This is a genomic window from Pseudomonas graminis (genome assembly GCF_900111735.1).
Lineage (GTDB): Bacteria > Pseudomonadota > Gammaproteobacteria > Pseudomonadales > Pseudomonadaceae > Aquipseudomonas > Aquipseudomonas graminis.
The window spans coordinates 1-57,119 of record NZ_FOHW01000013.1; the positions used below are offsets into that span (position 1 = coordinate 1).

The window sequence follows — 57,119 nt, forward strand, 5'->3', positions numbered from 1 at the left end:
GGAGTGGGCCGAGCGGCATGGATGCCGCGAGAGCCGCCCCCCGCCATGGATGGCGGATGGCGGCGGGCCCACGGAGCGAGACCGGAGTGAAGGAACCCTGAGGAACGAAGGGCCCAACCAGGAGCAGGCACTTTTGCTTACTTTTGGTGCTTTTCAAAAGTAAGTCGCCGAAGGCGAAACAGTCTGCCGTTAGGCAGACCGCCGTAGATCTTGATCTTGATGTGGCTCTAAGGACGAATGCACTCTCACGGCATCCCCAACCAGTTCGGCAGCGCCAGGGAAATGAAGGGCACATAGGTCACCAGCAGCAGAAACACCAGCAGGATCGACAGCCATGGCAACGCCGCACGGATGGTCTCGCCCAACGTCAGGCCCGTCACCGCAGACGTCACAAACAGATTCAGCCCCACCGGAGGGTGAACCAGTCCGATCTCCATATTGACCACCATGACGATGCCCAAGTGAATCGGGTCGATGCCGAGTTTCATAGCGATCGGGAAAAAGATCGGCGCCAGGATCAGGATGATTGCCGACGGCTCCATGAAACTGCCGGCGACCAGCAGCACAATGTTCACCATGATCAGGAAGCCGATCGGAGTCAGCCCTTCGGAGATGACCCAGGCGGTGATCTGCTGCGGAATCTGCTCCGTCGTCAGGACGTGAGCGAACAGCATGGCGTTGGCGATGATGAACATCAGCATGATCGACAGCCGGCCGGATTCCAGCAGCACTTTCGGGCAATCCTTGAAACTCATGTCCTTATAGACGAACAGCGCGATGAACGCCGAATACACCGCCGCGACCGCCGCCGCTTCGGTCGGGGTGAACATGCCGCTGTAGATCCCGCCGAGGATAATCACCAGCAGCATCAAGCCCCAGAACGCCCGTTGCGCGGTGTGCAGCCACTGGCGGAAGGTCACCCGTGGCTGGGCTGGAAGTTTCTTGACCCGCGCGACGATGTAGATCACCACCATCAGCGCCAGACCCAGCAGGATGCCGGGAATCACACCCGCGATGAACAGCTTGCCGACAGACGTTTCCGTCGCGGCGGCGTACACCACCATCACAATGGAAGGCGGTATCAGAATCCCCAGCGTACCGGCGTTGCAGATGATCCCGGCACCGAATTCTTTCGGATAACCCGAGCGAACCATGCCGGCGACGGCGATGGAACCCACGGCTGCAACGGTGGCGGGCGATGAACCGGATAGCGCCGCGAACAGCATGCACGCCAGCACCGCCGCAATCGCCAGGCCGCCGCGAATGTGGCCGACGCAGGCGTTGGCGAAGTCGATCAGCCGCTGCGCCACCCCGCCGGTGGTCATGAAGGCGCCGGACAACAGGAAAAACGGAATCGCAAGAAAGGTGTAACTGTCGGAGGTTTCGAACAGTTTGATCGCCAGCGAACTCAACGAGTCCGGGCTGAACAGCAGAATCGAAACGGCGCCGGACAAGCCCAGGGAAATGGCGATGGGCACGCCCAGGAACATGAAAACGAATAACAGCAGGAACAGGCAGATAACGGTCATCAGTGCTGCTCCTCGGCAGGATTGGCCAGCTTGCTCGCTTCAGCCGCTTCGTCGGCCAGACCCAACCCGGTCTGCCGGTGCGTCCAGATGCGGTAGAAGATTTCCAGGTAGCGAGCGATCACCAGGCCAAAGCCGATCGGTACGATGACCGTGATGTACGCGACCTTGATGCCGAACCGATCGAGGTCCTCCGCACCGATGCCGGCCACGAACAGCGCCGACACCCACTTGTAGCTGGCGACGAGGAACAATCCGGCATACGCCAGGCAGCAGGCGCACGCCAGCAGGGCGAGCACCCGCTGGACCGGCTTGCTGGTCTTCTTGACCAGCGCGTCCACGCCCAAGTGGCCGGCGGTACGAACGCCGTAGGAAATGCCGAAGAAGATCAGCCAGCCAAACAGGGCTTTGGTCAGCGACACGCTCCAGGTCATGCTTTGGGCGTAACCCATCAGGTGGTCGCCGATGCCTGCGAAGAAGTCGCTGCTGACGGCCCATTGATCGCTGAGGGAATAAAACACGGTGTAGATGTTGTTCAACGCCACGTAGACGAAAGTCACGAGGGTCATGGCAGCCAACAGGAAAGCGATGATGCCCTCCTCCAGATGCTCCCAGAGTCGCGTCAGCGGGTGCATAAGCATTCTCCGAACGAAGCCGAACCTAGCCGGGTGTAGAGACGGCCGTGAAGGCGGCCACCCACGAAACGGGTGGCCGCCGGGCCGTCACGGTCTGTAACGAGAAAGGACTGAAGGGCTCAAGGCGCCTTGTTCGAATCGTCGGCGGCCTTGATCAGGTCGGCACCGATTTCCTCGGAGAACTTGTCCCAGACCGGCTTCATGGCTTCACGCCATTTGGCACGCTGCTCGGGGGTGAGCGTCACGATTTCGCTGGTCTTGGCGTCGATGATTTTCTGCTTGGCCGTCTGGTTCAGCGCTTCGGCCTGCTTGTTCACCTCGACCGAGACCTGATCCAGGATCTTTTGCAGTTCGTCACGCACGTCCGCCGGCAGGCCGTTCCAGAACTTGGAGTTGGTGATCACCATGTAGTCGATCAGGCCGTGGTTGGACTCGGTGAAGAACGGCTGGACCTCGTTGACCTTCTGGCTTTCATAGTTCGACCAGGTGTTTTCGGTGCCGTTGACGGTGCCGGTCTGCAGGCCCTGATAGACCTCGGCGAAGCTCATTTTGCGCGGGTTGGCGTGCAGGGCGACGAATTGGGCTTCGAGCACGCTGGAGGCTTGAACGCGGAATTTCAGGCCACGGGCATCTTTGGGTTCAACCAGTTTTTTGTTCGCGGACAGTTGCTTGAGGCCATTGTGCCAATACGCCAGACCGTGAATGCCTTTGTCGTCCATCGAGGTGAGCAACGCCTTGCCCTGGGGACCCTGCTGAAAGCGGTCGACGGCAGCGAGGTCGTTGAACAGGAACGGCAGGTCAAAAATCTGCACTTTCTTGGTGTACTGCTCGAATTTGGCCAAAGAAGGCGCCAGCATCTGCACGTCGCCGAGCAACAGGGCTTCCATTTCCTTGCCGTCGCCGAACAGTGAGGAGTTCGGGTAGACCTCGACTTTGACTTTGTCTTTCAAGGCCGGGTCGGCGGCGACCATCTTCTGGAAGAGCAACGCGCCCTGCCCTTTCGGCGTGTTTTCCGCCACCACATGGGCGAACTTGATCGTGATCGGGTCAGCGGCCTGTGCAAGGCTGGCCACAGACACTGCGGCCGCGCAGAAAAGCGCTTTGGTCAGCTTCAACATCGATATCACCTTCTTATTTTTGTATGAACTTATGTTGGCAGGAGCGGGTTGAGCCCATCAGCATAGTGCAACGCCACCATGACGAAGCCCCGGTGTTTAGAGAATCTGCTTTTGTGAAAGCCGGCGTTCATCAGAGACGAACGCGATCTAAGCCGCTGACGGGTGCGACGAAGGCCGACTCATCCCGCCGCCAACGCCAGCAAACGCTGGGCCCGCTGCAAGACCGGCGCGTCGACCATCTGCCCGTCTAGCTGAAACGCTCCCGCCCCTTTGGCCGCTGCGCTGGCATTGATCACCTTTTGCGCCCAGTTCAAGTCATCGGCGCTGGGGGCCAAAGCGGCGTGGATCACCGGCACTTGCGCCGGATGGATGCACAACGCGCCCCCATATCCCATGTCGTAGGCGTGGCGAATGGCACGGTGCAAACCCTTTGGATCGCCGATGGCCGGGTGAACACCGTCCAGCGGTGGCAGCAGATCGGCGCCCCGTGAATGCAGTTGCACCGCCATACGCGCCTGATCGAGAAACATCTGCGCGGCGTGGGTGCCGCTGTTGAGGTTCAGATCCAGCGCCAGGTCGAGCCCGCCAAATGACAAACGCTCGACACCCTCGGCATGGGCGATCTGCTCAAGGGCCAGCAAGCCCTTGGCGCTTTCGATGATCGGCAGAACCGGTTTGCCGGTCTGCCACACCGCCGCGACGTGAGCAGCAGTCTCGACTTTCGGCAGCAGCACTCCGGCCACGCCCGCATGTTGCCGACAAAAGGTCAGGTCATCGGCATGTTCGGCATGGGTCGGCGCATTGACCCGCACCCAGACGCAAGCCTGGGGGTTGTCGTTCAGGAAGGCCGCAAGATTGTCCCGCGCCTGGCGCTTGAGGGGTTCCTCGACGGCGTCTTCGAAATCGACGATCACTGCGTCAGCGCCGGCCGCCAGCGCCTTGGCAAACCGCTCGGGGCGACTGCCGGGCACGAACAGTGCGGAGCGGATGATGGGTTGTGGCATGGTTGAAGCTCCTGAAAAAGGGTGTCATCCCGACGCTGTGGGCGCTTGCTCGCAATGACTGCATTCCAGCCGATAAAAATGGGCCGGATGTTCCAGCCTCTTTGCGGGCAAGCGCGCTCTTACAGTTACAAGCCGTGACGGTAGGCCCGCGCGGCAACGGAGAGGTTCAGACCACCCCGCCTGCGGCCATCCGCGCCTGATCTTCAGCCGAAAACCCGAGCTCGCCGAGGATGCTGCCGGTGTGCTGGCCCAGGTCCGGCACGCCGTCCATGCGCGGCGTGAACGCGGTGTTGTGGCCCGGCGGCAGCAGCGACGGCAGCGGGCCGGACGGGCTGTCCACTTCGCGCCATCGATCACGGGCCTTGAGCTGCGGATGGTCCCAGACGCCCTGCATGTTGTTGACCCGGGCGTTGGCGATCTGCGCGTCTTCCAGGCGGGCAACCACGTCATCGACGCTCAAGGCGGCGAAGCCGTCAACGATGATCTGCCGCAGCTCCTCGCGGTTTTCCGAGCGCTTGAAGTTCGCCGAAAAGCGCTCGTCGGTGGCCAGCGACGGGTCGAACAGGACCTTCTCGCAGAACAGCGCCCATTCGCGCTCGTTCTGCAGGCCCAGCATGATCGTGCCGCCCCCGCCGGTGGGAAACGGCCCGTAAGGATAGATCGTCGAGTGGGACGCGCCGGCCCGTGGCGGTGGCGGCGCGCCGTCGTAGGCGTAATACATCGGGTAGCCCATCCACTCCACCAGGCTTTCGAGCATGCTGACGTCGATTCGGCTGCCCTGCCCGGTTTTGTCCCGCAGCATCAGCGCCGACAGAATCCCGGTGTAGGCGTACATGCCGGCGGCGATGTCGGCGATGGAGCAACCAGCCTTGGCCATCTCGTTTTCGCCCGGGCCACCGGTGACCGACAGAAAGCCGCCTTCGCTCTGGATCAGCAGGTCGTAGGCTTTCTTTTTCTCGTAGGGCCCGCCTTCGCCGTAGCCGGAAATATCGCAGACGATCAGGCGCGGAAAGCGCTCATGCAACGCTTCGAATGACAGCCCCATGCGAGCAGCGGCGCCGGGCGCCAGGTTCTGTACCAGCACGTCGGCCTTGGCGAGCAGTGACTCAAGAATGTCGCCGGCCTCGTCCTGCTTGAGGTCCAGGGTCAGGCTTTCCTTGGAGCGGTTGGTCCAGACGAAATGCGAGGCCAGGCCGTCGACGCGCTGGTCGTAGCCACGGGCGAAATCGCCGACGCCGGGGCGCTCGATCTTGATCACGCGGGCGCCCAGATCCGCCAGTTGCCGGGTGCAGAACGGCGCGGCGATGGCGTGCTCGAGGCTGACAACGGTGATGCCGTCCAGAGGACGCAGGGGTTGTTGAGTCATGTTTGTAAACCTCTTCACAGTCCCTGTAGGAGCGTGGCTTGTCCCGCGATCTGCTGTGAAGCAGCAGCAAATCAGGAAATCCGGGTATGCCTGACACCACTCGGTGTCTGGTTTGGCTGCCGTGACCGGCAGATCGCGGGACAAGCCACGCTCCTACAAGGGGGATGCGTGTGCTGTTAGATCAGGTCAGTCAGATCCTGCGCATCGCGCAGCTGCCAGACCCGCTGAATCAACGCCGTGCCCTGCTCCACCGTGCGGGCGCCGGAGAACGCCAGCAGTCGCTGCACCTTGTCCTCCAGCTCAGGCCGCGACAGGGTATTGCCCGGATCGCCTTTTGGCTCATCGATGCCAGCGCTCAACACCCGGCCATCGGTGGTGGTCACGATCACCCGACCCAGCCAGCGCGCCGGATAAGCACCATCCACTTCCGGGTCCAGCTCCATGGTGACCTTTTCGCGGAAGGCGGCGACGTCGGCATCGGTCAGGGCCAGGTCGCGGAACTCGATCAGCTGCGCGCTCCCATGGACCGCGATCAATCCGAGCACTGCGCCCATGGAAAACTTCGCCTGATGCACGGTCTGTGGCACATCGACCCGACCGAGCACATCAATGGCGCCCTGATGAACACGGGTGACCACCTTGGCGATCTGCTCATGGCGCAGGCCTTCGCGCTGCATCAGGTGCAGCAAGGCATCGGCCGCCGGATGGGTGTGGCGGCACGAGGCGTGAAACTTGAATGAGGTCTCCACCAGCGCCCAGCGGCTGCCGAGGCGGTCGGACAGCTTGGCGGGATCGCTGTCGCTGGACATCCCCGCCGCCATGCCCTGATCGCCTTCAAGAATATTCCGTGCGCCGGTCAGGCCGTCTTCGGTGAGGTAGGCCGCCAGCAGGCCATCGGCCGCCGCCTTGGCGGTGTGCAGCTGTTTGGAATCGGCTGCGTCACGGAGAAATTCCCACAGCCCGGCGGCCTGGGTGCCCGCCGTGCCCAGCAGGTTGATGAACTGCTCTTTGTCGAAATTCAGCAGCTTGCCGACGCCCACCGCAGCCGCGAGGGTGCCGACCGTCGCGGTGGTGTGGAAAATCCGGTAGTGGGAGCGGCCCATGAATTCGCCGATGCGGATGCCGGCTTCGTAACCGGCGACCGACGCCAGCAATAAATCCTGCCCGGTCTTGCCGAGGTCCTGGGCCGCTGCGAGCACGGCCGAGAACACCACCGTCGCCGGGTGCAGCACTGAGCTGTTGTGCAGATCGTCCTGCTCGACCAGGTGCGAAGACGCGCCGTTGACCAGCGCGGCGAAGTACGCCGAGGTGCCGCGACCGCTGACCAGAATTTTCGCCTTGCCCTGCTGCGGGCCCATGCGTTCGGCGTAGCGCTCGAACAACGGAATCGGCCGCGCGCCCTGGCTGGCCAGCGCCGAGCCGATCCAGTCGAGGAACAGGTCTTCGGTACGGTCCAGCACAGCGCCGGGAATTTGCTCGTAGGTCAGCTCGGCGAGGAAACCCGCCAATGCCTGGGTGTGGCTCATTTCGGCGTCCTCAGAAGCTGCGTGGCAGGTCGAGCAGGTGCTCGGCAACGTAGGAAAGAATCAGGTTGGTGGAGATCGGCGCCACCTGATACAGACGGGTTTCGCGGAATTTGCGCTCCACGTCGTATTCGCAGGCGAACCCGAATCCGCCATGGGTTTGCAGGCAGGCATTGGCCGCTTCCCATGACGCTTTTGCCGCGAGGTATTTGGCCATGTTGGCGCTGGCACCGGCGTTCTTGCCGCTGTCGTACTCCTCGCAGGCACGCCAGCGCATCAGGTCCGCCGCTTCGATTTCGATATGCGCTTCCGCGATGGGGAACTGCACGCCCTGGTTCTGCCCGATCGGGCGACCAAACACCACGCGGTCACGGGCGTAGGCTGCGGATTTCTCGATGAACCAGCGGCCATCGCCGATGCACTCGGCCGCGATCAGGGCACGCTCGGCGTTGAGGCCGTCGAGGATGTAGCGGAAGCCCTTGCCTTCTTCACCGATGAGGCTTTCAGCGGGCAGTTCGAGGTTGTCGAAGAACAGCTCGTTGGTTTCGTGGTTGACCATGTTGGCGATGGGCTGAACGGTCAGGCCGTTGCCGATGGCATCGCGCAGGTCGACGATGAAGATCGACATACCTTCGGACTTCTTCGTCACCTCGGCCAGGGGTGTGGTGCGCGCCAGCAGGATCATCAGGTCGGAATGCTGCACTCGGGAGATCCAGACCTTCTGGCCGTTGATCACGTACTTGTCGCCCTGTTTCACCGCCGTGGTCTTGATCTTTGTGGTGTCGGTGCCGGTGCTCGGTTCGGTCACGCCCATGGATTGCAGGCGCAGTTCGCCGCTGGCGAGCTTGGGCAGGTAATAGCTTTTCTGCGCGTCGCTGCCGTGACGCAACAGGGTGAACATGTTGTACATCTGGCCGTGCACGGTGCCGGAATTACCGCCGCAGGCGTTCACTTCTTCGAGGATCACCGACGCTTCCGCCAGGCCCAGCCCGGACCCGCCGTACTCTTCGGGAATCATCGCCGACAGCCAGCCTTCATCGGTCAGCGCCTTGACGAAGGTTTCCGGGAAGCCTTTCTGTTCATCGATCTTGCGCCAGTATTCGGCCGGAAACTGCGCACACAGCGCGCGCACGCCGTCACGGATGGCATTGAGGTCTTCGTTTTCGTAAGGGTTCATGGTGTCCACTCGCATCGGCCGGCGCCCATAGGGTCGGCGCGCCTGGCTGTATAAAAGAAGGGTTCAGTCAAAAACGACTTCGGCGCTCTGGGCGACGCCGGCGTCATTGCCGGCCCACATCTGCGCCTTGCCTGGCTCGACGATTCGCCCGCCAACGCGAAACGCCGCAGGCACGTTGAGGGGGCGCACGCCGCGATAGGCGAAATGCCGCACGCGCTTGTCGGGGTTGGCGCGAATGAACGCGCGCAGGTTGAAGGTGGCGATCATCGGGCCATGCACGACCAGGCCGGAATAGCCTTCGGTGTCGGTGACGTAGGGGTAGTCGTAGTGAATGCGGTGGCCGTTGAAGGTTACGGCCGAATAGCGGAACAGCAGGGTCGGCGTCGGCTCGATGACCTCGCTCCACTCGCCCTGCTCTGGCGCGTCACCGCTAGTGAGCTTCGGCGGATTGGGCTCGCGGTAGACGATGTCCTGCTCTTCCCGCACGCACAGCTCGCCGTGTTGCGAGTAGTCATGGCGCACGGTCACGAACAGCAGCGAGCCGGTGCGGCCGTGCTTTTCTTCGATGTGCAGGATGGTCGACAGGCGATGGGCGTCAGCGCCGACATTCAGCGGCTGGATGAAGTCGACACGTCCGCCGGCCCACATGCGATTGCGATTGTCCGCCGGGGGCAGAAATCCGCCACGGGCGGGATGGCCGTCACCGCCGAGGTGCGCTTCGAACACCGGTTCCTGGAAAAAACACCATTGCCACAGCGGCGGCAGTGGATCGCCCACGGCGGGCGTGGGCTCGCCAAAGGTGGCCGCGATGCGCTTGATCAGGTTGACGCTCAGATGATCCTGGGCTTCTTCGGTGCGGCCAATCCAGGCCGTGAAATCCACGGGTGACGCTGCAGCGCTCATGGGCGGGAACCCTCTGGGTTTGTTGTTATGGCCCGATCATGGAAGTGCGCCGGCATTCTGAGAATCCGCATTTGCGTATAGCGGCGTTCGGGTATGCTGAACGCCTTCTGCGACGTCCGGGCCCCCTCCATGCATTTCGATCTGGCTGACTTACGCCTCTTCATTCACATCGGCGAATCACCGAGCCTGACCCAGGGCGCGCGCCGGGCGTTTCTTTCCCCTGCCGCCGCCAGCGCGCGGATCAAGGCGCTGGAAGGCCAACTCGGCACACGCCTGTTGTACCGCGACAGCCGTGGCGTCGAACTGACCCCCGCCGGTCAGCGCCTGCTCAAACACGCGCGGCTGATCATGAGCCAGGTGGATTACCTGAAGAGTGAGTTCACCAGCTACGGCACCGATTCGGCCGGGCACATTCGCATCTTCGCCAATACCACTGCCGTCACCGAGTTTTTGCCCGAAGTGCTGGCGGGCTTTCTGGCGAAACGGCCCGGCGTCACCGTGGACCTGCAAGAGCGCCTGTCCCGGGACATCGTGCGCGGCGTGCTCGACGGCAGCACCGACATGGGCATCATCGCCGGGCCGGTGGAGGCGGCGGGTTTGCAGGTCATCCACTTCAGCACCGACCGCCTGGTGCTGACCGTGCCGGTGGGGCATGAGCTGGCGGCCGAGAAAAAGATCACCTTCAAGCAGACCCTGGCGTTTCAGCACATCGGTCTGCACGAAGGCAGCACGCTGCTGAGCTTTCTGCGCGATCACGTCGAGCGGCTGGGGCAGAACCTGTCGTTGCGGATTCAGGTGTCGAGCTTCGAGGCCATTTGCCGGATGGTCGAAGCCGGGGTGGGCATCGGGGTGATCCCGGAGTCGGCGGCGTCACGGCACAGCCGGACGATGAAGCTGGTGACCATCGAACTGGACGAGCCTTGGGCAGTGCGCGAACGGAGCATCCTGGTCCGCGAGCTGGACGCCCTGCCGGGGGTGGTCAGGGCGTTGATTGCGGTGTTGTTGCCGAAGGATGATGCAGCACAGCCAGAGGCGTGATCAGATCCAGACGTCGTTCTGCGCGGTGCGCTCGTTGGTGTCGCTGCCGGTGTTGATGACGCCGCTGGGCTCGATCAGCATCAGCTTCACTTCCTTCTCGGCGCAGGGTTTGTGCTCGATGCCCTTGGGCACGACATACAGTTCGCCCGCGTTGAGTTCGACGAAACCGTCGCGAAAATCGATGCGCAAACAGCCTTCGATCACGATGAAGGTTTCGTCGGTGTCGGCGTGGCTGTGCCAGAGAAACTCCCCTTCCAGCCGCGCCAGCTTGAACTGGTAGTCGTTCATCTGCGCGATGACCTTTGGCTGCCACTGTTCGGTGAACAGGGTGTATTTCTGGGCGAAATTGATGGGGGTGTGTTGAGTGGTGGACGTGGACACGATGGCGGCTCCGACAGGGTTTGATGTAGAGCCAATCTAGAGCGCGGGGGTGGGTGGGGTCTTGTACGTTATTGCACGGTGCATCCAGTTTGCGGTGTTGCAACTGACGCTTTCCCGGCTAAAGCCGGTCCCACTGAAACACCGCGAACTGATAGTGGGACCGGCTTCAGCCGGGAAGAGACCAGTGCCTACGCCATCCATTTTTCGGTGTGGCAACTGACGCATTCCCGGCTAAAGCCGGTCCCACTGAAACACCGCGAACTAATAGTGGGACCGGCTTCAGCCGGGAAGAGGCCAGTGCCTACGCCATCCATTTTTCGGTGTGGCAACTGACGCATTCCCGGCTAAAGCCGGTTCCACTGAAACACCGCGAACTAATAGTGGGACCAGCTTCAGCCGGGAAGAGGCCGGTTTGTACGCCATCCATTTTGCGGGGTGACGCCTGACGCATTCCCGGCTGAAGCCGGTCCCACAAGGTGTGCTTGATCCCCTTATGCGCGCGCCGCCAACATCTTCAACCACCGCCCTGGCGGGTAGCCGAAGGTCTTCACGAAATGCCGTGTCATGTGGCTCTGGTCGGAGAACCCCGCCATCACCGACGCGTCACTCAGGGACACACCCAACGCTATCGAGTGCCGGACGAGGTCCAGCCGGCGCAGGGTCAGGTAACGGTAAGGCGTGGTGCCGAACAGCACGCGAAAATCCCGCGACAGGCGCCAGCGGTCGGTGTCGCTGGCCTGTTCCAGATCGGTCAGGCTGACGCCCTGTTCCAGACTGGCCATGAGCATTTCCCGCGCACGTTGGGCGCCGGCGTAGTTGACGGTCTGGCGGCCCTTGCGCACACCGGCGGCCGTTTGCAGGGCGATGGCGAGGTCGTAGAGCGCGTCGTCCAGTTCGAGAGGATCCAGGGCGTTATTCAGGTCGGACAGCAGCGCCTGCGTTGCCCTGAACAGGCGCCTATCATTCGACGCCCCGCCCTTGATAAACGGCAGCGGCTTGCCACCAAGGACCTGCTGAATCATCGCCGGCTCCAGGTAGAACATCCGGTAGCGAAAGCCGTCTGCGGTCCCGGCATGGCCATCATGGGCTTCGTCTGGATGCAGCACCATCGTCTGCCCCGGCAGGTTGTTGACCACTTCTTTGCCGTACTGAAAGCTCTGCACCCCCGACATTGTGTGGCCGATGGCGTAGGTGTCGTGGCGGTGCATCTCGAAACCGTGCCCGTGAAAGTACGCCTCGATCCGCTCGATCTGCGGCAGAGGCGCGGCACGCAGCACCCAGTCCCGCGCGGAATGGGTCAGGTGGGCGTCTTCGTCTGCATGTGAGTCCATCGGCAGCACTCGCGGCAGGTGGCGGCAGGTGCTTTGAGAGGACACCGGCCGCGTTCATGAAAAAGGCTAACCGGGCTGTTTGAGCAACGCCGCCGATGCGTTGGACGCATGCACCGCCGGTGGCTTCTCGCTGAGCAAATTCTGAATCGCCTGGCTGTACGCCTGGCGCCCCAGGTTCATGCTGTTGTTGTGGTTGCCCCCCGGCACCATCAGCAAACTCTTCGGCTCCTGCGCGGCGTCGAACAGGGCTTCACTGAAACGCGGCGCGACGAACTGATCCGCCGTGCCATGCACGATCAGCACCGGCATGTGCACGTCGGCGATCTTGTCGATGGAGTCGAATTTCTGCGAGATCAGCCAGCGCACCGGCAGCGAGGTCCGTTTGCTGGCAACCGAGGACGCGACATCGGCGAGGTTGGTGAAGGTCGATTCGATGATCAGGCCCCGCGCCTGAATCGGCCCGTCGCCTTTCTGCGCATCCCGGCCCAGTTCGGCGGCGAGGTCGACAGCCACGGCGCCACCCAGGGAATGCCCATAGATCAGACGCTTTTGCGGGTTGGGTTGAATCTGTTTCAGGCGCTCCCAGGCAATGCGCGCGTCTTCATAAACCGACGCTTCCGACGGCAACTGGCCTTTGCTCTGACCGAAGCCGCGGTAATCGATGGCGAGGATGGAGAAGCCCAGGGCGCGCAGTTGTTCGATGCGGAACAGCTGGCCGGTGAGGTTCCAGCGCGAGCCATGCAGGTAAAGGATGGCCGGTGCGTCCTTCGTCTCCGAAGGCCACCACCAGGCATGGATGTTCTGCCCGAGGCCGAACGATGGTCCCTTGAGCTCAAGCTCTTGCACATCGGACGGCAGGCCGCGGTACCAGCTCGCCGTACCGGGCTCGATCATGAAGACCAGTTCACGTTCCTTGTGCTGCAACGCCGCGCAACCGACCGGGAGACCGACGACGATCAGCAGCATGCACAGCCAGAAGAACCAGCGGGCCTTGAGCCGCGCCAGGGAGAATGTTCGCATTGAGAAAGGTGCCCGGTGCAGAGGTGAGTGCACCGGCAGTTTGCCACTCATTGGCGGGGCGGGTCCTGCTCTTTTCGGCGAAAGGCCTTCTGTCGCGAGCCTCTGCCGAGAGGCCCCGACCAACCGGGAACGGTGCCACGCCGTTGGCGGCACCGAACCGCGGCAGAATCAGTAACCCGAGCCCGACGCCGCCGCGCCACTGACGATCGCGATCCCCGAACTGGTGCCCAGCCGCGTCGCGCCCGCTTCGATCATTGCCACCGCCGTTGCGTAATCACGCACGCCGCCGGAGGCTTTCACGCCAACACCCTCGCCCACAACCTTGCGCATCAGGGCGACGTCTTCCAGGGTCGCGCCGCTGCGGCTGAAGCCGGTGGAGGTCTTGACGAAGGCGACGTTGAGGTCACGGCAGATCTCGGCGGCGCGGGTTTTCTGGGCGTCATCCAGCAAGCAGGTTTCGAAGATCACCTTCAGCGGCACCGCACCACAGGCGTCTCTGACGGCCGCGATATCGTCGCTCACTTCGTCGAACAGGCCATCCTTCAGCCAGCCGATGTTCAGGACCATGTCGATCTCGCCCGCGCCGGCCGCGATGGCCTGCTTGGCCTCGAAAGCCTTGGTGTCGCTCAGCCCGGCGCCCAGTGGGAAGCCGACCACGGCGCAGACTTTGACGGCCTGACCTTCCAGCAACGAGGCGGCGTAAGGCACCTGGCCAGAGTTCACGCACACCGAATAAAATCCGTGTTCCTGCGCTTCGCGGCACAGGGTTGCGATCTGCGCGCGGCTGGCGTCGGCGGCCAGCAAGGTGTGGTCGATGTACTGGGCGAGTGCTGCGGGTTCGATCTTCATGGCCAATCGTTTCCTGATAGTGAGGCGGTAAACAGCGACACGCTTTAAGCTTCATGCATGAGCGCATCATTTTATGTTGTAAATATAACAATGAATGTTATTTTTTTACCATATCCATTCGACAATCGGAATGCCCGTGGACAGTAAAAAATCCGACCGGATCAAATTGATCCAGCAAGCCCTGCAAGATCAAAAGGCGATTCACCTGAAGGAAATGGCCGCCCTGCTGGACGTTTCGGAGATGACCTTGCGCCGGGACCTGACCCGCCACCCCGACAAATTTCATCTGTTGGGCGGGCACATCACTCTGGCGTTCGATCCGTCGGAGGCGAGTGATTACAAGGTCACCGAGCAGGACACCCGTCACGTTGAGGAAAAGCGCCGCGTCGGCAAGCTGGCCGCCGCGTTCATCCAGCCCGGAGACACGGTGTTTTTCGACTGTGGCACAACGATCCCTTTCGTCATCGACTTCATCCCGGACGAGCTGGAATTCACTGCCGTGTGCAATTCCCTCAACGTCCTGCTCAAACTGCAGCAGAAACCCAACTGTTCCATCGTGCTCTGCGGCGGCACCTTCCATCGCAAGAATCAGGTGTTCGAACACCACAGCGAAGCGAGCATTCTGGATGGCATCCGCCTGACCTGGGCGTTCGTTTCGGCGGCCGGAGTCAGCGACGAGCTGGGCGTGACCTGCTTCAACTTCAATGAAGTGGAGGTCAAGCAAAAGGTCCTGCGCCAGGCCCGGCACTGCATGTTGCTGGCCGATCATTCCAAATTCGATGCCGTACGAACGGCGCATTTCGCGACGTTGCAGGACTTTCATGTGGTGGTCAGCGACAAGAAGCTGCCGAAGGCTTATCGGGATTTGATTGAGGGGTATGGGGCGCGTTGGGTGGTTTGAGCAACACGCCACCTTGTTTTGGCGAGCGTCGAATCTGTAGGAGCCACCGGTTTGGCGCTCCACTTTGCTGGCGAAGGCGACCTGCCTGTCAGCGGATGCGCAACTGACCCACCGCGTTCGCTACTGTCGTAACCTCCAGCAGCGCCTACAGGGCCCACGCACCCGCTCGACATTTGGGCGACAAAAAGGCCGTCAGCGTTTCAAATCCGCTTCCAGCTTCTGCACTTCTTCAGCCCCCAGATACCCCGTCGTCACGCTGAATGACGCGCTCTCCCCTGCGCCCAACAAACGCACATTGCCTTTGGCCTGTTCTGCCAGATAACCCTCGGGCTCACAGGTGGCCGGCAACACAAATGCGGCCACTTGCTGATCAGCATTGTGCAGAATCCACCGTGCCGCATGATCGAACTGCGCCGGCTGGTAACGCGTGTAAAACGCCGGACCTTCAGGGTGCTTGAGCAGGAAATGCGCGTTGCCCTGTGCATCCGCCTGCACGCCGTCGAAGAAGCAGACGATCTCCGGGTCGTACAGCTCAGGCGTGCTCAGGCTTTCCAGCCGTGACGGGTCTTCCGTCAGTTCGGCCATGTACGCCGACCACGCCGGCGTCGGCTTGACGTGGGCAGGTACGCTGCTGCGAACCCGCGCACGCGCCATGCCCAATGGCTCGATGAAACGTCCGCCGTCGACGTAGGCGTAGTTCATGTGCGCCATGTACATCAGCTCCATCGGCTTGCCGGCCAGGTTGCGCACGTCCATGCCGATGTCGAACAGCGCCGAACCCGGACGCAAGGTCACGCTGGGCCTGGCGCGGTAGTGGTCGCCAAAGCCCATCACGTATTCATACTCGCCGCCGATGCGCAGAAACGCGCCGCCAGCGTCCTCGCCGATTTCCAGCCAGGCGCTGTCCATCGGCGCGCAGGGCATTTCGCCGTGCAACGGATGATCGTCTTCCGGCGTCGGGCAGCCGTTGCGCAGCAGGCCGCTGTGGAACATGAAGCAGCCGTAGGTGCTGATCACCGTTGAGCTCGGGCGTGGTTGTTCGAACATGTTGCGCATGGTCAGGTCGCAGCCATCGAACACCGCTGACCAGACCATCTGCCCCTGATAAGGCAGCACCACGACCCGGCCGCGATCGTTCTCCAGCGCCAGGGCTTTCACACCGCTGGGATAGGTCCAGGCCAGCACCCTGAAGTCCGAGGACGACAGCAACGTCTTTTCATCGCCGCTGAACAGCTCCGGGTACAGCGCAATCGTGGTGCGCTTTTCGGACGCTCTCATGATGCCGTCACCGCGCCCACCGGTGCCTGGGCGGGCAGCGGATCACGCATGCATTTAATGGCATAAGCGACGATCGCCACGAAGCACAACAGCGGAACGGTGTAGGCAATCTGCATGTTGCCGCCGGTGGCGTCGGAGAGCAGGCCCTGGAAGATCGGCATCACGCCGCCGCCGACAATACTCATCACCAGCAGCGAACCGCCGACGCCGGTGTCCTCACCCAGACCGTCGATGGTCAGGCCATAAATGGTCGGCCAGCACGGACCCAGGAAAATGCTCACGCCCACCGCCGCATACACCGCGCTGATGTTCGGCACCAGAATCGTGTAGGCCAGCAGTACGATGGCCAGCACGCCGTAGATTGCCAGCACCTTGGCCGGAGACATTTTGCGCATCAACAGGTTGGCGACCATCTTGCCGACGAAGTAAGCGGCGAAGGTGGTCAGCAGGAACCACGAAGCGCTGCGCTCGTTCATCCCGCCCATCTGCATGGCCAGGCGAATGGTGAAACTCCACACGCCCACTTGCGCGCCCACGTACAGAAACTGCGCCAGCACGCCGAAGGTAAAGCGCGGGTTGCGCCACAGACGCGACAGGCTCTGGCCGATGCTGCTGGATTTGACGTTGGCCGTGACCTTGCCCTTGCACGCCGGAAACTTGGTGAACGCGATCAGCACGAACATCAGCACCAGCACCGCGATCATCCATTTGTACGGCAGCAGCGTGGACTGAATCATCTGCAATTGCTGGACGGCTGCTTCCGAGGCGCTCATCTGCGTCAACTGCTCGCGGGTGGCGTCGGTGTCCTTGAACATCACGAAGCTGCCCACGTACACGCCGGTCATTGCGCCGAACGGGTGGAAGGTCTGGGAAATGTTCAGGCGACGGGTCCCGGTTTCACGCGGGCCCATCAGCGTCGAGTAGGTATTGCAGGCGGTTTCGAGGAAGGCCAGGCCGGCCGCGATGACGAACAGCGCCATCAGGAACATGCCGTATTTGGCCATCGAAGCTGCCGGGAAGAACAGCGAGCAGCCCGCCATGTACAGCACCAGGCCGATGAGGATGGTGGTCTTGTAGCTGAAACGTCTGACGACCATCGCCGCCGGAATCGCCACGAAGAAGTAGCCGAGGTAGAACGCCGACTGCACAAAGGAGGTCTGCACATCACTGAGCAGGAAGGCTTTCTTGAAGTGCGCGATGAGCACGTCGTTCATGCTCGCTGCCGCCGCCCACAGCGCGAAGCAGCAGCACAGCAGCAGGAAAGCGAACCATGGCGTACGGTTCAGGTAGAACCCGTCCGTCGATTGTTGGAGCGCGGGCTTTGTCATTGTTGTTCTCCGGGAAGTACAGGAAATACCCCGCCCCGTCGATCAGCCGATCGGCAGGGCGCGGCGGCTCAAAGGGTGTCGAGAAAGTGGCTGAACGCGGCAGCGTCCGGGTAGGAACTCTGGGTGCCAAAACCGGTGACCGAGCAGGCGGAATAGGCCACGGCACGGGTCATGGCGTTGCGCATGTCGCCGTCTTCGCTCCAATGGCGGGCAAAGCAACCGATGAACGCGTCGCCTGCGCCGGTGGTGTCGCGGGCGTCGACCTTGATGCCTTCGACGCGGAATTCGCCTTCTTCGCCGACGTACAGCGCGCCCTTCTCACCGAGGGTGACGATGACGTGACGAATGCCGTCCTGCACCAGTTGCCGGGCGGCCGCGCGGGCCGATTCCACCGAGTCGATAACACGCCCGGTGACCAGCGCCAGCTCGGTTTCGTTGGGAATGAAGAAGTCCAGCTGCGACAGGTGCTCGCGGCTCAAGCCCTTCACGGCAGGCGCCGGATTGAGCAGCACCGGAATGCCGTTGGCCTTGGCGAATTCGATGGCGTAGTAGACGGTTTCAAGGTCGATTTCCAGTTGCAGCACGATGAGCGTGCAGTCGCGCAACGCGGCCTGGGCAGCGTCGATGTCCGCCGGTTTCAGGTGCGCATTGGCGCCTTTGACGATGAGGATGCTGTTGTGGGAATCGCTCTGCACGAAGATGGGCGCGACGCCGCTGGACACGCCGGGGACGCGCTGGACGAACTGGGTATCAATGCCGTAGCGCTTGAAATTGGCCAGCGTGTTGTCGGCGAACATGTCGTCGCCGACTTTGCTCAGCATCAACACGTCAGCGCCCAGCTTGGCCGCTGCGACGGCCTGATTGGCACCCTTGCCGCCGCAGCCCATGGCGAAATTCGGTGCTTCGAGGGTCTCGCCCTGCGCCGGCATCCGGTCGATGTAGGTGATCAAATCCACCATGTTGCTGCCGATGACCGCGATCTTGTTCATGTGTGTGAGTACCTTGTTCACGCGCTGGGCTCGAAGAATGAGCCACCGTCGCGGTTTTATTTTTGTTATTTAAATAACATTTTGTGTGACTATTCAACCTATTTCTTCGGAGCAAGACACGCGGCTTGTTGTCTTGGTCAGAAAGCACTACCGGAAAGCCTGTGGTAAGCATTGAGGCAGAGGGATCGCAGCCACTTGTCGTACAGACCATGGAATCGCGCAAACGTTTGCGATGAGGGTATTTATTGCGTGGCGAAGGGAGTGGGTGAAGAGGAGGCGGCCAGGAATGCCTTGTAAACGGGCAGGCATTTTGCTGCCGCTGCGCGCCAGATCGCGGGCAAGCGCGCTCCTACAAAGAGCGCGATAAACGAGGCAAGCGATGGCGTGGCTTTTGATTCTGGCCGAAGGCCGTAGGAGCGCGCTTGCCCGCGAAAGCGTCAGCCCAGGCGTCGCAGCTATATCAGGCGCCGCAACTACATCAGGAAATACAGCAACAGAATATTCGCCACCAGCATCGCCAGCGCAGTGGGGATTTGCGCTTTGATCACCGCGTACTTGTCGGGCAATTCCAGCAACGCTGCAGGAATCAGGTTGTAGTTGGCCGCCATCGGCGTCATCAGCGTCCCGCAGTAGCCCGAGAACATGCCGATGGCAGCCATGACCGCCGGGTTGGCGCCGTACATGCCCACCAGCACCGGCACGCCGATGCCGCCGGTCATCACCGGAAACGCAGCAAAGCCGTTGCCCATGACGATGGTGAACAGCGCCATGCCCAGCACATACACCATCACCGCGACGAGACGAAAATCCAGGTTGATGTAGGCCGTGGCCAGGTGAGCCACCGCTTTGCCGACGCCCGCGTCGTTGAACACCAGGCCGAGCATCGCCAGCATCTGCGGCAGAACCAGTGCCCAACCCAGCGCTTCGGTCAGGCGCCGCGATTCGCGCATGGCCTGCACGGGCGTGTCGCGGGTCAGCCAGCACGCCAGTCCAAGCGCCACCAGACTGCCAATGCCCAGGGACACGAACGTGCTGTTGGCCGGGTCCAGCAAAAAGACGTCGCCAAACTTGATGTTCTTCAGCAACACCGCGCCGATCACGGTGACCAGAGGAATCGCCAGCGCCGGAATGAACAGTTTGTTCTTCAAGCGCCCTGCACTCTCCCGCCGCGCCCTGTCATTGAGGTTCTGATGCTGGCCGAAACCCACGCCGCCGAAGCCGGCGATCAGCGCCATGACGATCACCCCGACGCCCACCCACACCGGCGGCAACTTCTCGCCGACCAGAAACGCGATGGCGAACAAGCCCCAGAACAACCCCGTGGTCCAGCGCTTGGGATTGCTCCGATCAGTCGCGGTCATGAACGCCGTGATCGCCAGAATCACGCCTGCCAGCCAGTACAGGTATTGAATGGAAATGATCATCGAGCCAGCTCCTTGTCGACTGCGGAAGCCGGTGGCAGCGCCGTCAATTCACGGTTCAGGCGCTGATCGAAACGGTGCAGGCGGATGGCGTGGATGACGAACGCGCAGATCGCTGTCGGTATCCCCCAGAACGCGATGTGCATCGGGTCGACATCGATGCCGGAGCCGAGCAGAAAGGTGTGCATCAGCGCAATCGCACCGAACGCGACGAAAATGTCTTCGCCGAAGAACAGCCCGACATTGTCGGTCGCCGCGCACAACGCCAGCAGCTTGATGCGCAACGCCTCGGGCAGCTTGCCGAAGCGGGATTCAGCAGCGCCTTCGGCCATGGGCGCGAGCAACGGCCGCACCATCTGCGGGTGGCCGCCAAGGCTGGTCAGGCCAAGGGCTGCAGTGGTTTCGCGCACGAACAGGTAGGCGATCAACAGGCGTCCGGCCGTGGCGCCGGTGAACCGGGCGATCCAGTTCTGCGCATGCAGCCGCAGGCCGTGGCGCTCCAGCAAACCGATCACCGCCAGGGGCAAGAGGATGATCAATGGCAGCGTGCGCGTTTTGATAAAGCCCGTGCCGATAGTCGCCAGAATGGTTTCCAGCGGCATGCTGGCGGCAAGGCCGGTGGCCAGGGCGGCAAGCGCCACGACCAGCATGGGATTGAAACGCAGGACGAAGCCCAGAACGATGACCAGCACGCCAAGCAGCGGCCAGAGGTTGATAGCGGTTTGCATGATGGGGTTCTCGTTGGCAGTTGCGGTACCTTGCTGGGGCACGAAGGAGGAACAGGGTCGAGAAACGAGCGGTGGCAGCGCCCGTCCTGAGCCCAGGCTCAACGAAGTCACAGTGCCGCTGCCCCATGGCACCGCAGTCACGCCGGGGCGTCCAACGGGAAAAACCCGCTATGACCCATAAGATTTTCTGTTGCCGGGGTGGCATGCAACCTGCTGTTCCAGTGCTCAGTCTGCACAGGTCGTGCCTGCAACGCTGTGACGCTCCCCCGTCATCCCGTAGGTGCGCCGGCGCTCAATTGCTCAAGGAAATCCCTCGGTGAATCTCAAGTTTCTGGAAACCTTCGTCTGGGTCGCGCGGCTGAAAAGCTTTCGTCTGACGGCGGAAAAACTGTTCAGCACCCAGGCCTCCATCTCCAGCCGCATTGCCGCGCTGGAGGAGGAAATGGGCGTGCGGCTGTTCGTCCGGGACTCCAGGGGCGTGTCGCTGACCCAGGAGGGTCTGCGCGTGCTCGAATACGCCGAACACATCATGGACACGATGCAAAGCATGAAGGCGGCGATCAAAGACCCCAGCCAGGTCCGTGGCCGCATCCGCATCGGCGCGATGGATACGGTGATACACACTTGGCTCAGCCCCTTGGTAACACGCCTGATGAAGTGTTACCCGAACCTGGAAATCGAGCTCACCGCTGAAACCGCCAGCAACCTCTGCTCGCAGCTGGAAAAGGGTTATCAGGACATCATTTTCCAGACCGACGTGCTGCGTTTCGACAGCGTGCGCAACGCGGTGCTGGCGCGCTATCCCCTGCGCTGGGTGGTGCCGACCGGATCGGCATTCGACCGCCCGAACGTGACCCTGGAAGAGATCGCCGAAGCGCGCATTGTCACGTTCTCGCGCAACTCGCGGCCCCACCAGGACATCCTCAACATGCTGCACAGCGCCAACATCGTCACGCCACGGATCAACTGCGTGAACTCGGCGTCAGCCATTACCCGGCTGGTGCGCGACGGCTTTGGCATCGGCGCGCTGCCGGTGACGCTGGTTCATGGCGAACTGGCCCAGGGTGCGTTGACGCTGATCGAGAACGTCCCGCTGCCGCCGCTGATGGACATCGTCGCCAGCTGGCGCACAGGCGCGGGAATGGAGTTGGTCGAGGACATCGTCGGCCTCACCCGCGAAGTGGTGAATTCCTTCGCTCAGGAGATGCCGGCGGGTTTTGTCCTGGAAGGAAGCCAGGATTAGACCTGCAGCTGTAGGATTGTGGCTTGTCCCGCGATCGGGGACGCGGTCACCGACATATGTGGCTTGTCCCGCGATCAGAGACGCGGTCACCGTCATAACTGGCGCCGGAATCGCCTGATAAGTCAGATTGACCCATGTGCTGCCGCTTCGCGGCAGATCGCGGGACAAGCCACGCTCCTACAGTGGATTGCGTTCGACGCGGATTTTGGATGCGGGTACGAAATCGTAGGAGTGAGCTTGCTCGCGATGGCAGTGTGTCAGCCGACATTAATGTCACAGGCCCGCCGCTTCGCGACCGTCGTAACCTCCGATTGCTCCTACAGGAGATTTGCGTTCGACGGGGATATTGGAGGCGAGTAAGAATTCGCGTTCGACGCAGATTTTGGATGCGGGTACGAAATTGTAGGAGTGAGCTTGCTCGCGATGGCAGTGTGTCAGCCGACATTAATGTCACAGGCCCGCCGCTTCGCGACCGTCGTAACCTCCGATTGCTCCTACAGGAGATTTGCGTTCGACGGGGATATTGGAGGCGAGTAAGAATTTGCGTTCGACGTGGATTTTGAATGAGGGTAAGAAATTATGGGAGCGAGCTTGCTCGCGAAGGCATTTTGTCAGTCAGCTTAAATGGCGCTGACCCACCGTATTCGCAAGCAAGCTGCCGCGACTGTAGGAGTGTGGCTTGTCCCGCGATCTGCCGGGAATCGGCAGCAAATCCGGCTGACGCAGTGCTCCAGATGCACCGCGTTTAACAGGTTTACGACGGGTTCCCCGCCGATCGCGGGACAAGCCAGGCTCCTACGGGCAGGGTCGCAGCGGCAAGATGCAGCCGCTTTCAATAGCCCCCCCGCCCCTCCAGCAAGGTATCCAGCAACCACGTCCCCGCCGGGCCCAGGCTTTTCTGCCGGGACCAGATCACGTCGACCGCCGAGCTGCGCGGCCAGCCCGGCACCTTGAGCTCCTTCAACCGACCCTGACCACAGGTGCTGACCAGCCAGCGCGGCAGCGCCGACCAGCCGAATCCGAAGATCGCCATGTCCATCAACAGCAGGTAATTGGGCGCTGACCAGCTGCGTCGTGCGCCGCTGGGCAGGTCGTCGGTGGGCACGCTCTCGTCGACGATAGTGTTCAGGCGCAACGCCCGATGCTGCGCGAGATGGCGGTAATCAACAGCCGCTTCGGCGGCCAGCGGGTGGCTGTGGGAAACGAAGATGCCGAAGTCGGCACGCTCGACGATCGTCGCGTAGCCCACTTCCGGTGGATACGAGGCCTGGGCCGACAGCAAGCCCAGGGACGCCCGACCGGTCTGGATCAAGTTGATCGCGTCGCCGTGTTCGGCAAACACGCACTCCAGTTCCAGCTCCGGAAAGCGCTGGTCGAGCTCGGTCATGCGTGCCTGAAATTCGGCGAACTGGTTGGCATCGGACAGCACCAGCGTCAAGCGCGGCTCCATTCCTTCAACCAGACGCCCCGCCGCGCGGCGCAATGTGTCGGACGCTGCCAGGACGTCCTCGATGCGTCCTTCCAACGCCCTGCCCGCTTCGGTCAGGGCCGGATGGCGGGTTGATCGATCAAACAACTCGACGCCGAGATCGATCTCCAGTCGCGAAATGGCCTCGCTGATGGTCGATTGACTCTTGCCAAGGCGGCGCGCGGCGGCACTGAAAGAGCCCAGCGCGATGGTTTGGGCGAATGCTTCGAGTGCTTCGGGGGAATAGCTCACAGGTGGACACCTCAGAGAAGCATGTGGCGTCGCCATCGGTTTTTCCGATGGGACCGATTTTCACTCTAGCCCATCGCACCACGACAATGCACACCTGCCCCGAAAAAGTGATTATTCACATGCCTCTGCACACCCTGACGTCCAACAAGACCAAGAAGCCGGTCGTTGCGCCGAAGTCCCTCAAAGAGCGCGCCCTGCATGCGCTGCTGTTCGAGCTCATCGGCGTGCTGATGTTTGCGCCAGGGCTGGCCTGGGTGCTCGGCCAGTCCATCGGCAAGATGGGCGCGATGACCGTGATGATCTCCACGATTGCCATGCTCTGGAACATGGTGTTCAACGCCGGGTTCGACCGTCTGCGCGCCCGTTTGGGTTTCGCGCTCAACCTCAAGGCACGTGCGCTGCATGCCATCGGCTTTGAGGCGGGACTGATTTTCATGGTGGTGCCGGTGGTGGCGTGGTGGTTGTCGGTCGGCCTGCTGGAAGCCTTCCTGCTGGACATCGGCGTGGTGCTCTTGTATCTGCCCTACACGATGCTGTTCAACCTGGCCTACGACGGGGTTCGCGAGCGTCTGCTCGCCCGCCCTCAACACTGTGCCGCTGATTGATAGCGGCGTAATTGGTCTCCCGCAAACCTCCTTCATTGGCTATTCGGCGTGCCCCAGCGCCGGCGTAACATCTCGCCACGTCCAGCGGCTGTCGCCGGCCACTTTGAAGAGAGCACCCACCATGAACACCCGAATCGCCTGGGCCCAGAAATCGCCGGAAGCCTACAAAGCCATGGTCGGTCTGGAGACCGCGCTGAGCAAATCCGGGCTGGACCATTCGCTGCTGGAGCTGATCCGTCTACGTGCCTCGCAGCTCAACGGCTGTGCGTACTGCGTCAACATGCACGCCAATGACGCACGCAAGGCCGGCGAAACCGAGGCCCGCCTGCAGACCCTCAGCGTGTGGGAAGAAACCGAATTCTTCACCGAGAAGGAAAAAGTCGTACTCGCCTGGGTTGAAAGCCTGACCTTGCTGCCCGTGCACCGCGCGCCGCAGCATCAGTACGAAGCGCTGCTCACCCATTACAGCGAAGCCGAAGTGGTCAGCATCACCCTCGCCGCCGCCACCATCAACGCCTGGAACCGCTTCGGCGTGGGTTTTGCGATGATGCCGAGCTGACCCCCGTTATTGGCTTCACACCCGCAAGAACTGCCCGCTGATCGCCACGCCCAGCAGCATCACGGCGATGATCATGAACGCCGCGCCGAGGCTGCTGAGGTGGGCGACAAAACCGATGCCGGCCGGCCCCATCAGAATCCCGATGTAGCCCAATGTGGTGATCGCCGGCACTGCGACATTCTCCTGCATGGTTTTCTGCCGACCGACCGCGCTGTAGAACACCGGCACGATGTTTGAACAGCCGATTCCTACCAGCGCATAGCCGCACAACGCCGCCTGCCAAACCGGAATAAGGGTCGCGACGGTCATCCCGGCGGCCGCGCACAGCCCGCCAAACAGGATGATCTTATGCACACCGAGACGCCGGACGATTGGATCGCCGCACAGGCGCCCGATGGCCATGAACAGCGCGAATACCGCATAACCGAACCCTGCGTAAGACGGCTCGACACCGCGCTGGGCGCTGAGGAACACCGCGCTCCAGTCGAGCATCGCGCCTTCGGTGAGGAACACCGTGAAGCACATCAACCCGATGAACAGCACCACACCCCGGGGAATCGCAAACGCCGGCCCGCCCGGCTCGCTGCCATAGGGCAGCAAGTGAGGCGCGGCTTTATACAGCGCGAGGGCAATAAACAACGCAACGACGGCCATCGCCAGCCACGGCCAGACGCCAACGCTCAACAACGCCGACACCCCCGCCGCCCCCAGAATCCCGCCGCAACTGAACAGCCCGTGAAACCCGGACATCATGGTCTTGCCGCTGGCGCGCTCGACGATGATCGCCTGAATATTGGTCACGCAACCCAGCGCGCCCATGCTCGCGCCATAGACAAACAGCGTGACGACCATCAGCGGAACCGAGCTGAGGGTGGCCAACAAAGGCAGACACAAACAGGCGATGACGCCTGTCATCACGATCAAACGCCGACAGCCATAACGCACCGTCATTGCCCCCGCCAGCGGCATGGAAACGATCGAACCAATGCCCAGGCACAACAGCAACAACCCGAGCCCGGCGTCATCCAGCCCCAGACGGCCTTTAGCGTAAGGCACCAGCGGCGCCCAGGCCGACATACTGAACCCGGTAATGAAAAACGCGATCCGCGTCGAAAACTGCTCCAGCCGCCCCGGCACAACGGGCGCTGCGGTGCTGATGGAAGTCATTGCCGCTCCCTTGAAAACAGCGGTCCACCATGGCCCGCTTCGAGACCAGCCTAACAAAGCTCGAAACATTGCCGAAGAAGGGATATTGAAGGGAATGCCCTCAGGAACCCCTCAACCGACCTTGAAAACCCCGACGCGGAGCGTCAAAGGGTGCATTACCACGCGGAGCGTGGGAACGATCACCCCTCACATGCTTCAGTGGGACCGGCTTCAGCCGGGAAGAGGCCTGTGTGCTCGCCATCCATTTTGCGGCGTGACGCTCGACGCCTTCCCGGCTAAAGCCAGTCCCACTAAACACCGCGTACCCTTGTGGGACCGGCTTCAGCCGGGAAGCTGTCGATCTGCTTCTGATCTGCTTTTGATCTTCGTACACAGAAAGTCCAGACACCGCCAATCGCGACTTGGGTGCAGGCTGAACGCAGACGGCGCGGAGTGGGCCGAGCCGCATGGATGCGGCGAGAGCGCCGTCAGGACATGGATGTCCGTTCGGCGCGGGCCCACGGAGCGACACCGAAGTGAAGGAACCCCGACGAAGGAAGAACCCAACCAGGAGCAAGCACCCTTGGTTACTTGGGGTGCTTTTCCAAGTAACTCGCCGAAGGCGAAACAGTCTGCCCCCAGGCAGACGCTCTTGATCTTGATCTTGCTTCAAAGATCTAAAGCCAGACTAGATCCCGCTAAACCAGTTGTACCCCTGATCCTCCCAATACCCCCCGGGATTCTCATTACTCACCACAATCTCGACGATATGCTTCGGATTCTTGAACCCCAGCTTCGTCGGCACCCTTACCCGCAACGGATAACCATACTCCGGCGGCAGCGCCACCTCCGCAAAATCCAGCGCCAGCAACGTCTGCGGATGCAACGCCGTCGGCATATCCAGACTCGAGTAATACCGATCCGCGCACTTGAACCCGACAAACTTCGCCGTCGTATCCGCCCCCACATGCTCCAGGAACGTCCGCAACGGCACACCGCCCCACTGCCCGATCGCGCTCCAGCCCTCCACACAGATCAACCGCGTGATATCGCTGCGCTGCGGCAACTTGCGCAACCCCTCCAGCGTCCACGGCGCCTTGTCCCGCACCAGCCCCGACACACCCAACTTCCAGTCCGCCGTGTCCAGCTCCGGAATATCGTCCTCGCTGTAAAACGCATTGAACGGAAACGGATTACGGACCTGATCCTTACTAAAGGTCGGCGCCAGCTTCTGCCCGCTGAACAGCCAGGCCTGAACCCGGTCGTTCCAGCGCGACATGCTCCACAGCACCTTATCCACCTGATCGCCGTCCTGCAGGTTGCAACCGGTGAGCATCGCCATCGCGCCCACCGTCAGCCCACCTTTCAGGAAATGCCGACGCTGCAGGCTCTCCAGCTGAATCTGCTGGGCCGGCTCCAGCTTGATGCGCGCAATGGCGCGTTTTTTAGGCTCAATCATGCTCGACCTTCCCGCTCTCAATCCCACGCGTACCGCCAGTGATCATCGGCATCAAGGTTTTCGGCACCATCAGTACCAGCGCCAGATGCACCACCACGAACGCGCCAATGAATGCCATCGCCGCAAAATGCACGTAACGGGCGAAGTCGTATCCACCGAACACGGCGGTCAGTTCCTGTAACTGAACCGGCTTCCAGATCGCCAGCCCCGTCAGCACGATCAACACGCCGGCGGCCAGCACCAGCCAATACATCAGGCGCTGGACGGCGTTGTACACGCCCTTCTCGTGCTTGAGACGAAAACGCAGGGCGTCGAGCATGTCGCGCTTGACCGCTGTGGGAGTGACCGGCAGGAAGTCGCGCTTGAAATGCCGGGTGAACAGGCCATACAGCACGTAGATCAGGCCGTTGATCACTAACAGCCACATCACGGCGAAGTGCCACGCCAGCGCGCCGCCCAGCCAGCCGCCCAGGGTGAAATCCCGGGGGAAGGAGAAGCGGAACAGCGGCGACGCGTTATAGATGCCCCACCCGCTCATGAACATGCAGACCATGCCAAAGGCATTGATCCAGTGCGTCAGGCGGATGGGCCATGGATGAATTCTGGTTTTTTTCATGGTGCGAGACTCATCACGGATTCGGTGAAAGCGGCGCCGTGAGACGCCGCAACCCGCTTACATCGGCGGCTGGAAGCCGTCTTTGCCGACCGCGACACCGCGTGCGGTCTTGCCGTCTTCGCCCGGGAACACGACGATCTTCGCGCCCTTGACCAGCTCATCGACCTTGCCTGGCTGCACGTAAGCGATTGGCACGTCTTCCGGCACGACCAGCTGCTTCTCACCGCCTTTGTAGCCCACGCTCAGGGTACGGCCGTTGGCCTTGCCGCTCAGCTTGCCGACGGTGCCATTGGTCATGGTGCCGGTGCTGCCGTCAGCGTTTTCCCAACCGTAGTGGCCTTCACCGCTGCCTTTCAGGCTTGGCTCGAAGACGGTCACTTCCAGGGCTTTCAGCGTGCCGTCGGCCTGTGGAGTCGCGGCGGAGCCGATGAAACTGTCCGCTTTGATCGACGCGATGTCAGTCTTGGAGACCAGACGGATGCCAGTCTTGTCGGTCAGGCCGATGCTCTGATGGGCGCCGGAACGGGTGGTGAAGTTCAGGGTATTGCTGTCGACGCTGTCGACCGTCCCGCGCAGTGGCTTGACCACCGGCATGTCACCGGAGGCCATGCCAGCGGCGGAAGCCATGACGGCGGCGCTGAGCATCAGCATGCCGAACGTGGTGGTCAGGGCTGTCTTCATCTTCATCGGTGAATTCCTTGAGGCAGTTGGGGAAAGTTGAAGCTGAGGGTCATGTGTGTTGCATGACGGCCATCCTGTACCCGTAACCGGCACCCGACAATGACCGCCCGATTACATTTTTGTCATTCAAGCACACCGCCGCTGAGCGTGTCGGCCTAAGGGGCAATCAATGACAAAAATGTAACCGACCGCGCGCCATCCGTTGGTTACACTCCACATCCGGCGCGGCCTGCAGCCCTGCGCGTCTGTTCCGGGCCGATCTGATAAACCATCCGGCACCCCACGCCGGCGACGCTGCCAGTGACGTGAAGCGAGCCTGACCGACGATGCACATTCTGCTTATCGAAGACGACACCAAGACCGGCGAGTACCTCAAAAAGGGCCTCACCGAGTCCGGTTATAAAGTCGACTGGACCCAGCACGGCACCGACGGCCTGCACATGGCCCTTGAGCACAGCTACGATTTGCTGGTGCTCGACGTCATGCTGCCGGGCATCGACGGCTGGCAGATCATCGAAATCCTGCGGGCAAAACAGGATGTGCCGGTGCTATTTCTCACCGCCCGCGATCAGTTGCAGGACCGCATTCGCGGCCTCGAACTGGGCGCCGACGATTACCTGGTCAAGCCGTTTTCCTTCACCGAATTGCTCCTGCGCATCCGCACCATCCTGCGTCGGGGAGTGGTGCGCGAGGCCGATCATTTCCATCTGGCCGATCTGGAACTGGACCTGCTGCGCCGTCGGGTCACGCGCCAGCAACAGGTCATCACCCTGACCAACAAGGAATTCGCGCTGCTGCATCTGTTTCTGCGCCGCGAGGGCGACGTGCTGTCGAGGGCGCAGATCGCCTCGGAAGTCTGGGACATGAATTTCGACAGCGACACCAACGTTGTCGACGTGGCCATCAAGCGCCTGCGCAGCAAGGTCGACACGCCCTACCCGAGCAAACTCATCCACACCGTGCGCGGCATCGGTTACGTCTGCGAGGTGCGGCCATGCGAGCCCGACGCCAGCCATCCCTGACCCTGCGCGCGACCCTGGCGTTTTCGGTGGTGGCCATGCTCGCCGTCGCGGGCGCCGGCATGTATCTCTACGAGACCATGAAAGGCGCGGTGATGACTCGCAGCGACCATGCGGTGCTGGCGCGGCTGGATCACTTTCGCAAACTGCTGCAATACGACCTGACGCTGACCACGCTGCAAAGCAGCCCACAACTGTTCGAGAACATGCTCGACAGCGAGGACGATATTTTCATCATCGCCGAGCCGGGCAAGCCTGCGGTGATCATGGTCAACCCGCTGCACGCGCCGTTGCCGACGATGCCGGTGGTACCGGCCAACATGCCGCTGAGCGTGGCCGACATGCGCAGCGGCATGCTGGATTCAGGGGTGCCGATGCGCGCGGCGACGGTCGAGGCGGTGTCCGGCGGCAAGCTTGTGCACCTGACAGCTGCGCACATCGCGGTAAAGGAAATGGCGACCCTGGCGGGTTTCCGTAACCGCATCCTCTTTGCCGTGGCGCTAGCCTTCATGGTGACCGCGCTGCTGGGTTACGTGTTGCTGCGCCGGGGTCTGCGGCCGCTGCGCAGGATGGCCAGCCATGCGGCGGCCATCACTCCGGCGCAACTGGACAGCCGCATGGACAACCGCGACACCCCGGTGGAATTGCAGCAGCTGGGCGAGGCCTACAACGCGATGCTCGACCGGCTTGCCGATGGTTATCAGCGACTGACGCAGTTTTCCGCCGACCTGGCCCATGAAATCCGCACACCGGTGGGTTCGTTGATGGGGCATTGTCAGGTGGCGTTGCGACAACCGCGTACGGAAGATGAATATCAGGCGTTGCTGGCCTCGAATCTGGAGGAGCTGGAACGCATCTCGCGGATGGTCGAAAGCATCCTGTTCCTCGCGCGGGCCGATGAAGCACAAGCTGCGCTCAGTCGCCAGACGCTGAATCTGGCGGACGAGATGCAGCGGGTTGCGGGCTATTTCGAAGGGCTGGCGGAAGAGCGTGACATCGCCCTGCACACCGAAGGCGACGGGCGGATTGAGGCCGATCCCTTGTTGCTGCGCAGGGCGCTGAGCAACCTGGTGGCGAACGCGATTCGGTACGCCGATGAAGGCAGTGAGATCAAGATTCGTGTGATAGAGAGCGACCAGCGCTTCCGCATCGAAGTGGAGAACCAGGGCCCGACACTGGACGACGCCACCCTGGGCAAACTGTTCGACCGCTTCTATCGCGGCGACGCCTCACGTCACCAGAGCTCCGATTCCAATGGACTGGGCCTGGCGATCGTCGCCGCGATCATGCAGCTGCATGACGGCGAAGCGGCGGTGAACCAGCCTGCGCCGGGGCGGATCTGTTTCGGGCTGGTGTTTCCACGCCAGCCCGCAGGCAGGCAGCAGCAGATTTGAATCTGCGCTACCCGTAAATCCATTGCCAGGCCGAGGCGCCTGTAGGAGCGCGCTTGCCCGCGAAAGCAGTGGGTCAGGCATCACTGATGGCACAGGCATATCGCCTTCGCGGGCAAGCGCGCTCCTACACGGGTTTTGTGTCGGCCAATATTCCGGGCTGTGCCGCTAACTGATCACTCCCGCATCCGCACCGAAAACCTCAGGCCTTCTTGTCGTGGGTCGCCTGCAGTTTGTAGAACGTCGCCGCCCCGCCTTCGGTGGCATAGCCGGCGTTGTCCTGGGTGTACACGCCCGCCTTGAAATACAGCGGCTTGCCCTTCCAGGACAGGTCGAGCTTGGCGCCCCACTGCATGTCGTAGGCATTGACGGTCAGGTTGCCGGCCTGGGTCAGGTGGATGGTGTAGGTGAAGCGTTGCTTGAGCAGCACGCCGGTTGCCACTTGAATGACTTCGGGCTCGGAAGTCGGCGTCGAGCGGTACTTCACCACGAGGTTGCCGGTCTTGGTTTTTTCCTTGTACTGGTATTCGAGCTTGAGCAGCGGCTCGGTACTGCCATAGGCGTGGATCTGACCGATGACAATTTTGCCCGAAGAAGGCACTTGGTCCACGGTCAGCGCCGCACGCAGGAAGTTGTCCGCGTCAGAGTAAGTCCAGTTGTGAACCGCACCGTTGGCGTAGGTTTCACGCAGTTCGGTGCGGGGAAATTTGGCATTGTCAGTCCTTGACCCTGTAACCGGCGCCCAGAAGAACAAAGTGTCCCCTGAACGGAAGTAACCATCCTGGTAACCGCCGACGAGTTTTGGCGTGTCGATGGTGGCGGCTGCGATACCGACCGGTATAGAAAGATTCCAGATGGCGAGATCAATCATGGGTGCACTCATGGTGCGCGAGGCGCACAGCAAATAAGGTGTCTGGAACAGGCCTGTCACTGCCGTTCCCGTCATCTTTGCTATCGGCTGAACCGTTTGATCTTTAGTGGGCCCCGGAGTCAAGAAACCGCCAAACCCCCGCAAGCAGCGCCCAAAGACAGCACAGTGCCACTACCGAGCCGAAGTGGCCCATTGACCTCATGTTTTGCCCAACCAGCGGAAACCGGGGAGGAAGGCTAATAATTTGGCGCCATTTTTTTGGAGGATCGCTTAGACGACGCCCAGAAAATTAGTTCAGCCAGCGAGGGCTCAGCCGACAGACGGTATGGGAAAAATACTGGTCCGGTGTCCCGCGCCCTCCTGCTCGGCGAGGAGAGGCATCTGGCGCCTCCCTTACTCTGCTGCTGGATACTTGCAAAAAGCCTGCTGCGACAATCCGCCCGGCACCCCGCGGTAGATTCCATTTGACGGCCACACAGTGTTACAAGATATTATTAGTTAGCAACCTAATAATGCAGCGCCTAATCATTCAGGCCCTAACCAACCTTCCATACCGTTTCAATGGCCTTCTCATGAACCCTGACACCCTGCAAATGCGCGTTACCGGCGGCGTCGTAGCGGCCTCCCGGCAGTGGCGTCGCGTCTGCCAGACCACGCTGATCAATGTGGGCGTCACCGAAGCCTGCGCCGGCCCGTTGCTGATGATCGCGCGCCTCGGTGAAGGCGTGCGTCAGGTGACAGTGGCCCAGGCCTGCGGGCTGGAAAGCCCGTCACTGGTGCGCCTGCTCGATCAACTGTGCAAAGCCGGACTGGTGCAACGCACCGAAGACCCCACCGACCGCCGCGCCAAGGCGTTGAGCCTGACCGATGAGGGCCGCGCTTTAGCCAACGCCATCGAGGGAGAGCTGATCCGCCTGCGCCGCGACATCTTCAGCCACGTCGACCCCGCCGACCTGGAAGCAACGCTGCGCGTGTTCACCGCCATCGCCCAGGCCACGCCGACGGCGCCGGAGTCGTCATCTTGAGCGCCAGATTCAAAGGCTTTTTCGACGGTGTACCGCCGGGCCGCGACTGGTTCTACGGCGTGCGCACCTTCGCGGCATCGATGTTGGCGCTGTACATCGCGCTGATGATGGAACTGCCCCGCCCTTACTGGGCGATGGCGACGGTCTACATCGTCTCCAGCCCGTTCGTGGCGCCGACCAGTTCCAAGGCGCTGTACCGCGCCGCCGGCACGCTGCTCGGCGCCGCCGCTTCGGTGGTGCTGGTGCCGATGTTCGTGCAGACGCCTTTTTTGCTGGCGGTGGTCATCGCGCTGTGGACCGGTACCCTGCTCTTCCTCTCCCTGCATTTGCGCACCGCCAACAGCTACGCGTTGATGCTGGCGGGCTACACCATGCCGCTGATTTCCTTCCCGGTGGTCGACAACCCGCAGGCGGTGTTCGACATCGCCGTCTCGCGCACCGAGGAGATCTTCCTCGGCATCGTCTGCGCCGCCGTGGTCGGCGCGATGTTCTGGCCGCGTCGGCTGGCCCCGGTACTGGTCGATGCGATGGGCAAGTGGTTCAAGGACGCGTCGACCTACAGTGACCTGTTCCTGTCCCGCAGCGCCACGCCAGAAGCGGTCGGCGGTCTGCGCACGGCCATGGTCGGCACGTTCAATAGCCTGGAGCTGATGATCGGCCAGTTGCCCCACGAAGGCGCCCATCGCCAGACGGTGCGCAACGCCAAGGAACTGCGCGGACGGATGATTCACCTGCTGCCGGTCATCGATGCCCTGGACGATGCCCTTTGGGCGCTGGAGCGGCGTTCGCCTGAGCACGTCGCCGACCTCGCCCCGCTGCTGATCGAGTGCCGCGACTGGGTCGAGCAGACCGCCGAAGGTGCACCGATCGCGTATTGGAAAGCCTTGCACGCCGAACTCGACCGCCTGCAACCCACCCCTGCGCAGATCGACGATCGCCGGCACCTGCTGCTGTCGAACGCGCTGTATCGCCTGCGCGAGTGGATCGACCTGTGGCAGGACTGCCGCAGCCTGCAGCACGCCATCGAGACCGACGATCATTCGTCGTGGCGTGCGGTGTATCGCCATTGGCGGCTGGGCCGACTGTCGCCGTTTCTTGATCGCGGCATGATGCTGTATTCGGTGGCGACCTCGGTCAGCGCGATCATCGTCGCGTCGGTGCTGTGGATCTTGCTCGGCTGGCAGGACGGCGCGAGCGCGGTGGCGCTGGCGGCGGTGTCCTGCAGCTTCTTCGCGGCGATGGACGACCCGGCGCCGCAGATCTACCGCTTCTTCTTCTGGACCATGATGTCGGTGATCTTCGCCAGCCTCTACCTGTTCGTGGTGCTGCCCAACCTGCACGACTTCCCGATGCTGGTGCTGGCGTTTTCGGTGCCGTTCATTTGCGTCGGCACCCTGACCGTGCAGCCGAAGTTCTACCTCGGCACGCTGCTGACCATCGTCAACACCTCATCTTTCATCAGCATCCAGAGCGCCTACGACGCCGACTTCGTCAACTTCGTCAATTCCAACCTGGCCGGCCCTGCGGGTCTGGCATTCGCCTTCGTCTGGACGCTGATCGTCAGGCCGTTCGGCACTGAAGTGGCCGCCAGGCGTCTGACCCGATTCAGCTGGCGCGACATCGTCTCCCTCAGCGAAGACGCCACCCTGGCCGATCACCGGCACATGGGTGTACGCATGCTTGACCGGCTGATGCAGCACCTGCCGCGCCTGGCGATCACCGCGCAGGATTCCACCAGTGCACTGCGCGAAGCGCGGGTCGCCCTGAACATGCTGGATTTGCTGGCGTACATGCCGCGGGTCGACCCGGCGCCGCGTCAGTTGCTGCGCCAGGTGGCGACCGAAGTCGGCGCGCACTTTCGGGACTGCCTGAAAGCCCGGGAGCGTTTGCCCGCCCCTAAAGGTCTGTTGATGACCATGGACCGCGCCCGCCGCGCCCTGACCTTCAACGGCGTGGGCGACGACGACGCGCGGATGAATCTGCTGCACGCCCTCAGTGGCTTGCGCCTGGCGCTGCTGCCGGGCGTGGAGATCGTCGATGTGCTCGCCGAACAGGAAGAACAACCGCCCTATGGCATCGATGGAGCGCCGTTATGATCGGTGACGTAGACATCAGCGGGATTTTCCTGCCGACCTTTCTGGTGCTGATGGGCATCGCTTACCTGATTTTTCTGGTGGTGCACGCCGTGTTGACGCGCGCCCGCTTCTACCGCCTGGTCTGGCACCGGGCTTTGTTCAACGTCGGTCTATACGCTCTGCTGCTCGGCGTCGTGGATACCCTAAGTCGATACCTGATGAAATGAAAAAACCTCTTCTGACGCTGGGCCGCGTGGTCCTGACCCTGCTGGTTGTCACCCTTGCCGCGATCGTCGTCTGGCGCATGGTGATGTATTACATGTACGCGCCCTGGACCCGCGACGGGCACATCCGCGCCGACGTGATCCAGATCGCTCCGGACGTTTCGGGTCTGATCGAGAAAGTCGCGGTGAGCGACAACCAACCGGTCAAGAAAGGCCAGTTGCTGTTCACCATCGACCAGGACCGCTTCCGTCTCGCTTTGCGCCAGGCCCAGGCGACAGTTGCCGAGCGCAAGGAAACCTGGGAACAGGCCCAGCGCGAGAACCGTCGCAACCGCAGCCTCGGCAATCTGGTCGCCCGCGAGCAGCTGGAAGAAAGCCAGTCCAGGGAAGCCCGCGCGCTGTCGGCCCTGAACGAAGCGCAGGTGGCCGTCGATTCGGCGCAACTGAACCTGGACCGCTCGGTGATCCGCAGCCCGGTGGACGGCTACCTCAACGACCGCGCGCCCCGCGACCGCGAATTCGTCAGCGCCGGACGTCCGGTGCTGTCGGTGGTGGACAGCAACTCGTTCCACATCGACGGCTACTTTGAAGAAACCAAGCTGGACGGGATTCACATCGGCTCCGGCGTGGACATCCGCGTGATCGGCGACAACGCGCGCCTGCATGGTCATGTGGTGAGCATCGTCGCCGCCATCGAAGACCGCGACCGCAGCAGCGGCTCGAACCTGCTGCCCAACGTCAACCCGGCGTTCAGCTGGGTGCGACTGGCCCAGCGGATTCCGGTGCGCATTGCGTTTGATGACGTGCCGGCGGACTTCCGCATGATTGCCGGGCGCACGGCGACGGTGTCGATCATCGATGACGCCCGCGCTGACAAAGATGCCGGCAATGATCCCGTCCAGCCAGGAGCGCCGAAATGAAACACCGTGCACGCCTGCTGACCGTGGGCATGGGCTTGCTGCTGTCGGCTTGCACCGTGGTCGGCCCGGATTACTCGTTGCCCGATAAAGCCGCCGTGAATCGCCCCGATCTGCAGGGCGAGCTGGCCGGCTCATCGAAAAATGTGGTGTCGGCGCCGGTGCCGGCTGACTGGTGGCGGCTGTATCACGATCCGAAACTCGACGCGCTGGTGCGTCAGGCGCTGGTGTCGAGCACCGATTTGCGCGTCGCGGCGGCGAACCTGCAACGGGCGCGTTTTCAGATGAGCGAGGCCGATGCGGCGGGCGGCTGGAGCGGCACGGCCAAGGCCGGCGCGCAGCGCTTGCAGGAAGCCGGTCAGGCCTATCTGCTGCCGGAAAAAGTCCCGGTGGCGAATGTCGGTGACGTCGGCCTGACCACCTCGTATCAGTTCGACCTGTTCGGCGTGCTGCAGCGCGGCATCGAAGCGGCCCAGGCCAATGCCGACGCAACCCAGGCGGCTGCCGACACCGCGCGCATCACGCTGGTGGCCGATGTGGTCCGCGCGTACACCCAAGTGTGCGCCGCCAATGAAGAACGCAACATTGCCCTGCACTCCCTGGACCTTCAGAAACAGGGTCTGAGCCTGACCCAGCGCCTGCGCGATGCCGGCCGTGGTGACGAAACCCAGGTGACGCGCTCGCAGACCCAATTCCGCTCGCTGCGTGCCGAGTTGCCGCGTTACGAAGCGGCGCAGAAGTCGGCGCTGTATCGCCTGTCGATGCTGCTCGCCCGTCCGCTGAACCAACTGCCCAAAGGGGTGGCGGAATGCGCCGAGCTGCCGCACATCGCCCAAGTCATGCCGGTGGGCGATGGCGCCGCGCTGCTCAAGCGTCGTCCCGATGTGCGTCAGGCGGAGCGCCGGCTGGCCATGTCGACGGCGGCCATTGGTGTGGCGACCGGCGAGTTGTATCCGGACATCAGCATCGGCGCGACGGTGGGTACCGTGGGGATTCTGGATGAACTGGGCGATCCGTCGACCAACCGCTGGGGCTTTGGCGGTGTGATCAATTGGACCATCCCGTCCAATGGCGCACGGGCGCGGATTCACATCGCCGAAGCGTCAAACCAGATAGCGCTGGCGCGTTTTGATGGCGTGGTGCTGAATGCCATCCGCGAAGCCCAGACCGGCCTGTCGCAATACACCGCGCTGCTGGAACGCCGCGATGCGCTGATTGAAACCGAGGAATCGGCGCGACAGGCTGCGGATCAGACCCACAGGTTCTTCCTCGCCGGCCGCGAATCCTTCCTCGCCGACCTGCAAGCCACCCGCACCTACACCGACATCACCGCGCAACTGGCGGCGGCGAATACCCAGGTGGCAATGGGGCAGATTGACCTGTTCCTGGCGCTGGGTGGGGGTTGGGAGAACGGGCATAAGTAAGTTCTCGCGGGTTGGCGCGCACTCTTTGTGGGACCGGCTTTAGCCGGGAAGGCGTCGGTCGCCACACCGCAAAATTGATGTCGCTCAATCGGGCCTCTTCCCGGCTGAAGCCGGTCCTGCAATGGGTACGCATTCCACTAACAGACCGCGAATTCGCTTGAGATTGAACCCCTGCCAGCCGGTACTGCCTGATTCTTAATCATTGAGTCCTATACGCCCGGAGGCACCCCCGATGCGCACGCTTGAACTGGCAGACAAAACCGTCCCCGTTATCGGTCAGGGCACCTGGCACATGGGTGAGGACCGCCATCAGTTCGAGGCGGAAGTCTCGGCGCTGCAACTGGGCATCGACCTGGGCCTGACGCTGATCGACACCGCCGAGATGTACGGTGAAGGCGGCGCCGAAAAAGTCGTCGGCCAGGCCATTGCCGGGCGCCGCGACGAGGTCGTGCTGGTGAGCAAGGTCTACCCGCACAACGCCAGCCGCGCAGGCATTCCGGCGGCGTGCGAGCGCAGCCTCAAGCGCATGAACACCGACTACATCGATCTGTATTTGCTGCACTGGCCCGGTCAATACCCCCTTGATGAAACCGTCGAGGCTTTCGAGCGCCTGCGTGAAGCGGGCAAAATCGGCCGCTGGGGCGTGTCGAATTTCGACGTGTCCGACCTGCTGGAGCTCGACGCGCTAGGCCTCGGCGGCGGGTGTGCCACTAACCAGGTGCTGTACAACCCTGAAGAACGCGGCATCGAATACGACCTGCTGCCCTGGATGCAAACCGCGCGGATGCCGCTGATGGCGTACTGCCCGATTGGCCAGGCGGGCAACTTGCTGATGAACCCTGCCATTCTTGAAGTCGCCGAACGCCACGACGCCACCCCGGCGCAGATCAGTCTGGCGTGGGTGCTGCGGCAGGACGGCGTAATCGCCATTCCCAAGGCCGTCACGCCCCATCACCTGGAATTGAACGCCGCGGCGGTTGATATCGAACTGTCGATTGAGGATGAATTGCTGATTGATTCCTCATGGCCGGCGCCGCTGCGCAAGACGCGGTTGTCCATGGTCTAGCTGTCACCTGTAGGAGCGTGGCTTGTCCCGCGATCGGCGGGAAACCCGTCGTAAATGGCTGTAACTGTGCCTGCTTCACACAGTGCGGCGTCTGGGTTGACGACGACTTCGTCGCCGCTCGCGGGGCAAGCAGGCGCCTACAATGACCGCGATCAAATCGTAATCATCTGATACAAATCGTCACAAAACTGTCAAAACCCCTTGCGATGATGCCGCTTTCGATCTCGTGCCCTGCGGGGCACTTTCCGTCTGCGAGCCTTCATGAATCAACGCATCGCCCACCATCTGGATTCCGATCTGTTTGGCTTGCTGTACGGGTTCCGCTTCCGCCCCGGCGAACCTGGCCGCGAGCTGGATTCGGCAGCCGCGCTGGAATGCCTGCGCCAGCCAACCGCGCCGGACGAGTTCGTCTGGCTGCACTTGAACCTGACCCACGCCAGTTGCGAACGCTGGCTGAAAACCAACCTCGACCTGCCCGACGAGTTTCTCGAAGCGCTGCACGAAGGCTCACGCTCCACACGCATAGAACACGTCGACTCCGCCCTGCTCGCGGTGGTCAACGACGTGGTGTTCGACTTCAACCGCGTCTCCACCGACATCGCCACGTTGTGGGTCTGCGTGCGCAGCAACCTGATGATCTCCGCGCGCCATCAGCCGCTGCGCTCGGTGGACCGGCTGCGCTCTTCAGTGAAACAGGGCGAAACCTTCCGCTCCCCCCTCGAACTGCTCGCCCACCTGCTGCGCGACCAGAGCGACGTGCTGAGTCAGTTCATGCGCAAGACCAGCCTGAGCGTCGACAAAATCGAAGACCAACTCCTCTCCCAACGCCTGAGCAACAACCGCTCGGAACTGGGCGCCATGCGTCGGGTGTTGGTGCGTTTGCAACGGCTGTTGGCCCTGGAGCCCGGCTCGCTGATGCGCCTGCTGCACCGACCGCCGCAATGGCTGCTGGAAGACGACTTGCAAGAACTGCGGCAATCCACCGAAGAGTCGGCGCTGGTGATCAGCGACCTCACGGCCCTCGGCGAACGGATCAAACTGCTGCAGGAAGAAATCGCCGCCAACCTCAACGAACAAAGCAGCCGCACGCTGTTCACCTTGACGGTGGTTACGGTGCTGGCGCTGCCCATTAATATCGTGGCTGGTTTTTTCGGGATGAATGTCGGGGGAATTCCACTGGCCAGTGATCCCCACGGGTTCTGGGTGTTGGTGGCGCTGGTAGCGACCTTTACGTTTATCGCCGGACGTTGGGCATTTCGAAAAAGTCGGGAGTATTAAACGCCGTTAATCATAAATCTGACGACCCGCCCCGACCGTCATGGGTAAGGGTGAGAAGTCAGACTTATGTTGAGTGGGGCGAACTTATGCCGCAGAAAGCCGGGATCTAAGCTCGCTGATTAACAATATAGCTGTCACCTTCAAAGCTGTTCTCTGGTATGAATGTTCTGAGATCCATGCCCTCTGCGATCAACTTGTTGAATTTTTTCTCGGCGTCCTCGGCATCCTTGGTGTTATGGATAAAACTATAGTAAGCCGTAACCTTGCCGGCCTCGACATCGGGCCGCAGCTTTACGAGTCCAGATTTGATTGGCTCCTGGGGACCAACGGGCTTTTCCGGCGCAATCAGTACTGGATCGGCGGAAGCAGGACGACCATTGTCGTAAATCAGGCAAAGGAGATACTTGTAGATCTGAATTTGATCAGTCACTACTTCAACCGTGAAAGTATCGTCTCGTTCAATAACATCGTTCGGACTCTTCCCTGTCACGTAGGGTTTATTGTATGAGTGTTGAGTTTTATCTTTGGCGCTCATGATTGCATTCCTTAGCAAGTAACATCATTGGATAAATTGAGTGAGGACCTAGCCTCGTTCTCACACTAGCCTATTCAGCTCATGAGGCTTCAGATTTCCCGTCATCATGGACGAATGGTTAGAACAATTCGCGATGACTTAAATAGCCAAACTTTAAAAGCTGGCGAGTTTTAATACTGGCGGTATCCGTCTGCGGAACTGAGAGCCGGTCTGGACAACGCATCCGCTGGTCTGGATCTCGATCAATCCACGCATCAATTGATCCACGTCGCATTTTTGTCACATTTTGAAATGATCATGTCTGCCATCCCCCCTCAACAGGATCGCGACCCATGGCAACCCCCTCACTGGCTCAACGCCCTCTGCAACAGGGGCCCGGACTGAGTGCTCAATTCGGCCGCAAGCCTGGCGTGATGACGATGGTGATTTTCTTCGTCGTGCTGGTATTGGGCCTGTTTTACACCGGTTACAGCTTGAAGCAGGACATGGATGACCTGGGCACTGTGGTCCTGACCTGGACCCCGTTCATTCTGCTGGGCGTGGCGCTGGTCATTGCGCTGGGCTTTGAGTTCGTCAACGGTTTCCACGACACCGCCAACGCCGTCGCGACGGTCATTTACACCCACTCCCTGCCGCCGAACTTCGCCGTGGTCTGGTCGGGAACGTTCAACTTCCTGGGCGTGCTGTTTTCCAGCGGTGCCGTGGCCTTCGGCATCATTGCGCTGCTGCCGGTCGAGCTGATCCTGCAAGTCGGCTCGTCGGCGGGCTACGCGATGATCTTCGCCCTGCTGATCGCGGCGATCCTGTGGAACCTCGGCACCTGGTGGCTGGGTCTGCCGGCGTCTTCTTCCCACACGCTGATCGGCTCGATCATCGGCGTCGGTATCGCCAACGCCTTGATGCATGGCCGCGACGGCACCAGCGGCGTGGACTGGTCCCAGGCGACCAAGGTCGGTTATTCGCTGCTGCTTTCGCCACTGGTGGGCTTTACCTGCGCCGCGCTGCTGCTGATGGCGCTGCGCATGTTCGTGAAGAACCGCGCGCTGTACAAAGCGCCGGAAGGCAACAAGCCGCCGCCGATCTGGATTCGCGGTCTGTTGATCCTGACCTGCACCGGCGTGTCGTTTGCCCACGGTTCGAACGACGGCCAGAAAGGCATGGGCCTGATCATGCTGATTCTGGTCGGTACGCTGCCAATGGCCTACGCGCTGAACCGCGCCATGCCGGCCGATCAGTCGGTGCAGTTCGCGGCGGTCGCCCAAGTCACGCAACAGGCCCTGAGCAAAGCGTCGCCGCTGCCCGCGCCGGCCGATTCGCGTCAGACGCTGTCGGTCTACATCCGCGACAAGCAGGCGACACCGGAGCTTGTGCCGGCGCTGGCGGTGATGGCCGGCAAGATCGGCGATCAGGTCGCCAGTTACGGCTCGCTGGCCAAGGTGCCCGCCGAGGCCACCGCCAACGTGCGGAACGACATGTACCTGACCTCCGAAGCCATACGCTTGATGGACAAGAACAAGGTCGGCAACTTCGACGCGGACACCCAGGCCAAGGTCGACACCTTCAAACAGCAGATCGATACCGCCACACGCTTCATCCCGCTGTGGGTCAAGGTAGCCGTGGCCATTGCACTGGGCCTGGGCACCATGGTGGGCTGGAAACGGATCGTGATCACCGTCGGTGAGAAGATCGGCAAAACCCACCTGACCTACGCCCAGGGCGCATCGGCCGAGGTCGTCGCGATGCTGACCATTGGCGCGGCGGACATGTATGGACTTCCGGTTTCCACCACCCACGTTCTGTCTTCCGGGGTGGCCGGCGCCATGGTCGCCAACGGCTCCGGCTTGCAGATGCGCACCCTGCGCAACCTGGCGATGGCATGGGTACTGACCCTGCCTGCCGCGATCCTGTTGTCGGGCAGTTTGTACTGGCTGTTCACCCAGATTTTCTGATTTCGCAGAGTCTCCCGTACTCTTCTTCAGGCGCTTCGGCGCCTGTTTTTTTGCCCGGTGCTTTTTAGTGGGACCGGCTTCAGCCGGGAAGAGGCCTGTGTAAAGACCCTCAATCCTCCGGCGTGACGCGCAACGCCTTCCCGGCTAAAGCCGGTCCCACAAAGCGCGCTCCTACAGGGTTCTTCGCCACTCAGGCATTCGCATCCGCCCTCGGATCCGTACAAACCGGGCATATCACTAACGGTTATAAAAATATGGGATTCAGTTCTTTTACGGAATAAATCGGAGCCTTTATAACGGGTGCACTTGTCACGGCCCACCGATTCCGCTCGAAGGATTTCTCATGGATGTTTTCTGGTTTCTACCGACACACGGCGACGGCCATTACCTGGGCACGACCAAGGGCGCGCGCCCGGTCACGCTCAATTACCTGAAGCAGGTCGCCCAGGCCGCCGATGATCTGGGCTACCACGGCGTGCTGATTCCAACCGGCCGTTCCTGCGAAGACTCCTGGGTCATCGCTTCGGCCCTCGTGCCCCTGACCGAACGTCTGCGTTACCTGGTGGCGATTCGTCCGGGGATCATTTCTCCGACGGTTTCCGCGCGCATGGCCGCAACCCTGGATCGTCTGTCCGGCGGGCGCCTGCTGATCAACGTGGTGACCGGTGGCGATCCGGACGAGAACCGTGGCGATGGCAGCTTCCTCGATCACAGCGAGCGCTACGAAGTCACCGACGAGTTCCTGAAGATCTGGCGCCGCGTGTTGCAGGGCGAAGCCGTGGACTTCGAAGGCAAGCACCTGAGGGTGCAGAACGCCAAAGCCCTGTACCCGCCGATCCAGAAGCCCTATCCGCCACTGTATTTTGGTGGGTCTTCCGAGGCGGCCCATGAACTGGCCGCCGAGCAGGTTGACGTCTATCTCACTTGGGGCGAGCCCCCTGCGGCAGTGGCCGAGAAGCTGGCGGACATCCGTGAGCGCGCCGCGCGCAACGGTCGCACGGTCAAGTTCGGCATCCGTCTGCACGTGATCGTCCGTGAAACCAGCGAAGAAGCCTGGAAAGCAGCCGACACTTTGATCGAGCACATCAGCGACGACACCATCGCCGCCGCACAGAAATCCTTTTCGCGTTTCGATTCCGAAGGCCAGCGCCGCATGGCCGCACTGCACGACGGCCGGCGGGACAACCTGGAGATCGCCCCCAACCTGTGGGCCGGCGTCGGCCTGGTGCGGGGCGGCGCGGGCACAGCGCTAGTCGGTAATCCCCAGGAAGTCGCCGAGCGAATCAAGGAGTACGCGGACCTGGGCATCGAAAGCTTCATCTTCTCCGGCTATCCGCATCTGGAAGAAGCCTACCGCTTCGCCGAACTGGTGTTCCCGCTGTTGCCCGAGCCGTATCGCAGCCTGGCAGGCCGCGGCATCACCAACCTCACCGGCCCGTTCGGCGAGATGATTGCCAACGACTTGCCGCCGCAGAAGTAAGTTTCACCGCACCCCCTTGTAGGAGTGACCGGGGTGGCGCTCCACCTTGCTCGCGATAGCAGATCCATCCGCCCCCCCTGCTTCAAGTGACCCATCGCGAGCAAGCTCACTCCTACACACCTGTTTGCCGCGCGACCGCGCAGCGCGTGGGAAGCGGTTGATTTGCCATCGCGACAATTGCCATCGCGACGAGGAGTCCTTCATGACCGCCAGCGTACCGTTCCAACCACAAGTGATCCCCATGCAGCTATTGACCCTTCCGCCCTCGCCGGCCCTGGCCACCTCGATCCGCGCCACCGCGCAGGTGTTCGAGGACCCGAGATCCCAGGCGCTGCTGGCCCATATTGAACAAGTCGCGCCCAGCGATGCCAGCGTGCTGATCATCGGCGAAACCGGCACCGGCAAAGAGCTGGTGGCGCGCCACATCCACAACCTGAGCAGCCGCCGTCACCAGCCGTTCGTGGCCGTCAACTGCGGTGCGTTTTCTGAATCGCTGGTGGAAGCCGAGCTGTTCGGCCAGGAAAAAGGCGCGTTCACCGGCGCCCTCACCGCCAAGGCCGGCTGGTTCGAAGAAGCCAACGGCGGCACGCTGTTTCTCGATGAAATCGGCGATCTGCCCCTGGCGATCCAGGTCAAGCTGCTGCGTGTCCTGCAGGAGCGCGAAGTGGTGCGGCTGGGCTCGCGCAAGAGCACGCCGATCAACGTACGGGTGCTGGCCGCGACCAACGTGCAACTGGAACGCGCGATCAACGCCGGGCACTTTCGCGAAGACCTGTTCTATCGCCTGAACGTCGTCAATCTGGCGCTGAGCACCCTGCGCGAACGGCCGGGGGACATCATGCCGCTGAGCCGGCACTTCATCGAGGTCTACAGCCAGCGTCTGGGTTGCGGGCCGATCCAGATCAGCGCCGATGCCGAGCACAAGCTGCGCACCTACGGCTGGCCGGGGAACATTCGCGAGCTGGAAAACGTCATTCACCACACCCTGCTGATCTGCCGCAACGGCGTGATCCAGTCCAGCGATCTGCGCCTGTCCAACCTGCGCCTCGAGCGTCAGGAGGATTCAGCCCCCGCCGTGGATGACTCGACCGAAGCGCTGCTGTCCCGGGCGTTCCAGCGTCTGTTCGAGGAGCAGGCCGGCGCGCTGCACGAGAAGGTCGAAGACGCCTTGTTGCGCGCGGCCTATCGCTTCAGCCACTGCAACCAGGTGCACACCGCGCAGCTGCTGGGGTTGAGCCGCAATGTCGTGCGCGCGCGGCTGATCAAGATCGGCGAACTGGCCGTCAACAAGCGCCGCCCCGGTGAGCAGACCCAGGGTGAGCGGATGCTGCACTTGTCGGTGTGAACCTGCAGCGATGCAACCGGTGGGACTGCGCTCATCCCTGACGCGGTCCCACGACTTCCCCCGCCACTTCGTACGCGTTGAAGATCATCGACGTCGCCCGGTGTCGGCGAGTCAACTCCCAAAAATCCCCTTCGCCCTGCTCGGCGTTTTCGAACGCGCGCTCGCAGTCGGTCTTGGACAGCCATTGCACATGGCTCAGCACCCGTTGGCGGTCTTCGCTGACCTGCACACTGGCGCGGACAAAGCCTGGATAAGTGCAGGTGAATTGCTCGAAACGCTCGTGTAGCGCCTCGACCAGCCCGGCCTGATGCCGCGGGTCGACGGCGAACTCGACGAACTGACTGAACGGAAGATGAGCGGCTGCTGGTGTCATGAACGTTCTCCACGGATGACGGATGTTGCTGAACAGGATGCTGCGCCAACCGGCATGTCCCCATACGTTTCTTGCGCCGGTGCGCCACTTGCCAGGCCGAGCCGGGCAAGCGATGCTGCGCAGGATAAAACCTCCAGTTAACTGGAGGTCAAGCGCCAATCGGGATACAGGAATATTGCATGCTCACCCAGGACACCCCGCCCATCGCCCGCGAACTCACCGTCGGCCAGTTGTCCGCGCGCAGCGGCGTGGCCATCACCGCGCTGCGCTTTTACGAAGCCAAAGGCCTGATCAGCAGCCAGCGCAACGCTGGCAATCAGCGTCGCTACCCCCGGGACGTGCTGCGTCGGGTGGCGTTGATCAAAACCGCACAACGCCTGGGGATTCCGCTGGCGACGATCCAGACCGCGTTGCAAACCCTGCCCCAGGACCGCCCGCCCAGCCTTGACGACTGGACCCGGCTGTCCGAGCGCTGGAAAACCGATCTGGATGAACGCATCAACCGCCTTACCGCCCTGCGCGACCAACTCAATGGCTGCATCGGTTGCGGCTGCCTGTCGATGGAAGCCTGCCCGCTGCGTAACTTCGGCGACAGCCTGGGCGAGCAAGGCGCCGGGCCGCGTCTGCTGGATCAGGACTGAAGGTTTTGCGGACTGACCAGGGTGCCGGCCAGGGTCTGGTCGGCCAGTGACAGATGCATCTGCTGCATCGCTTGATTGAGCTGGTTGGTGGCCTGAATCAGCGAGCTGGTCATGGCCATGATTTCCATTTGCAACTGGCGCATTTTGCCTTCCCGGGCACGGGGCGACAGCGACCGGTCGCTCATGAATGCTTGCATGTCCTGCATGCGTTTGGCGATGCGTTCCTGAATCGAGCGGATCAGCTTGAGCTGCTCCTTGATCCGGTCAGGCAAGTGCGTCGCGTCGATGTCGGCGTTCTTGTCGCCCTTCTTCGCCGCTTTCTGCGCGTCCGGTGACAGCAGCACTTCGATGCCCTGACGCACCTGATCGGCGGCGCTGAGGCTCTGCTGCGGATCGTCAGTGCCGAGGGGGTTTGACGCAGCCGTTGGCGGCAGGAGCAGCGCCGCTTCGGCGGGATTTCTGAAACTCAAGCTCAACATGAAAGACGGCCTCCATAGCCCTGTCCGATCGCTGACGTCCCTGTCGCCTCTCGATGAAAAGCGGGCGGTCGTACCGGGTCGATAACGGGCTTTCAGCTCGTTCGGAGGGTGCTTTAGGAGGGGCTGCGGAAACTGTGTCGTGGTCGACACAATTCCCTGGTCATTCAGCCTGGCACACTGCTCGACGCCGCCAGCCGCGCCGCCAGCGCCTTGGCCTGCAACGCCACGTCGGTGACGGCGGTACTTTCCCACCACAGCCCGCGCAAAGGCGGGCCCATGGCGAACAATCGCGACGAGTAGCGCCCCTCGGCGTCCATCACGGCGCCGCCCGCGTCGGCGGCAATGCCCAGCGCGAGCGGCCCCGGGTGAATCAGGCCGCGGGCCAGCAGATTGCGCGGCAGGGCACGATCGACCCGACGCCAGTCGTATTGAATACCGGTCGAGTTGACCAGCGCGGCACCGGTCTCGTTGGTGGACTCGTCCTGGCCGCGATAGCGAACGCTGATGGAGACCTGTCCGCCTTGGGCACCCTCCACGCTGAGCAACGAAGCGGCGTGGACGTGCAGGCGCCCTTCGCCGATCAGCCGCTCCAGCAACTGCGCACTGGGCGGCGGCGAGCGGTGATGATGGCTTTCCCACCACGGCCGGACATGACGTACGAATTGGCGCCGCTGCAGGTCAGACGCCTGACTCCACAGCCGAGGAATATGCACGCGCACGGTGTCGAGCGGCGCCTGCCAGTCGATGCCCTGGGCCGCCGCCTGCGCGCACTGCTCGCGCAAGGCCCGGACCAGTTGCCGGGTGCTGCGTATGTTCGGGTCGGCGGCGAGGAAGTCCGGCCACGTCGGCGGCTGACGGCGCACGTGGGGCAGCAGACCGTGGCGGGAAAACACGTCGATGGGCCCACGGTGACCGGCTTGCTCCAGGGACACCACGGCGTCGACCATGGTCAGGCCCGAGCCAATGATCAACACACGGCCCTGGGGGTCAAGCTGGCGCATGGCGTTGACATCCCACGGATCGACGGCGGCGGCGTTGAGGGCATTTGAATCGCGCTGAGGCGTGCGTGCGGCGGCGAACATGCCCGTTGCCAATACGCCAAAGCGGCCGGTCAAATGTTCGCCGCTGGCGAGGGTCAGGCTCAGGCCGGCGGCGTCGGCCTGCAAGTCGGTCACTTCGCCGCGCACGTGCTCGACGCTGGAGCTGTAGCGCTCGCCGACTACCCGGGCCTCGGCCAGACGCTGCTGGACGTACAGACCGAAAATCCCACGGGGCGGAAACAGCTCGGCCACCGGCACGTGCTGCTGATCAGACTCCGGCCAACCGCCGGCGGCAATGTAATCGGTGAGCCAGCGGGTGAGGTCGTCGACGTCGTCCGGATCGACGCTCATGCGCGCGGCGTTGCCGTTCAGCGTATGGCCCAGTTCGGTGGCGCTGTAGGCCTCGCCCCGGCCCAACTCGCTGCGTGACTCGACGATCAGGATCCGGCGCCGCCCCGGCAAGCGCAGCAACTGCACCGCCAGCATCGTGCCGCTGAGACCACCGCCGACGATGAGGATGTCGGCGTCAGGTCCCTTGTGTTCAACGCTCATCGCTTCTCCCCTCCTCTACGCCCCGCGGGCGCGCACGCTGATTATGGACAGCGTGCCCTTGCTCGTCGATTGCACACACCATGAAAATGCGCCACGCCAGGAATTCGAATCCGAGCCGGCTTGCTGGCGAACCTATCAATCTTCGCGCAGCGCCTGAAACACCGCATTCGCGGGCAAGCGCGCTCCTGCAATGATCGGCGTCTGGTGCGATGTTGCAGACGCGTGATGGGCGGATCAGCCCTTGCGCTTCATGTCCAGCCGGCGCAGGTGGCAGGTCACTTCTTCGCGATCGTGGTACAGCTGCTTGCAACCGATGGCGACCTTGACGCCGCGCGCCTTGAAGCCGTCTTCGATGCGCTCCAGCAGGCGTCGCACTTCGGCGTAGCGCTGCTTCATCGGCAACTTGAGATTGACCACGGCCTCGCGGCACAGACCTTCGCCCAGCCAGGTTTCCAGCAGCGCGGCGTTGCGTGCGGGCTTTTCGACGATGTCGCAGACCATCCAGTCCACCGGCTGACGGGGCTTGAAAGTGAAGCCATCCGCCATCAAGTGCTGCACCAGCCCGGTGTCCATCAGGCTTTCGGCCATTGGTCCGTTATCGATAGCGGTGACCAACATGCCGCGCCGCACCAGCTGATAGGTCCATCCACCGGGCGCCGCACCGAGGTCAACGCCAGTCATGTCGCCCGACAGGCGCTCGTCCCACTGATCCCGAGGGATGAAGTGGTGCCACGCTTCTTCGAGCTTGAGGGTGGAGCGGCTCGGCGCTTCCCGGGGAAATTTCAGGCGCGGAATGCCCATGGGCCACATCGCCGAGTTGTCTGCGTCAGCCAGCCCGAGAAACACCTCGCGCCCGCTTTTAAAGGTCAGCAGCAAACGCGGCAGGCTCGGGTTGTCGACCAGTTTGCCGGCCTTCTCCAGGGCCTTGCGCAACGGCGCTTCGAACTTGCGGCAGAAGGTCGAAAGCTCCTTGCCGTCGTTGGTGTCGACCACTTCCAGCCACAGGCTGCCGCACGGCGCAAACCCGGCCATGTGCTCGAGGATCACGCTAATGCGATCGGTCTCGGGCAGCTGGACAAACACGCCACGGGCCCACTGCCGGGGGAAAATCAGCTCGCGGAACTTCAGGCTGTTCATCAGGCGCTCCGCACCATCGGCCTCGGTGCAGATGAATTCGGCGAAAGCGGCGTCAGTCTTGGCCTTGGCGTAGCCGGACACCTCAAGGCGGGCGGCGTGCTCGCTGAGTTCCGAGCAGACCTCGCTTTCGAAGCCGGGGCGGCAATGCATGAAAAGGGTGTTCACGGGACGGTCTCCTCGCGCGCCACGAATCGGGTCGCGGCACAAGCTGTACATGAGGATTAACCTCAATGACTCGAAAGCGGCGCATGATAGCCGAATCAGGAACCACTGGCTCAGCCGGTGGGTCCAGTACTACTCAACGATCACTTAAAGGCGCCGACCAGAGCGCTGCTGCAAGCCCGTCTTACCGTCGATCGCCCGTCCGCGCGTACTGCACGGACCGTCAAGGAGTCAGTCATGCCCTCCCTCGATAGCCTGAAAAGCCTCAAAACCCTCGAAGTCAACGACAAGACCTACCACTATTTCAGCCTCCCGGATGCCGCGCGCACGCTGGGCAATCTAGACAAACTGCCCATGTCGCTCAAGGTGCTACTGGAAAACCTGCTGCGCTGGGAAGACAACCACACGGTGACCGGCGACGACCTCAAGGCCCTCGCCGACTGGCTGACCGAGCGCAAATCCCGTCGGGAAATCCAGTACCGCCCCGCGCGCGTGCTGATGCAGGATTTCACCGGCGTGCCGGCGGTGGTTGACCTCGCTGCCATGCGCGCCGCCGTGGCCAAGGCCGGCGGCGATCCCCAGCGCATCAACCCGCTGTCGCCGGTGGACCTGGTCATCGATCACTCGGTCATGGTCGACCGTTTCGGCGACGACAAGGCCTTTGGCGAGAACGTCGACATCGAGATGCAGCGCAACGGCGAGCGTTACGCGTTCCTGCGCTGGGGCCAGAGCGCGTTCGATAATTTCAGCGTGGTGCCGCCGGGTACCGGCATCTGCCATCAGGTCAACCTGGAATACCTCGGCCGCACCGTGTGGACCAAGGAAGAAGACGGCCGCACCTACGCCTTCCCGGACACGCTGGTCGGTACCGATTCCCACACCACCATGATCAACGGCCTCGGCGTACTCGGCTGGGGCGTCGGCGGCATCGAGGCGGAAGCGGCCATGCTCGGCCAACCGGTGTCGATGCTGATTCCGGAAGTCATCGGCTTCAAGCTCATCGGCAAACTGCGCGAAGGCATCACCGCCACGGACCTGGTGCTGACCGTGACGCAAATGCTGCGCAAGAAAGGCGTGGTCGGCAAGTTCGTCGAGTTCTATGGCGATGGCCTGGCTGACTTGCCGCTGGCGGACCGGGCCACCATTGCCAACATGGCCCCGGAATACGGTGCGACCTGCGGTTTCTTCCCGGTCGACGACGTCACGCTCGAATACCTGCGCCTGTCGGGGCGTCCGGACGAAGCGGTGAAATTGGTCGAGGCCTATTGCAAGGCCCAGGGCCTGTGGCGCCTGCCCGGTCAGGAACCGGCGTTCACCGATGCGCTGGAGCTGGACATGGGTTCTGTCGTGGCCAGTCTCGCGGGACCAAAACGTCCCCAGGACCGCGTCGCCCTCCCCGATGTCGCCCAGGCCTTCAGCGACTTCCTGGGCCTGGCGGTCAGCCCGAGCAAGCACGAAGAAGGCCGACTGGAAAGCGAAGGCGGCGGCGGTGTCGCAGTGGGCAACGCCGCCCAGGTGGGCGAGGCTGAGTATGAATACAACGGCCAGACCTATCGCTTGAAAAACGGCGCGGTGGTCATCGCGGCCATCACCTCCTGCACCAACACTTCCAACCCCAGTGTGATGATGGCGGCCGGCCTGCTGGCGAAAAAGGCCGTGGAGAAAGGGCTGCAGCGCAAACCGTGGGTGAAGAGTTCGCTCGCACCTGGCTCCAAGGTGGTGACCGATTACTACAACGCCGCTGGTCTCACGGAGTATCTCGATAAGTTGGGCTTCGACCTGGTGGGCTACGGCTGCACCACCTGCATCGGCAACTCCGGGCCGCTTCCTGACCCGATCGAAAAAGCCATTCAGCAATCGGACCTGACCGTCGCGTCGGTGCTGTCGGGCAACCGAAACTTTGAAGGACGGGTGCACCCGCTGGTGAAAACCAACTGGCTGGCCTCACCGCCGCTGGTGGTTGCTTACGCGTTGGCCGGCAGCGTGCGCACCGACCTGAGCAGCGAACCCCTGGGCGAAGGCAGCGATGGCAAGCCGGTGTACCTGCGTGACATCTGGCCGACCCAGCAGGAAATTGCCGACGCGGTCATGAACGTCAGCACCGGCATGTTTCACAAGGAATACGCGGAGGTGTTCGCCGGCGACGAGCAGTGGCAGGCCATTGAGGTGCCCGAGGCGGCGACCTACGTCTGGCAGCCGGACTCGACCTACATCCAACACCCGCCGTTTTTTGAGGACGTCGCCGGTCCGCTTCCGGTTATCGCCGACGTGCAGCAGGCTCGCGTGCTGGCGGTGCTGGGCGATTCGGTGACCACTGACCACATCTCCCCCGCCGGCAACATCAAACTCGACAGCCCGGCCGGTCGCTACCTGCGCAGCAAGGGCGTGGAGTACAAGGACTTCAACTCCTACGGCTCGCGGCGTGGCAACCATGAAGTGATGATGCGCGGCACCTTTGCCAACATCCGCATACGCAACGAAATGCTCGGCGGCGAAGAAGGCGGCTACACGCTGCATGTGCCCACCGACGAGAAGCTGCCGATCTATGACGCGGCGATGCGTTATCAGGACGAAGGCACGCCGCTGGTGGTCATTGCCGGTCAGGAATATGGCACGGGCTCCAGTCGCGACTGGGCGGCGAAGGGGACGAATCTGCTGGGCGTCAAAGCGGTCATCGCCGAGAGCTTCGAGCGCATCCACCGTTCCAACCTGGTCGGCATGGGCGTCCTGCCGCTGCAGTTCAGGGCGGGCGAAAGCCGTAAAACCCTGGGCCTGACCGGCAAGGAAGTGCTGAACATCACCGGGCTCACCGGCGCCACCCTGCAACCGGGCATGAGCCTGGCGGTGCAGATCACCCGTGAGGATGGCCAGCAGGAAAACATCGACGTGTTGTGTCGGATCGACACCCTGAATGAGGTGGAATACTTCAAGGCGGGCGGGATTCTGCACTACGTGCTGCGGCAGTTGATTGCTTCCTGAGCCTCATCCCGGCTGAAGCCGGTCTCGCTGTCAGTGGGACTGGCTTTAGCCGGGAAAGCGTCGTGGGGTACACCGCGAAATTGAGGGTGCTCAAACCGACCTCCTCCCGGCTAAAGCCGGTCCTACTGACGGTACGCGTTCATCCAGTGGGACTGGCTTTAGCCGGGAAGACGTCATCTGCCTCACCGCAAATCACCAGTGCCCCATCCAAATCCGTTGTCATCAGAAACGCCCTACACAACCTCCGCCCTTCATCAACAAAACATTCGGACCGACTCCCCGTTGATCCGACATACACACGCGTTTAATCAACGTTAAAATCGCCAGCCTATTCCGACGCTCAAGGACGACTTCAATGTCGGTGCAACGCTGGACTGCCCTCTTTCTGCTCTCTCTCGGCTACTGCCTGGCGCTGATCTACGGCCAGCTCAGCGTGCCCGTGGTTGTCACGTTCGGACTGCTGATCATGGCCGCCATCTGTGTCAGCCATTTCCAGCACCGCGCCGTACGCCTCTTCGGCCACGCCCTGTTCATCGCCATCGCAGCGGGGCTGACCAGTCACTGGTGGCCCGGCTTCCTCAGTGCCAGGGCAATCGCCGGCGTGCGCCTCAGCCCCGAGGCCGCGCCCTATTCGATGTACCTGAATCTCGACAAGCCCCTCATTGGCTACTGGATCGCCATCGCCTGCCCCTGGGTGTTTATTGCGTTGAGCCCACGACGCTGGCTGGGCGTCACCCTCATCGCCCTTCCCTTCACCGCCGCAGCGTGTTTATCAACGGCGCTGCTGCTGGGCCTTGTCGGCTGGTCGGCCAAGTGGCCCGAGCAAGCGGAAATCTGGGCGGTGAATAACCTGCTGTTGGTCACGCTCACCGAGGAACTGCTTTTTAGGGGTTACCTGCAAGGGAGCCTTAAACGATGGTTGCAGCCTCTGCCTTACCACGACGCTCTCGCAATCGTGATGGCGTCGGCACTGTTCGGCCTGGCGCACATCGGCGCTGGCTGGGAGTGGGCGCTGCTGGCGGGCATCGCAGGTGTGGGTTATGGCATTGCCTATCGACTGGGCGGCCTGCCCGCTGCCGTGCTCACCCACTTTGGCCTGAACCTGCTGCATTTCAGCCTGTTCACCTACCCAATGTTCGACCGGTAAAGACTTCGCGACACCCGTCTTATGACGCAGTTCACAAAAACTTAATATTTTTCGCTTCAGGCCGATAACCGTTCACAGCCTTCCTGGATCGAATAGCTCATGCGAAATAACCAGCCCATCACTCAACGCGAACGGACCTTCCCGGCGCAGCAACGGTTGATCTCTACCACCGATGCGCGCGGCGTCATCACCTATTGCAACGACGCCTTCATTGAAATCAGCGGTTTTTCCCAGGATGAACTGATCAAGTCGCCCCACAACACGGTGCGCCATCCAGACGTGCCACCGGCGGTTTTCGAACACATGTGGGCCACGCTCAAGCAGGGCCTGCCGTGGATGGGGATCGTCAAGAACCGCTGCAAGAACGGCGACCACTACTGGGTCAACGCTTATGTCACGCCGGTCTTCGAGAACAAGCAGGTCGTGGGCTTCGAGTCCGTGCGCATCAAGCCGACCGCTGAACAGGTGCGTCGCGCCGAAGCACTCTACAAACGACTGAACAGCGGCAAAAGTGCGGTGCCAAGTCGTGACAAGTGGCTGCCAATGTTGCAGGACTGGCTGCCGTTCATCCTGGTGAGCCAGGTGAGCTTTTTGATTGGCGTGTGGCTGAATTCCCATTGGGGATTCCTGCTCGCCGCCGCGCTGTCCGTGCCGCTTGGCCTGCTGGGATTGAGCTGGCAACAGCGGGGCCTCAAGCGTCTGCTGCGCCTGGCCGAGCAAACCACCTCCGACCCGCTGATCGCGCAGATGTACACCGACAGCCGCGGCGCACAGGCTCGGCTGGAGATGTCGATCCTCAGTCAGGAAGCGCGTCTGAAGACCTGCCTCACCCGCCTGCAGGACACCGCCGAACACCTCAACGCCCAGGCGCGTCAGTCCGACACCCTGGCGCAGGCCAGCTCCACTGGCCTGGAACGTCAGCGCGTCGAAACCGAACAGGTCGCCACCGCTGTCAACCAGATGGCCGCGACCACCCAGGAAGTCGCCAATCACGTGCAGCGCACCGCTGACGCCACGCAGCAGGCCAACGAGCTGACCCGTCGCGGCCGCGAAATTGCCAGCGACACCCGCGAAGCCATCCAGCGCTTGTCCACGTCGGTGGGCGAAACCGGCCTGACCGTGACCCAACTGGCGAAGGACAGCGACGAAATCGGCGGCGTTGTCGATGTCATCAAAGGCATCGCCGACCAAACCAACCTGCTGGCTCTGAACGCCGCCATCGAAGCCGCCCGCGCGGGCGAGATGGGTCGTGGCTTTGCCGTCGTCGCCGATGAAGTCCGCCAACTGGCACAACGCACCACCGAATCCACCGGCCAGATCCACGCCCTTATCGCCAAGCTGCAACAGACGGCCACCAACGCAGTGCAGACCATGAACACAGGTCGTCGCCAGGCTGAAGAAGGTGTCGAGCAGGTCATGGAAGCCGACAGGGCGCTGGTGGGCATCAGCGATGCAGTGGCCAACATCACCGACATGACCACGCAGATCGCCGCCGCCACCGAAGAGCAAAGCTCGGTGGCGGAAGAGGTCAGCCGCAACATCAGCACCATCGCGCACCTGGCCGACCAGACCTCCGACGAAGCCCGTCGCTCGGCCACGCTCAGTGCGGAGTTGACCCACACCGCCAACACGCAATACTCGTTGGTGGAGCGCTTTAACCGCTGAGTGATTGATGGGTTATGCGAAGGCCCCGGCAGATCGTCTGCCGGGGCCTTTTTGTTGGTATCAGGATTTAAGTAGGACATTTCTGAAAATCGTTGGAGCGTGTGGTTTTTGAGTTTGAGGCGGGCTCGGGGCATTGACAGGATTTGTCGAACTCTATTAGTTGATTATTGAAAGACGATAAATAGTTACCACCATATGTGGGGTATTTGTTGATCTGGATAACTAATTTATATTCACTCTCTGCAAATAGAACGCAGAGATTTTCCAAGTGGAGATACTGATGAGCTCGACAGGTCTAGTTGCACCTTTTGTACCCGTGGCTGATAGTGATGGACTCATAAAGCTCGCCGATCTAACCCAGAATCTTTCTGTAGTGGTGGAAGCATGGACGTACTCGGATGAGGGAGATGTCTTTCAGCTGATGGTCAATGGCATCATGGTTGGGCCGATTCAACCAGTACCCGTGCCGCTGCCGTTACCGGGAACTTTTTTGTCACTTACATTACCGATAGAGGAACTGGAGAAAGACGGACACTACGAAATCGCTTACAGAGTCACGAACATGCCAGGAGGTATTACCGTTGAGTCACCGTCGACCACAATCCACGTCGACCGCACCAAACCCGGCGCCACCCTCCTCGCCCCCCTCATCTTCCCCACCGCCACCTTCGGCGATCAACTCATTGGCCTCCTCCCTGGCTACGCTGGCATGGCACCGGGCGATGTCATCCAGACATTACTCAACGGCGTTGAAGGCCCGACCCATCAGGTCCAGGCCGAAGAACTCACTCTCCGGCCCGTCGAAATCGCTTTCAGCCGCGAACACCTGCAAGCCCATGCAGCGGAAAACGTGTCCATCGAGTATGTCGTCACCGACCGCGCGGGCAACGCATCCATCACCAGCCTGCCGACACTGATTTCACTTAAATTGTAACCAGCGTTCAGGCTATTCAACTGAATACCAAAAGTAACCATCTCCACGCTTATGCGTGGAGGTTTTGTCAATAAATTCGTCTCGAAAAAATATTTTAAATTATTTTTTGGCACATCGATTCCACAGAACCTACATCTCCGTAGGAAGTGTCTGATGGACTATCAAAATTTTATAGACTACGCGCGATACATAATTATTTAAATCGCTCAAAAACACCGTAAAAAGCGCGGGACCCACACATTAAAAATATATTCAACCGCAAATTTTTTTCGAAGAAGCCATGCAATCTCATGCACTTCGCTTGTTTGACAGTAATATTTTTCGAATCGATCATAGGCATGTGCAGCGCCGCCATCCTACAAGCAAGCGCACAACACCCCATCCTGTAATCCTCGCACTAGCGATCTGATCAAGGAGTTTCCAATGGAAGATGAAACGGATATCCAGCCGCCACCCCACTCACAACCGACCGAGTCAGATAACAATAACAAGGCAACAGTGCCAAACCCGAAAAACACCCGCAGGACCAAACGAAAATCACCCGGCAAGAGTTCAATTCCGCTGTACGAAGATCTGCAGGCAGTGTCGCCCGTGGGCAAGAGTGCGGCTGAACAGGCAATGGTCTACGCCGGCCAGCTTCAGAACGCCCCGGGCTTCCCATGGCATCACGAGATGAAGCACCCACCTCCGGCGCCAGTATTCGAAGCGCCTTACATCACCGGTGCCGACCCCGAAGGCCCTACCGACGCCCAGCTGAATGTGGGCATTTACATCAACATCCCGCGCTCGCCGAAGTTGTGGTTCGGGGATCACCTGAAGCTGCGCTGGGGCCACAACACCTTCTACACCACCGTCGGCAAGGTAGA

At 61.9% G+C, this 57,119-nt stretch carries 51 protein-coding genes (1 of these 51 running past the window's edge); 23 read left to right on the forward strand and 28 right to left on the reverse strand.

Features of this window, described 5'->3' with window-relative positions:
* Window positions 1–245 precede the first annotated feature (245 nt).
* The 8 genes from dctM to BMY98_RS11765 all read right to left on the reverse strand — a co-directional run bounded on the left by dctM (window position 246) and on the right by BMY98_RS11765 (window position 9,252).
* Window positions 246–1,529 (reverse strand): C4-dicarboxylate TRAP transporter large permease protein DctM, encoded by a 1,284-nt coding sequence (dctM, locus tag BMY98_RS11730; protein WP_074889065.1) that lies wholly within the window; start codon window positions 1,527–1,529, stop codon window positions 246–248.
* Window positions 1,529–2,161, reverse strand: coding sequence for a TRAP transporter small permease (locus BMY98_RS11735; RefSeq protein ID WP_074889067.1), 633 nt, complete (start codon window positions 2,159–2,161; stop codon window positions 1,529–1,531). The genes dctM and BMY98_RS11735 overlap by 1 nt, the downstream gene beginning before the upstream one ends.
* A gap of 119 nt (window positions 2,162–2,280) precedes the next feature.
* Window positions 2,281–3,279 carry a TRAP transporter substrate-binding protein gene (locus tag BMY98_RS11740; protein WP_074889070.1) on the reverse strand — a complete coding sequence of 333 codons (999 nt, stop codon included), beginning with the start codon at window positions 3,277–3,279 and terminating at the stop codon, window positions 2,281–2,283.
* Window positions 3,280–3,458: 179 nt separating this feature from the next.
* Window positions 3,459–4,283, reverse strand: coding sequence for an HpcH/HpaI aldolase/citrate lyase family protein (locus BMY98_RS11745; protein WP_074889073.1), 825 nt, complete (start codon window positions 4,281–4,283; stop codon window positions 3,459–3,461).
* Window positions 4,284–4,449: 166 nt separating this feature from the next.
* On the reverse strand, window positions 4,450–5,649 hold the full coding sequence (locus BMY98_RS11750) for a CaiB/BaiF CoA transferase family protein (protein ID WP_074889076.1): 1,200 nt from the start codon (window positions 5,647–5,649) through the stop codon (window positions 4,450–4,452).
* Window positions 5,650–5,825: 176 nt separating this feature from the next.
* Complete coding sequence (locus BMY98_RS11755) at window positions 5,826–7,175, reverse strand: MmgE/PrpD family protein (RefSeq protein WP_074889079.1); 1,350 nt, start codon at window positions 7,173–7,175, stop codon at window positions 5,826–5,828.
* Window positions 7,176–7,185: 10 nt separating this feature from the next.
* Window positions 7,186–8,349 (reverse strand): acyl-CoA dehydrogenase family protein, encoded by a 1,164-nt coding sequence (locus BMY98_RS11760; protein ID WP_074889358.1) that lies wholly within the window; start codon window positions 8,347–8,349, stop codon window positions 7,186–7,188.
* Between the two features lie 63 nt (window positions 8,350–8,412).
* Window positions 8,413–9,252 carry an HTD2 family dehydratase gene (locus BMY98_RS11765; RefSeq protein ID WP_074889082.1) on the reverse strand — a complete coding sequence of 280 codons (840 nt, stop codon included), beginning with the start codon at window positions 9,250–9,252 and terminating at the stop codon, window positions 8,413–8,415.
* 129 nt (window positions 9,253–9,381) lie between these two features.
* Here BMY98_RS11765 and BMY98_RS11770 point away from each other — a divergent pair, with 129 nt between their 5' ends.
* Window positions 9,382–10,290 carry a LysR family transcriptional regulator gene (locus BMY98_RS11770; RefSeq protein WP_074889361.1) on the forward strand — a complete coding sequence of 303 codons (909 nt, stop codon included), beginning with the start codon at window positions 9,382–9,384 and terminating at the stop codon, window positions 10,288–10,290.
* On the opposite strand, the gene BMY98_RS11775 is transcribed toward BMY98_RS11770, so the two are convergent.
* The 4 genes from BMY98_RS11775 to deoC form a co-directional block, all read right to left on the reverse strand.
* Window positions 10,291–10,671 carry a cupin domain-containing protein gene (locus tag BMY98_RS11775; protein WP_074889085.1) on the reverse strand — a complete coding sequence of 127 codons (381 nt, stop codon included), beginning with the start codon at window positions 10,669–10,671 and terminating at the stop codon, window positions 10,291–10,293.
* A 491-nt stretch (window positions 10,672–11,162) separates the two neighbouring features.
* Window positions 11,163–12,002, reverse strand: coding sequence for an AraC family transcriptional regulator (locus BMY98_RS11780; RefSeq protein ID WP_074889364.1), 840 nt, complete (start codon window positions 12,000–12,002; stop codon window positions 11,163–11,165).
* Window positions 12,003–12,068: 66 nt separating this feature from the next.
* A complete protein-coding gene (locus tag BMY98_RS11785) occupies window positions 12,069–13,022 on the reverse strand; it encodes an alpha/beta hydrolase (RefSeq protein WP_074889367.1) in 954 nt (317 codons plus the stop codon).
* Window positions 13,023–13,190: 168 nt separating this feature from the next.
* A complete protein-coding gene (deoC, locus tag BMY98_RS11790; protein WP_074889087.1) occupies window positions 13,191–13,871 on the reverse strand; it encodes a deoxyribose-phosphate aldolase in 681 nt (226 codons plus the stop codon).
* Between the two features lie 130 nt (window positions 13,872–14,001).
* Between deoC and deoR the strand changes: the two genes are divergently transcribed.
* Window positions 14,002–14,772 (forward strand): DNA-binding transcriptional repressor DeoR, encoded by a 771-nt coding sequence (deoR, locus tag BMY98_RS11795; RefSeq protein ID WP_074889090.1) that lies wholly within the window; start codon window positions 14,002–14,004, stop codon window positions 14,770–14,772.
* A gap of 192 nt (window positions 14,773–14,964) precedes the next feature.
* Here the strand turns inward: deoR and BMY98_RS11800 are convergent, their stop codons facing one another.
* The 5 genes from BMY98_RS11800 to BMY98_RS11820 all read right to left on the reverse strand — a co-directional run bounded on the left by BMY98_RS11800 (window position 14,965) and on the right by BMY98_RS11820 (window position 20,516).
* Window positions 14,965–16,050, reverse strand: coding sequence for an aldose 1-epimerase family protein (locus tag BMY98_RS11800; RefSeq protein ID WP_074889093.1), 1,086 nt, complete (start codon window positions 16,048–16,050; stop codon window positions 14,965–14,967).
* Complete coding sequence (fucP, locus tag BMY98_RS11805) at window positions 16,047–17,378, reverse strand: L-fucose:H+ symporter permease (RefSeq protein WP_074889096.1); 1,332 nt, start codon at window positions 17,376–17,378, stop codon at window positions 16,047–16,049. The genes BMY98_RS11800 and fucP overlap by 4 nt, the downstream gene beginning before the upstream one ends.
* A gap of 68 nt (window positions 17,379–17,446) precedes the next feature.
* Window positions 17,447–18,367, reverse strand: coding sequence for a ribokinase (gene rbsK / locus BMY98_RS11810; RefSeq protein ID WP_074889100.1), 921 nt, complete (start codon window positions 18,365–18,367; stop codon window positions 17,447–17,449).
* Between the two features lie 473 nt (window positions 18,368–18,840).
* Window positions 18,841–19,791 carry a DUF979 domain-containing protein gene (locus BMY98_RS11815; RefSeq protein WP_074889103.1) on the reverse strand — a complete coding sequence of 317 codons (951 nt, stop codon included), beginning with the start codon at window positions 19,789–19,791 and terminating at the stop codon, window positions 18,841–18,843.
* The gene (locus BMY98_RS11820) at window positions 19,788–20,516 is read right to left on the reverse strand and encodes a DUF969 domain-containing protein (RefSeq protein ID WP_074889105.1); all 729 of its coding nucleotides are present in this window, start codon (window positions 20,514–20,516) and stop codon (window positions 19,788–19,790) included. The genes BMY98_RS11815 and BMY98_RS11820 overlap by 4 nt, the downstream gene beginning before the upstream one ends.
* A 316-nt stretch (window positions 20,517–20,832) precedes the next feature.
* On the opposite strand from BMY98_RS11820, the gene BMY98_RS11825 reads away from it, so the two are divergent.
* Window positions 20,833–21,759, forward strand: a complete 927-nt coding sequence (locus BMY98_RS11825) for a LysR family transcriptional regulator (RefSeq protein WP_074889108.1) — start codon at window positions 20,833–20,835, stop codon at window positions 21,757–21,759.
* 832 nt (window positions 21,760–22,591) lie between these two features.
* Here BMY98_RS11825 and BMY98_RS11835 read toward each other — a convergent pair.
* Window positions 22,592–23,479 carry a LysR family transcriptional regulator gene (locus BMY98_RS11835; RefSeq protein WP_074889113.1) on the reverse strand — a complete coding sequence of 296 codons (888 nt, stop codon included), beginning with the start codon at window positions 23,477–23,479 and terminating at the stop codon, window positions 22,592–22,594.
* A gap of 119 nt (window positions 23,480–23,598) precedes the next feature.
* Here BMY98_RS11835 and BMY98_RS11840 point away from each other — a divergent pair, with 119 nt between their 5' ends.
* Together BMY98_RS11840 and BMY98_RS11845 are read left to right on the forward strand one after the other, a co-directional pair.
* The gene (locus tag BMY98_RS11840) at window positions 23,599–24,084 is read left to right on the forward strand and encodes a multidrug/biocide efflux PACE transporter (RefSeq protein ID WP_139214480.1); all 486 of its coding nucleotides are present in this window, start codon (window positions 23,599–23,601) and stop codon (window positions 24,082–24,084) included.
* Window positions 24,085–24,205: 121 nt separating this feature from the next.
* Window positions 24,206–24,643, forward strand: a complete 438-nt coding sequence (locus BMY98_RS11845) for a carboxymuconolactone decarboxylase family protein (protein WP_074889118.1) — start codon at window positions 24,206–24,208, stop codon at window positions 24,641–24,643.
* A gap of 15 nt (window positions 24,644–24,658) precedes the next feature.
* Here the strand turns inward: BMY98_RS11845 and BMY98_RS11850 are convergent, their stop codons facing one another.
* The 4 genes from BMY98_RS11850 to BMY98_RS11865 all read right to left on the reverse strand — a co-directional run bounded on the left by BMY98_RS11850 (window position 24,659) and on the right by BMY98_RS11865 (window position 28,545).
* The gene (locus BMY98_RS11850; RefSeq protein WP_074889121.1) at window positions 24,659–25,810 is read right to left on the reverse strand and encodes an MFS transporter; all 1,152 of its coding nucleotides are present in this window, start codon (window positions 25,808–25,810) and stop codon (window positions 24,659–24,661) included.
* 667 nt (window positions 25,811–26,477) lie between these two features.
* Window positions 26,478–27,248, reverse strand: coding sequence for a molybdopterin-dependent oxidoreductase (locus tag BMY98_RS11855; RefSeq protein WP_074889123.1), 771 nt, complete (start codon window positions 27,246–27,248; stop codon window positions 26,478–26,480).
* Window positions 27,241–27,864: a cytochrome b/b6 domain-containing protein gene (locus BMY98_RS11860; protein WP_074889126.1), complete on the reverse strand. Its 624-nt coding sequence runs from the start codon at window positions 27,862–27,864 to the stop codon at window positions 27,241–27,243. The genes BMY98_RS11855 and BMY98_RS11860 overlap by 8 nt, the downstream gene beginning before the upstream one ends.
* Window positions 27,865–27,921: 57 nt before the next feature.
* Window positions 27,922–28,545, reverse strand: coding sequence for a hypothetical protein (locus tag BMY98_RS11865; protein WP_074889370.1), 624 nt, complete (start codon window positions 28,543–28,545; stop codon window positions 27,922–27,924).
* A gap of 326 nt (window positions 28,546–28,871) precedes the next feature.
* On the opposite strand from BMY98_RS11865, the gene BMY98_RS11870 reads away from it, so the two are divergent.
* On the forward strand, window positions 28,872–29,567 hold the full coding sequence (locus tag BMY98_RS11870; RefSeq protein WP_074889129.1) for a heavy metal response regulator transcription factor: 696 nt from the start codon (window positions 28,872–28,874) through the stop codon (window positions 29,565–29,567).
* Window positions 29,540–30,958: a heavy metal sensor histidine kinase gene (locus tag BMY98_RS11875; RefSeq protein WP_074889132.1), complete on the forward strand. Its 1,419-nt coding sequence runs from the start codon at window positions 29,540–29,542 to the stop codon at window positions 30,956–30,958. The genes BMY98_RS11870 and BMY98_RS11875 overlap by 28 nt, the downstream gene beginning before the upstream one ends.
* Before the next feature lie 199 nt (window positions 30,959–31,157).
* On the opposite strand, the gene BMY98_RS11880 is transcribed toward BMY98_RS11875, so the two are convergent.
* On the reverse strand, window positions 31,158–31,826 hold the full coding sequence (locus BMY98_RS11880; protein ID WP_074889135.1) for a polysaccharide lyase family 7 protein: 669 nt from the start codon (window positions 31,824–31,826) through the stop codon (window positions 31,158–31,160).
* A gap of 572 nt (window positions 31,827–32,398) precedes the next feature.
* Between BMY98_RS11880 and BMY98_RS11885 the strand changes: the two genes are divergently transcribed.
* The 7 genes from BMY98_RS11885 (at window position 32,399) to BMY98_RS11915 (ending at window position 39,835) form a co-directional block, all read left to right on the forward strand.
* A complete protein-coding gene (locus BMY98_RS11885; RefSeq protein WP_074889372.1) occupies window positions 32,399–32,851 on the forward strand; it encodes a MarR family winged helix-turn-helix transcriptional regulator in 453 nt (150 codons plus the stop codon).
* Entirely contained in the window at window positions 32,848–34,947 is a 2,100-nt protein-coding gene (locus BMY98_RS11890; protein ID WP_074889138.1) for an FUSC family protein, read from the forward strand. Before BMY98_RS11885 ends, BMY98_RS11890 begins: the two co-directional genes overlap by 4 nt.
* Window positions 34,944–35,153: a DUF1656 domain-containing protein gene (locus BMY98_RS11895; protein ID WP_065988670.1), complete on the forward strand. Its 210-nt coding sequence runs from the start codon at window positions 34,944–34,946 to the stop codon at window positions 35,151–35,153. Before BMY98_RS11890 ends, BMY98_RS11895 begins: the two co-directional genes overlap by 4 nt.
* The gene (locus BMY98_RS11900) at window positions 35,150–36,070 is read left to right on the forward strand and encodes an efflux RND transporter periplasmic adaptor subunit (RefSeq protein ID WP_074889141.1); all 921 of its coding nucleotides are present in this window, start codon (window positions 35,150–35,152) and stop codon (window positions 36,068–36,070) included. The genes BMY98_RS11895 and BMY98_RS11900 overlap by 4 nt, the downstream gene beginning before the upstream one ends.
* Window positions 36,067–37,491: an efflux transporter outer membrane subunit gene (locus tag BMY98_RS11905; RefSeq protein WP_074889144.1), complete on the forward strand. Its 1,425-nt coding sequence runs from the start codon at window positions 36,067–36,069 to the stop codon at window positions 37,489–37,491. Before BMY98_RS11900 ends, BMY98_RS11905 begins: the two co-directional genes overlap by 4 nt.
* Window positions 37,492–37,723: 232 nt before the next feature.
* Window positions 37,724–38,557: an aldo/keto reductase gene (locus BMY98_RS11910; RefSeq protein WP_074889147.1), complete on the forward strand. Its 834-nt coding sequence runs from the start codon at window positions 37,724–37,726 to the stop codon at window positions 38,555–38,557.
* Window positions 38,558–38,818: 261 nt separating this feature from the next.
* Window positions 38,819–39,835 carry a transporter gene (locus BMY98_RS11915; RefSeq protein ID WP_074889150.1) on the forward strand — a complete coding sequence of 339 codons (1,017 nt, stop codon included), beginning with the start codon at window positions 38,819–38,821 and terminating at the stop codon, window positions 39,833–39,835.
* Between the two features lie 106 nt (window positions 39,836–39,941).
* On the opposite strand, the gene BMY98_RS11920 is transcribed toward BMY98_RS11915, so the two are convergent.
* Entirely contained in the window at window positions 39,942–40,370 is a 429-nt protein-coding gene (locus BMY98_RS11920) for a hypothetical protein (protein WP_074889153.1), read from the reverse strand.
* A gap of 332 nt (window positions 40,371–40,702) precedes the next feature.
* Between BMY98_RS11920 and BMY98_RS11925 the strand changes: the two genes are divergently transcribed.
* From BMY98_RS11925 to BMY98_RS11935, 3 genes are all read left to right on the forward strand, one after another.
* On the forward strand, window positions 40,703–42,319 hold the full coding sequence (locus BMY98_RS11925; RefSeq protein WP_074889154.1) for an inorganic phosphate transporter: 1,617 nt from the start codon (window positions 40,703–40,705) through the stop codon (window positions 42,317–42,319).
* A gap of 343 nt (window positions 42,320–42,662) precedes the next feature.
* Window positions 42,663–43,799, forward strand: a complete 1,137-nt coding sequence (gene ssuD, locus BMY98_RS11930; protein WP_074889157.1) for an FMNH2-dependent alkanesulfonate monooxygenase — start codon at window positions 42,663–42,665, stop codon at window positions 43,797–43,799.
* 241 nt (window positions 43,800–44,040) lie between these two features.
* Window positions 44,041–45,144 (forward strand): sigma-54 interaction domain-containing protein, encoded by a 1,104-nt coding sequence (locus tag BMY98_RS11935; RefSeq protein ID WP_074889375.1) that lies wholly within the window; start codon window positions 44,041–44,043, stop codon window positions 45,142–45,144.
* Window positions 45,145–45,175: 31 nt separating this feature from the next.
* Here BMY98_RS11935 and BMY98_RS11940 read toward each other — a convergent pair whose 3' ends face one another.
* Entirely contained in the window at window positions 45,176–45,517 is a 342-nt protein-coding gene (locus BMY98_RS11940) for an antibiotic biosynthesis monooxygenase (protein ID WP_074889160.1), read from the reverse strand.
* A gap of 179 nt (window positions 45,518–45,696) precedes the next feature.
* Between BMY98_RS11940 and soxR the strand changes: the two genes are divergently transcribed.
* Window positions 45,697–46,158, forward strand: coding sequence for a redox-sensitive transcriptional activator SoxR (soxR, locus tag BMY98_RS11945; protein WP_074889163.1), 462 nt, complete (start codon window positions 45,697–45,699; stop codon window positions 46,156–46,158).
* Here the strand turns inward: soxR and BMY98_RS11950 are convergent.
* The 3 genes from BMY98_RS11950 to rlmM form a co-directional block, all read right to left on the reverse strand.
* Window positions 46,149–46,637 carry a hypothetical protein gene (locus tag BMY98_RS11950; protein ID WP_074889166.1) on the reverse strand — a complete coding sequence of 163 codons (489 nt, stop codon included), beginning with the start codon at window positions 46,635–46,637 and terminating at the stop codon, window positions 46,149–46,151. The genes soxR and BMY98_RS11950 overlap by 10 nt on opposite strands.
* A 164-nt stretch (window positions 46,638–46,801) precedes the next feature.
* The gene (locus tag BMY98_RS11955) at window positions 46,802–48,229 is read right to left on the reverse strand and encodes an FAD/NAD(P)-binding protein (protein WP_074889168.1); all 1,428 of its coding nucleotides are present in this window, start codon (window positions 48,227–48,229) and stop codon (window positions 46,802–46,804) included.
* A gap of 234 nt (window positions 48,230–48,463) precedes the next feature.
* The gene (gene rlmM / locus BMY98_RS11960; RefSeq protein WP_074889171.1) at window positions 48,464–49,531 is read right to left on the reverse strand and encodes a 23S rRNA (cytidine(2498)-2'-O)-methyltransferase RlmM; all 1,068 of its coding nucleotides are present in this window, start codon (window positions 49,529–49,531) and stop codon (window positions 48,464–48,466) included.
* Window positions 49,532–49,765: 234 nt separating this feature from the next.
* On the opposite strand from rlmM, the gene acnA reads away from it, so the two are divergent.
* From acnA to BMY98_RS11985, 5 genes are all read left to right on the forward strand, one after another.
* Window positions 49,766–52,507: an aconitate hydratase AcnA gene (acnA, locus tag BMY98_RS11965; protein ID WP_074889174.1), complete on the forward strand. Its 2,742-nt coding sequence runs from the start codon at window positions 49,766–49,768 to the stop codon at window positions 52,505–52,507.
* A 355-nt stretch (window positions 52,508–52,862) separates the two neighbouring features.
* Window positions 52,863–53,654 carry a CPBP family intramembrane glutamic endopeptidase gene (locus BMY98_RS11970; RefSeq protein WP_074889176.1) on the forward strand — a complete coding sequence of 264 codons (792 nt, stop codon included), beginning with the start codon at window positions 52,863–52,865 and terminating at the stop codon, window positions 53,652–53,654.
* Between the two features lie 99 nt (window positions 53,655–53,753).
* Window positions 53,754–55,319 (forward strand): methyl-accepting chemotaxis protein, encoded by a 1,566-nt coding sequence (locus BMY98_RS11975; RefSeq protein WP_074889179.1) that lies wholly within the window; start codon window positions 53,754–53,756, stop codon window positions 55,317–55,319.
* A 280-nt stretch (window positions 55,320–55,599) separates the two neighbouring features.
* Window positions 55,600–56,253, forward strand: a complete 654-nt coding sequence (locus BMY98_RS11980; protein ID WP_083398769.1) for a hypothetical protein — start codon at window positions 55,600–55,602, stop codon at window positions 56,251–56,253.
* Window positions 56,254–56,676: 423 nt separating this feature from the next.
* Window positions 56,677–57,119, forward strand: the 5' portion of a protein-coding gene (locus BMY98_RS11985) for a hypothetical protein (protein WP_074889182.1). 223 nt of this gene lie beyond the right edge of the window; 443 of the gene's 666 nt are visible here — the first part of the coding sequence; the start codon lies at window positions 56,677–56,679; its stop codon lies beyond the right edge, outside the window.

Bases quoted from the DNA above. Each gene is read 5' to 3' on its own strand.
- BMY98_RS11875 (WP_074889132.1), top strand. From the start codon at position 29,540: ATGCGAGCCCGACGCCAGCCATCCCTGACCCTGCGCGCGACCCTGGCG.
- BMY98_RS11955 (WP_074889168.1), bottom strand. From the start codon at position 48,229: ATGAGCGTTGAACACAAGGGACCTGACGCCGACATCCTCATCGTCGGC.
- BMY98_RS11815 (WP_074889103.1), bottom strand. From the start codon at position 19,791: ATGATCATTTCCATTCAATACCTGTACTGGCTGGCAGGCGTGATTCTG.
- BMY98_RS11975 (WP_074889179.1), top strand. From the start codon at position 53,754: ATGCGAAATAACCAGCCCATCACTCAACGCGAACGGACCTTCCCGGCG.
- BMY98_RS11880 (WP_074889135.1), bottom strand. From the start codon at position 31,826: ATGATTGATCTCGCCATCTGGAATCTTTCTATACCGGTCGGTATCGCA.
- ssuD (WP_074889157.1), top strand. From the start codon at position 42,663: ATGGATGTTTTCTGGTTTCTACCGACACACGGCGACGGCCATTACCTG.
- soxR (WP_074889163.1), top strand. From the start codon at position 45,697: ATGCTCACCCAGGACACCCCGCCCATCGCCCGCGAACTCACCGTCGGC.
- BMY98_RS11925 (WP_074889154.1), top strand. From the start codon at position 40,703: ATGGCAACCCCCTCACTGGCTCAACGCCCTCTGCAACAGGGGCCCGGA.
- BMY98_RS11750 (WP_074889076.1), bottom strand. From the start codon at position 5,649: ATGACTCAACAACCCCTGCGTCCTCTGGACGGCATCACCGTTGTCAGC.
- BMY98_RS11950 (WP_074889166.1), bottom strand. From the start codon at position 46,637: ATGTTGAGCTTGAGTTTCAGAAATCCCGCCGAAGCGGCGCTGCTCCTG.
- BMY98_RS11755 (WP_074889079.1), bottom strand. From the start codon at position 7,175: ATGAGCCACACCCAGGCATTGGCGGGTTTCCTCGCCGAGCTGACCTAC.
- BMY98_RS11865 (WP_074889370.1), bottom strand. From the start codon at position 28,545: ATGAAGACAGCCCTGACCACCACGTTCGGCATGCTGATGCTCAGCGCC.
- BMY98_RS11765 (WP_074889082.1), bottom strand. From the start codon at position 9,252: ATGAGCGCTGCAGCGTCACCCGTGGATTTCACGGCCTGGATTGGCCGC.
- BMY98_RS11740 (WP_074889070.1), bottom strand. From the start codon at position 3,279: ATGTTGAAGCTGACCAAAGCGCTTTTCTGCGCGGCCGCAGTGTCTGTG.
- BMY98_RS11780 (WP_074889364.1), bottom strand. From the start codon at position 12,002: ATGGACTCACATGCAGACGAAGACGCCCACCTGACCCATTCCGCGCGG.
- deoC (WP_074889087.1), bottom strand. From the start codon at position 13,871: ATGAAGATCGAACCCGCAGCACTCGCCCAGTACATCGACCACACCTTG.
- BMY98_RS11900 (WP_074889141.1), top strand. From the start codon at position 35,150: ATGAAAAAACCTCTTCTGACGCTGGGCCGCGTGGTCCTGACCCTGCTG.
- BMY98_RS11885 (WP_074889372.1), top strand. From the start codon at position 32,399: ATGAACCCTGACACCCTGCAAATGCGCGTTACCGGCGGCGTCGTAGCG.
- BMY98_RS11940 (WP_074889160.1), bottom strand. From the start codon at position 45,517: ATGACACCAGCAGCCGCTCATCTTCCGTTCAGTCAGTTCGTCGAGTTC.
- BMY98_RS11800 (WP_074889093.1), bottom strand. From the start codon at position 16,050: ATGAGAGCGTCCGAAAAGCGCACCACGATTGCGCTGTACCCGGAGCTG.
- BMY98_RS11935 (WP_074889375.1), top strand. From the start codon at position 44,041: ATGCAGCTATTGACCCTTCCGCCCTCGCCGGCCCTGGCCACCTCGATC.
- BMY98_RS11745 (WP_074889073.1), bottom strand. From the start codon at position 4,283: ATGCCACAACCCATCATCCGCTCCGCACTGTTCGTGCCCGGCAGTCGC.
- BMY98_RS11910 (WP_074889147.1), top strand. From the start codon at position 37,724: ATGCGCACGCTTGAACTGGCAGACAAAACCGTCCCCGTTATCGGTCAG.
- BMY98_RS11915 (WP_074889150.1), top strand. From the start codon at position 38,819: ATGAATCAACGCATCGCCCACCATCTGGATTCCGATCTGTTTGGCTTG.
- BMY98_RS11735 (WP_074889067.1), bottom strand. From the start codon at position 2,161: ATGCACCCGCTGACGCGACTCTGGGAGCATCTGGAGGAGGGCATCATC.
- BMY98_RS11840 (WP_139214480.1), top strand. From the start codon at position 23,599: ATGCCTCTGCACACCCTGACGTCCAACAAGACCAAGAAGCCGGTCGTT.
- BMY98_RS11760 (WP_074889358.1), bottom strand. From the start codon at position 8,349: ATGAACCCTTACGAAAACGAAGACCTCAATGCCATCCGTGACGGCGTG.
- dctM (WP_074889065.1), bottom strand. From the start codon at position 1,529: ATGACCGTTATCTGCCTGTTCCTGCTGTTATTCGTTTTCATGTTCCTG.
- BMY98_RS11850 (WP_074889121.1), bottom strand. From the start codon at position 25,810: ATGACTTCCATCAGCACCGCAGCGCCCGTTGTGCCGGGGCGGCTGGAG.
- BMY98_RS11970 (WP_074889176.1), top strand. From the start codon at position 52,863: ATGTCGGTGCAACGCTGGACTGCCCTCTTTCTGCTCTCTCTCGGCTAC.
- BMY98_RS11980 (WP_083398769.1), top strand. From the start codon at position 55,600: ATGAGCTCGACAGGTCTAGTTGCACCTTTTGTACCCGTGGCTGATAGT.
- BMY98_RS11905 (WP_074889144.1), top strand. From the start codon at position 36,067: ATGAAACACCGTGCACGCCTGCTGACCGTGGGCATGGGCTTGCTGCTG.
- deoR (WP_074889090.1), top strand. From the start codon at position 14,002: ATGCCCGTGGACAGTAAAAAATCCGACCGGATCAAATTGATCCAGCAA.
- acnA (WP_074889174.1), top strand. From the start codon at position 49,766: ATGCCCTCCCTCGATAGCCTGAAAAGCCTCAAAACCCTCGAAGTCAAC.
- fucP (WP_074889096.1), bottom strand. From the start codon at position 17,378: ATGACAAAGCCCGCGCTCCAACAATCGACGGACGGGTTCTACCTGAAC.
- BMY98_RS11920 (WP_074889153.1), bottom strand. From the start codon at position 40,370: ATGAGCGCCAAAGATAAAACTCAACACTCATACAATAAACCCTACGTG.
- BMY98_RS11785 (WP_074889367.1), bottom strand. From the start codon at position 13,022: ATGCGAACATTCTCCCTGGCGCGGCTCAAGGCCCGCTGGTTCTTCTGG.
- BMY98_RS11770 (WP_074889361.1), top strand. From the start codon at position 9,382: ATGCATTTCGATCTGGCTGACTTACGCCTCTTCATTCACATCGGCGAA.
- BMY98_RS11870 (WP_074889129.1), top strand. From the start codon at position 28,872: ATGCACATTCTGCTTATCGAAGACGACACCAAGACCGGCGAGTACCTC.
- BMY98_RS11855 (WP_074889123.1), bottom strand. From the start codon at position 27,248: ATGATTGAGCCTAAAAAACGCGCCATTGCGCGCATCAAGCTGGAGCCG.
- BMY98_RS11845 (WP_074889118.1), top strand. From the start codon at position 24,206: ATGAACACCCGAATCGCCTGGGCCCAGAAATCGCCGGAAGCCTACAAA.
- BMY98_RS11895 (WP_065988670.1), top strand. From the start codon at position 34,944: ATGATCGGTGACGTAGACATCAGCGGGATTTTCCTGCCGACCTTTCTG.
- BMY98_RS11820 (WP_074889105.1), bottom strand. From the start codon at position 20,516: ATGCAAACCGCTATCAACCTCTGGCCGCTGCTTGGCGTGCTGGTCATC.
- BMY98_RS11860 (WP_074889126.1), bottom strand. From the start codon at position 27,864: ATGAAAAAAACCAGAATTCATCCATGGCCCATCCGCCTGACGCACTGG.
- rbsK (WP_074889100.1), bottom strand. From the start codon at position 18,367: ATGAACAAGATCGCGGTCATCGGCAGCAACATGGTGGATTTGATCACC.